This window comes from Halomicrobium sp. IBSBa, from assembly GCF_017612575.1.
GTDB lineage: Archaea > Halobacteriota > Halobacteria > Halobacteriales > Haloarculaceae > Halomicrobium.
In genome coordinates, this window is the sequence record NZ_JADPQC010000001.1 from 1002781 (window position 1) to 1058375 (window position 55595).

58 protein-coding genes and 1 other RNA gene (2 of these 59 only partly in view) are annotated in these 55595 nt (G+C 65.8%); 24 read left to right on the top strand and 35 right to left on the bottom strand.

The window, feature by feature from the left end:
- On the bottom strand, positions 1 to 32 hold the 5' end (the start) of the coding sequence (locus IL252_RS05110; RefSeq protein WP_208627127.1) for a hypothetical protein. 322 nt of this gene lie to the left of the window's left edge; only the first 32 of its 354 coding nucleotides appear in the window; its start codon is at positions 30 to 32; its stop codon lies off the left edge, out of view.
- A gap of 55 nt (positions 33 to 87) precedes the next feature.
- Here IL252_RS05110 and IL252_RS05115 point away from each other — a divergent pair, with 55 nt between their 5' ends.
- From IL252_RS05115 to IL252_RS05135, 5 genes are all read left to right on the top strand, one after another.
- Complete coding sequence (locus IL252_RS05115; RefSeq protein ID WP_170092512.1) at positions 88 to 759, top strand: hypothetical protein; 672 nt, start codon at positions 88 to 90, stop codon at positions 757 to 759.
- Positions 760 to 880: 121 nt separating this feature from the next.
- Complete coding sequence (locus tag IL252_RS05120; RefSeq protein WP_208627128.1) at positions 881 to 1309, top strand: universal stress protein; 429 nt, start codon at positions 881 to 883, stop codon at positions 1307 to 1309.
- A complete protein-coding gene (locus IL252_RS05125; protein ID WP_208627129.1) occupies positions 1306 to 3543 on the top strand; it encodes an amino acid permease in 2238 nt (745 codons plus the stop codon). Before IL252_RS05120 ends, IL252_RS05125 begins: the two co-directional genes overlap by 4 nt.
- A gap of 455 nt (positions 3544 to 3998) precedes the next feature.
- A complete protein-coding gene (locus tag IL252_RS05130; RefSeq protein ID WP_208627130.1) occupies positions 3999 to 4904 on the top strand; it encodes a serine/threonine-protein kinase RIO2 in 906 nt (301 codons plus the stop codon).
- Between the two features lie 396 nt (positions 4905 to 5300).
- Complete coding sequence (locus IL252_RS05135) at positions 5301 to 6245, top strand: NAD(P)-dependent oxidoreductase (protein ID WP_208627131.1); 945 nt, start codon at positions 5301 to 5303, stop codon at positions 6243 to 6245.
- Positions 6246 to 6261: 16 nt separating this feature from the next.
- On the opposite strand, the gene IL252_RS05140 is transcribed toward IL252_RS05135, so the two are convergent.
- The 5 genes from IL252_RS05140 to IL252_RS05160 form a co-directional block, all read right to left on the bottom strand.
- A complete protein-coding gene (locus IL252_RS05140) occupies positions 6262 to 7146 on the bottom strand; it encodes a DUF4350 domain-containing protein (RefSeq protein WP_208627132.1) in 885 nt (294 codons plus the stop codon).
- Positions 7133 to 8056: a S49 family peptidase gene (locus IL252_RS05145; protein WP_170092516.1), complete on the bottom strand. Its 924-nt coding sequence runs from the start codon at positions 8054 to 8056 to the stop codon at positions 7133 to 7135. The genes IL252_RS05140 and IL252_RS05145 overlap by 14 nt, the downstream gene beginning before the upstream one ends.
- 51 nt (positions 8057 to 8107) lie before the next feature.
- Positions 8108 to 9073: a C-terminal binding protein gene (locus tag IL252_RS05150; protein ID WP_208627133.1), complete on the bottom strand. Its 966-nt coding sequence runs from the start codon at positions 9071 to 9073 to the stop codon at positions 8108 to 8110.
- 146 nt (positions 9074 to 9219) lie between these two features.
- A complete protein-coding gene (locus tag IL252_RS05155) occupies positions 9220 to 10551 on the bottom strand; it encodes an Hvo_1808 family surface protein (protein WP_208627134.1) in 1332 nt (443 codons plus the stop codon).
- Positions 10544 to 11998, bottom strand: a complete 1455-nt coding sequence (locus IL252_RS05160; protein WP_208627135.1) for an Hvo_1808 family surface protein — start codon at positions 11996 to 11998, stop codon at positions 10544 to 10546. The genes IL252_RS05155 and IL252_RS05160 overlap by 8 nt, the downstream gene beginning before the upstream one ends.
- Before the next feature lie 84 nt (positions 11999 to 12082).
- Here IL252_RS05160 and IL252_RS05165 point away from each other — a divergent pair, with 84 nt between their 5' ends.
- Entirely contained in the window at positions 12083 to 12655 is a 573-nt protein-coding gene (locus IL252_RS05165) for a cysteine hydrolase family protein (protein ID WP_208627136.1), read from the top strand.
- Here the strand turns inward: IL252_RS05165 and IL252_RS05170 are convergent, their stop codons facing one another.
- The gene (locus IL252_RS05170) at positions 12656 to 13498 is read right to left on the bottom strand and encodes a hypothetical protein (protein ID WP_208627378.1); all 843 of its coding nucleotides are present in this window, start codon (positions 13496 to 13498) and stop codon (positions 12656 to 12658) included.
- A 193-nt stretch (positions 13499 to 13691) separates the two neighbouring features.
- Here IL252_RS05170 and IL252_RS05175 point away from each other — a divergent pair, with 193 nt between their 5' ends.
- Both IL252_RS05175 and IL252_RS05180 read left to right on the top strand, forming a co-directional pair.
- Positions 13692 to 14393 (top strand): lipoate--protein ligase family protein, encoded by a 702-nt coding sequence (locus tag IL252_RS05175; protein ID WP_208627137.1) that lies wholly within the window; start codon positions 13692 to 13694, stop codon positions 14391 to 14393.
- A gap of 24 nt (positions 14394 to 14417) precedes the next feature.
- Entirely contained in the window at positions 14418 to 15686 is a 1269-nt protein-coding gene (locus tag IL252_RS05180; protein ID WP_208627138.1) for a dihydroorotase, read from the top strand.
- A gap of 244 nt (positions 15687 to 15930) precedes the next feature.
- Here the strand turns inward: IL252_RS05180 and IL252_RS05185 are convergent, their stop codons facing one another.
- On the bottom strand, positions 15931 to 16593 hold the full coding sequence (locus IL252_RS05185; RefSeq protein ID WP_208627139.1) for a DUF5806 family protein: 663 nt from the start codon (positions 16591 to 16593) through the stop codon (positions 15931 to 15933).
- 135 nt (positions 16594 to 16728) lie between these two features.
- On the opposite strand from IL252_RS05185, the gene IL252_RS05190 reads away from it, so the two are divergent.
- Entirely contained in the window at positions 16729 to 17097 is a 369-nt protein-coding gene (locus IL252_RS05190) for a universal stress protein (protein ID WP_208627140.1), read from the top strand.
- Positions 17094 to 17618: a GNAT family N-acetyltransferase gene (locus IL252_RS05195; protein WP_208627141.1), complete on the top strand. Its 525-nt coding sequence runs from the start codon at positions 17094 to 17096 to the stop codon at positions 17616 to 17618. The genes IL252_RS05190 and IL252_RS05195 overlap by 4 nt, the downstream gene beginning before the upstream one ends.
- Before the next feature lie 6 nt (positions 17619 to 17624).
- Here IL252_RS05195 and IL252_RS05200 read toward each other — a convergent pair whose 3' ends face one another.
- Complete coding sequence (locus IL252_RS05200; protein ID WP_153554379.1) at positions 17625 to 18071, bottom strand: universal stress protein; 447 nt, start codon at positions 18069 to 18071, stop codon at positions 17625 to 17627.
- Between the two features lie 67 nt (positions 18072 to 18138).
- Here IL252_RS05200 and IL252_RS05205 point away from each other — a divergent pair, with 67 nt between their 5' ends.
- From IL252_RS05205 to IL252_RS05220, 4 genes are all read left to right on the top strand, one after another.
- Entirely contained in the window at positions 18139 to 18600 is a 462-nt protein-coding gene (locus IL252_RS05205) for a universal stress protein (RefSeq protein WP_208627142.1), read from the top strand.
- Between the two features lie 5 nt (positions 18601 to 18605).
- Entirely contained in the window at positions 18606 to 19637 is a 1032-nt protein-coding gene (locus IL252_RS05210) for a hypothetical protein (protein ID WP_208627143.1), read from the top strand.
- 138 nt (positions 19638 to 19775) lie between these two features.
- Entirely contained in the window at positions 19776 to 20858 is a 1083-nt protein-coding gene (locus IL252_RS05215; RefSeq protein ID WP_208627144.1) for a DHH family phosphoesterase, read from the top strand.
- Between the two features lie 288 nt (positions 20859 to 21146).
- The gene (locus IL252_RS05220) at positions 21147 to 21602 is read left to right on the top strand and encodes a hypothetical protein (RefSeq protein WP_208627145.1); all 456 of its coding nucleotides are present in this window, start codon (positions 21147 to 21149) and stop codon (positions 21600 to 21602) included.
- A 7-nt stretch (positions 21603 to 21609) separates the two neighbouring features.
- Here the strand turns inward: IL252_RS05220 and IL252_RS05225 are convergent, their stop codons facing one another.
- Entirely contained in the window at positions 21610 to 22041 is a 432-nt protein-coding gene (locus tag IL252_RS05225; protein ID WP_170092535.1) for a DUF5807 family protein, read from the bottom strand.
- Positions 22042 to 22131: 90 nt separating this feature from the next.
- Between IL252_RS05225 and IL252_RS05230 the strand changes: the two genes are divergently transcribed.
- Positions 22132 to 22308: a hypothetical protein gene (locus tag IL252_RS05230; protein ID WP_208627146.1), complete on the top strand. Its 177-nt coding sequence runs from the start codon at positions 22132 to 22134 to the stop codon at positions 22306 to 22308.
- Positions 22309 to 22573: 265 nt separating this feature from the next.
- Here IL252_RS05230 and flaJ read toward each other — a convergent pair whose 3' ends face one another.
- From flaJ to IL252_RS05320, 18 genes are all read right to left on the bottom strand, one after another.
- Positions 22574 to 24322 (bottom strand): archaellar assembly protein FlaJ, encoded by a 1749-nt coding sequence (flaJ, locus tag IL252_RS05235; RefSeq protein WP_208627147.1) that lies wholly within the window; start codon positions 24320 to 24322, stop codon positions 22574 to 22576.
- Positions 24322 to 25995 (bottom strand): type II/IV secretion system ATPase subunit, encoded by a 1674-nt coding sequence (locus IL252_RS05240; RefSeq protein WP_208627148.1) that lies wholly within the window; start codon positions 25993 to 25995, stop codon positions 24322 to 24324. Before IL252_RS05240 ends, flaJ begins: the two co-directional genes overlap by 1 nt.
- Positions 25995 to 26756 carry an ATPase domain-containing protein gene (locus tag IL252_RS05245; protein WP_170092539.1) on the bottom strand — a complete coding sequence of 254 codons (762 nt, stop codon included), beginning with the start codon at positions 26754 to 26756 and terminating at the stop codon, positions 25995 to 25997. The genes IL252_RS05240 and IL252_RS05245 overlap by 1 nt, the downstream gene beginning before the upstream one ends.
- Entirely contained in the window at positions 26753 to 27205 is a 453-nt protein-coding gene (locus tag IL252_RS05250) for a flagellar protein G (RefSeq protein WP_208627149.1), read from the bottom strand. Before IL252_RS05250 ends, IL252_RS05245 begins: the two co-directional genes overlap by 4 nt.
- Before the next feature lies 1 nt (position 27206).
- Entirely contained in the window at positions 27207 to 27650 is a 444-nt protein-coding gene (locus IL252_RS05255; protein WP_208627150.1) for a flagellin, read from the bottom strand.
- Positions 27634 to 29292 carry a FlaD/FlaE family flagellar protein gene (locus IL252_RS05260; RefSeq protein WP_208627151.1) on the bottom strand — a complete coding sequence of 553 codons (1659 nt, stop codon included), beginning with the start codon at positions 29290 to 29292 and terminating at the stop codon, positions 27634 to 27636. The genes IL252_RS05255 and IL252_RS05260 overlap by 17 nt, the downstream gene beginning before the upstream one ends.
- A gap of 245 nt (positions 29293 to 29537) precedes the next feature.
- On the bottom strand, positions 29538 to 30056 hold the full coding sequence (locus tag IL252_RS05265; protein ID WP_208627152.1) for a chemotaxis protein CheD: 519 nt from the start codon (positions 30054 to 30056) through the stop codon (positions 29538 to 29540).
- 2 nt (positions 30057 to 30058) lie between these two features.
- Entirely contained in the window at positions 30059 to 31270 is a 1212-nt protein-coding gene (locus IL252_RS05270) for a chemotaxis protein CheC (protein WP_208627153.1), read from the bottom strand.
- 1 nt (position 31271) lies between these two features.
- Positions 31272 to 31631: a chemotaxis protein CheY gene (gene cheY, locus IL252_RS05275; RefSeq protein ID WP_012807767.1), complete on the bottom strand. Its 360-nt coding sequence runs from the start codon at positions 31629 to 31631 to the stop codon at positions 31272 to 31274.
- Between the two features lie 108 nt (positions 31632 to 31739).
- The gene (locus tag IL252_RS05280) at positions 31740 to 33764 is read right to left on the bottom strand and encodes a hypothetical protein (protein ID WP_208627154.1); all 2025 of its coding nucleotides are present in this window, start codon (positions 33762 to 33764) and stop codon (positions 31740 to 31742) included.
- Positions 33761 to 34246 carry a hypothetical protein gene (locus tag IL252_RS05285; RefSeq protein ID WP_208627155.1) on the bottom strand — a complete coding sequence of 162 codons (486 nt, stop codon included), beginning with the start codon at positions 34244 to 34246 and terminating at the stop codon, positions 33761 to 33763. Before IL252_RS05285 ends, IL252_RS05280 begins: the two co-directional genes overlap by 4 nt.
- A 46-nt stretch (positions 34247 to 34292) precedes the next feature.
- A complete protein-coding gene (locus IL252_RS05290) occupies positions 34293 to 34853 on the bottom strand; it encodes a hypothetical protein (RefSeq protein WP_153554396.1) in 561 nt (186 codons plus the stop codon).
- Positions 34854 to 34943: 90 nt separating this feature from the next.
- Entirely contained in the window at positions 34944 to 35606 is a 663-nt protein-coding gene (locus IL252_RS05295) for an archaellin/type IV pilin N-terminal domain-containing protein (protein WP_208627156.1), read from the bottom strand.
- Between the two features lie 320 nt (positions 35607 to 35926).
- Positions 35927 to 36589, bottom strand: coding sequence for an archaellin/type IV pilin N-terminal domain-containing protein (locus IL252_RS05300; RefSeq protein ID WP_208627157.1), 663 nt, complete (start codon positions 36587 to 36589; stop codon positions 35927 to 35929).
- A 213-nt stretch (positions 36590 to 36802) separates the two neighbouring features.
- Positions 36803 to 37081: a hypothetical protein gene (locus IL252_RS05305; protein WP_012807774.1), complete on the bottom strand. Its 279-nt coding sequence runs from the start codon at positions 37079 to 37081 to the stop codon at positions 36803 to 36805.
- A 107-nt stretch (positions 37082 to 37188) separates the two neighbouring features.
- Positions 37189 to 37524, bottom strand: coding sequence for a helix-turn-helix domain-containing protein (locus tag IL252_RS05310; protein ID WP_153554399.1), 336 nt, complete (start codon positions 37522 to 37524; stop codon positions 37189 to 37191).
- A 147-nt stretch (positions 37525 to 37671) separates the two neighbouring features.
- Positions 37672 to 38397, bottom strand: a complete 726-nt coding sequence (locus IL252_RS05315) for an ATPase domain-containing protein (RefSeq protein WP_153554400.1) — start codon at positions 38395 to 38397, stop codon at positions 37672 to 37674.
- A 72-nt stretch (positions 38398 to 38469) separates the two neighbouring features.
- Positions 38470 to 38895, bottom strand: coding sequence for a chemotaxis protein CheW (locus IL252_RS05320; RefSeq protein ID WP_170092549.1), 426 nt, complete (start codon positions 38893 to 38895; stop codon positions 38470 to 38472).
- Between the two features lie 179 nt (positions 38896 to 39074).
- Here IL252_RS05320 and IL252_RS05325 point away from each other — a divergent pair, with 179 nt between their 5' ends.
- The 5 genes from IL252_RS05325 (at position 39075) to IL252_RS05345 (ending at position 45082) form a co-directional block, all read left to right on the top strand.
- Positions 39075 to 40151 carry a chemotaxis response regulator protein-glutamate methylesterase gene (locus IL252_RS05325; protein ID WP_208627158.1) on the top strand — a complete coding sequence of 359 codons (1077 nt, stop codon included), beginning with the start codon at positions 39075 to 39077 and terminating at the stop codon, positions 40149 to 40151.
- A gap of 1 nt (position 40152) precedes the next feature.
- A complete protein-coding gene (cheA, locus tag IL252_RS05330) occupies positions 40153 to 42102 on the top strand; it encodes a chemotaxis protein CheA (protein WP_208627159.1) in 1950 nt (649 codons plus the stop codon).
- 13 nt (positions 42103 to 42115) lie between these two features.
- Positions 42116 to 42925, top strand: a complete 810-nt coding sequence (locus IL252_RS05335) for a protein-glutamate O-methyltransferase CheR (RefSeq protein ID WP_208627160.1) — start codon at positions 42116 to 42118, stop codon at positions 42923 to 42925.
- Positions 42922 to 44148 carry a HEAT repeat domain-containing protein gene (locus IL252_RS05340; protein WP_170092553.1) on the top strand — a complete coding sequence of 409 codons (1227 nt, stop codon included), beginning with the start codon at positions 42922 to 42924 and terminating at the stop codon, positions 44146 to 44148. Before IL252_RS05335 ends, IL252_RS05340 begins: the two co-directional genes overlap by 4 nt.
- Positions 44149 to 44218: 70 nt before the next feature.
- Positions 44219 to 45082, top strand: coding sequence for a CheF family chemotaxis protein (locus IL252_RS05345; protein WP_208627161.1), 864 nt, complete (start codon positions 44219 to 44221; stop codon positions 45080 to 45082).
- Positions 45083 to 45094: 12 nt separating this feature from the next.
- Here IL252_RS05345 and IL252_RS05350 read toward each other — a convergent pair whose 3' ends face one another.
- The 7 genes from IL252_RS05350 to IL252_RS05380 form a co-directional block, all read right to left on the bottom strand.
- Complete coding sequence (locus IL252_RS05350) at positions 45095 to 45973, bottom strand: CheF family chemotaxis protein (protein ID WP_153554407.1); 879 nt, start codon at positions 45971 to 45973, stop codon at positions 45095 to 45097.
- Between the two features lie 89 nt (positions 45974 to 46062).
- Complete coding sequence (locus IL252_RS05355) at positions 46063 to 46491, bottom strand: hypothetical protein (protein WP_170092555.1); 429 nt, start codon at positions 46489 to 46491, stop codon at positions 46063 to 46065.
- Between the two features lies 1 nt (position 46492).
- Positions 46493 to 46885 (bottom strand): 30S ribosomal protein S6e, encoded by a 393-nt coding sequence (locus IL252_RS05360; RefSeq protein ID WP_153554409.1) that lies wholly within the window; start codon positions 46883 to 46885, stop codon positions 46493 to 46495.
- Positions 46886 to 47017: 132 nt separating this feature from the next.
- A complete protein-coding gene (locus IL252_RS05365; RefSeq protein WP_208627162.1) occupies positions 47018 to 47434 on the bottom strand; it encodes a dCTP deaminase in 417 nt (138 codons plus the stop codon).
- 41 nt (positions 47435 to 47475) lie between these two features.
- On the bottom strand, positions 47476 to 48555 hold the full coding sequence (locus tag IL252_RS05370; RefSeq protein ID WP_208627163.1) for an aminopeptidase: 1080 nt from the start codon (positions 48553 to 48555) through the stop codon (positions 47476 to 47478).
- Positions 48556 to 48805: 250 nt separating this feature from the next.
- A complete protein-coding gene (locus IL252_RS05375; protein ID WP_208627164.1) occupies positions 48806 to 49030 on the bottom strand; it encodes a hypothetical protein in 225 nt (74 codons plus the stop codon).
- Positions 49031 to 49111: 81 nt separating this feature from the next.
- Complete coding sequence (locus IL252_RS05380; protein WP_208627165.1) at positions 49112 to 50095, bottom strand: Gfo/Idh/MocA family protein; 984 nt, start codon at positions 50093 to 50095, stop codon at positions 49112 to 49114.
- A gap of 421 nt (positions 50096 to 50516) precedes the next feature.
- Here IL252_RS05380 and IL252_RS05385 point away from each other — a divergent pair, with 421 nt between their 5' ends.
- From IL252_RS05385 to IL252_RS05400, 4 genes are all read left to right on the top strand, one after another.
- A complete protein-coding gene (locus IL252_RS05385) occupies positions 50517 to 53711 on the top strand; it encodes a methyl-accepting chemotaxis protein (protein WP_244256815.1) in 3195 nt (1064 codons plus the stop codon).
- 84 nt (positions 53712 to 53795) lie between these two features.
- Positions 53796 to 54965 carry a nicotinate phosphoribosyltransferase gene (locus IL252_RS05390; protein ID WP_208627167.1) on the top strand — a complete coding sequence of 390 codons (1170 nt, stop codon included), beginning with the start codon at positions 53796 to 53798 and terminating at the stop codon, positions 54963 to 54965.
- Between the two features lie 25 nt (positions 54966 to 54990).
- Positions 54991 to 55367: RNase P RNA component (rnpB, locus tag IL252_RS05395), an RNA gene on the top strand.
- Positions 55368 to 55446: 79 nt separating this feature from the next.
- On the top strand, positions 55447 to 55595 hold the 5' portion of the coding sequence (locus IL252_RS05400) for a hypothetical protein (protein ID WP_208627168.1). The gene runs 46 nt beyond the window's last position; only the first 149 of its 195 coding nucleotides appear in the window; the start codon lies at positions 55447 to 55449; the stop codon falls past the right edge of the window.

The following is a 55595-nucleotide window of genomic DNA, read 5'->3' on the forward strand; positions in this document are numbered from 1 at the left end:
TTCACGGATCGCCGTTGGACGGGTAGCGCCATCAACCCCCCGCTCCGGGACCGACGGGGACATGGGGCCGGAGTGCGTTGTCGGCGTATGGACGAGCGGTCGAGTCGCTTTCGGGTCTATCGGGTCGTCGAGGCGGTCCCCCACGTCAACCTCTTCGACACCGACGGGACGCGACTCTACACGACCTACCAGCAGGGATACGGGGAACGACAGCCCGCGATCGACGGGCTCGAAACGGGCGACCTGATCGAGGGGACGGTCGCCGGAGATCCCACGGACGAGGAGGAGGCCTGGACGCTGCGCGAGTTCGACCGGGTCGGCGGCGTCGACATGGGGTTCGCTACCGACGTGGAACTCCCCGAGATCGCCAGAGAGACCTGGGACGAACAGACCAGTGGCCCGGCACACAGCGTGATCGAAGCGGACGGCCAGCCGGTCGGGGAGTGCTGGGTCCAGCCCCGGGCTCCGCTGCCGGGCGGGAGTTTCGTCCCGTCGGTCCTGGCCGGGCTGCTCCCGATGGAACCGAAGCTGACGACCGTCGCGAGCGCCGACGCGCCGACGACCGACGCCGTCTTCCTCGACCCCGATCCGGTCGACGCCGCGTCGTTCAGCCAGCCCTACGGCGTCTTGCTCCTGTTCTCCGAGCGCGCGGACGAGACGCGCCGTCGCTACCGCGAGCGGTTCGACTGCCCGCGCGGCGTCGACAGTCGTCCCGACTACGATCCCTACGAACTCTCTTCGGGCGGCTTCGGCCCGTAGCCGGCCCCCAGCGTCGAGTCGCGTTCGCTGCCACGCGACGCCGGCAAGGAAGTGAATCAGAGCACTTTAGCTGAAACCGGTAGATACACACACGTTACGGAGAAACGTTGTACGCACCCCTATGAACAGTACCGCCGACGGAGATATTCTTGCACACGCACTGCTTCCAGTCGCTACCGAGGACGACGCGCTGGCGACTGCGAGAGCGCTCGAACCGTACGATCCGAAACAGGTGACCGCTCTCCACGTCGTCGAGAAAGGTGGTGGTGTCCCGGACAAATCACCGGTCGAACAGTCCGAAGAGTTGGCCCAAGACTCGTACGCTGCCGTCCGATCGATCTTTCCCGACGCCGACGACCACACCGCCTACGGGCGGGACGTGGCAGCGGAGATCTTCGCGGCCGCCGACGAGGTCGATGCCAGCGCGATCGCGTATCGGTCCCGTGGTGGGAACCGACTCATGCAGTTCCTCTCGGGAGATCTCTCCCTGAAGCTGGTGACCGATGCGAACCGACCGGTCATCGCTCTGCCCCGCGAGAAAGAAACATGAGCGAGGAAGAACTCGCCAAAGACCTCGGGCCGCTTGCCGCCCTGACAATCGGTGTCGGCACCATGATCGGCGCAGGGATCTTCGTGCTGCCCGGGGAAGCCATTCTCAAGGCCGGGTCGCTCGCGTCGGTCGCCTTCATTTTGGGTGGGATCATCGCCATGTTCACGGCGCTGTCTGCCAGCGAACTCGGAACTGCGATGCCCAAATCCGGCGGGGCCTACTACTACGTCAACCACGCGCTCGGGCCGATGTTCGGTTCGGTCGCCGGCTGGGCGAACTGGCTCGGACTGGCCTTCGCCAGCGCGTTCTACATGGTCGGCTTCGGCCGGTATATCGCCCGCATCTTCGGACTCTCCGGCAGCGTCGGTGTCGGTCCGTTCTCGATTACCGTCGTCAAGCTCGTCGCGCTCGTCGGCGGGGCCTTCTTCATCCTGATCAACTACGTCGGTGCCAAGGAGACCGGCAGGCTACAGAACGTCATCGTCGTCTTGCTTATCGGTATCCTCACCGTGTTCACGTTTCTGGGGACGCTCCGGGCCGAGCCGTCGAATCTCCCGGCCGCTACCGACGTGGTCACCACACTGGAGACGACGGGTCTCATCTTCGTCTCGTATCTCGGCTTCGTCCAGATCACGAGTGTGGCCGAGGAGATCAAAGATCCCGGGAAGAACCTGCCGCGGGCAGTTATCGGCAGCGTCGTCATCGTGACCGTCATCTACGCCCTCGTGTTGGTGATTATGAGCGCGGCCGTCCCTCAAGGGTTCATCGCGGACATCATCAGTTCCGACGCCGAGAATCCCATCGCCGTCGTCGAGGTCGGCGACTACATTCAGGGTGCCGTGATGGGGGGCGCACTGCTGTTCGGTGGTTTGCTCGCGACCGCCTCCAGTGCGAACGCCTCGATCCTCGCGTCCTCGCGCATCAACTTCGCGATGGGACGTGACAGAATCGTCACGCCGGCCCTCAACGAGATTCACTCACGGTATGGCACCCCCTACAGGGCGATCAGCATCACTGGGGGCCTCATTCTCCTGTTCATCGTGATCGGAGACATAACGCTCCTGTCTGGTGCCGCGTCGGGGCTCCACCTCATCATCTACGGGCTACTGAATCTCGCACTCATCGTGATGCGCTACGTGAACCCAGAGGAGTACACGCCAGATTTCGTGGTGCCGCTGTACCCTCTCTTGCCGATCCTCGGTGCCGTCCTCTCTTTCGCGTTGCTGGTGTTCGTCGCCGGGGACGCACTGTTGCTCTCCTTTGGCATCGCCGCCGCGGCTGTGCTGTGGTACGGAGTCTACGCCCGCTCGCGGACCGAAAAGCAGGGAATCCTCTCGAAGCACATCATTTCACGCTCCGAAGAGATGCCCGACGCGGCAGTCAGCGCCGCCGTCGGCGTCCAGCCCGACGGCGGACAGTACCGCGTGATGGTGCCGCTGGCAAATCCCGAGAACGAACAGGAACTGATCACGCTCGCGAGCGCCATCGCCAAACAGCGCGGTGGCTCCGTACTCGCGACCCACATCGTGACCGTTCCCAGCCAGACGGCGCTTGGGGCCGCTGCCGACCGGTCCGACGAGATCGACGAAACGTCCGAGCAACTGCTCGCAAAGGCTCGGGAAGACGCCGAGACGTTCGGCGTCGACGTCGAGACGAACACGATCATCTCGCACAAGTCCTACGAAGCTATCTTCGATGCCGCTCGCTCGCACAGCGCCGACCTCGTCGTGATGGGGTGGGGTCCGGACGCACACGGTTCGCCGGGACGCGCCGAGTCGGCCATGGACGAACTCACCGAGGCCGTCCCCTGTGACTTCCTGGTCTTCCGTGATCGCGGGTTCGATCCGTCGAAGATCCTCCTCCCGACGGCGGGTGGCCCGGACTCCGAGCTGTCGGCCGCCGTCGCGAAGTTGCTGCAGTCGGAGTACGGCTCGGAAGTGACCCTGCTCAACGTCGACGACGATCGCGAGGCTGGCGAGCAGTTCCTTCAGGAGTGGGCGGTCGAACACGGACTGGAGGACGCCAACCGACAGGTCAAATCCGGAGACATCGAGACGGCGATCCGCAACGCTGCCGACGACGCGACGCTCCTGCTCGTCGGTGCGACCGAGGAAGGGCTCCTGCGTCGACTCGTCTCGCAGTCGCTCGTGCTGGACGTCGTCGACGACGTGGAGTGCTCGGTGCTACTCGCCGAGAAACACCGCGACCGAGGATTACTCGATCGGCTGTTCTAGGCGGGCATCGGCGTTCAGCGGATTTTTCGGACATCGAACGTCGACTCGGGTGACCGAAACGGAGAGTGTCCGTTCACGAGCCATCGAGCGTCATGGGTCACGGGCCGCGAGCGTGGTTGGAGCGTCAGTCACTTCGGGACGGCCAGCACGACGGGACCCGACATGGCGTCGACAGAGTGGCCGAGAGAGACGGGACTTGGCCGAAAGCCGTTCAGAAGTGATCTCCTTGAACCAACACTATAGTAACGATTGAAACGATTTACACACCGATCGCACTGCTGTCGTGCGATCGGGTGTGCATCGATTTTCAATGGCGACGATAGTCGTCGAGTTCTCAGACTGTCGGGTGTCACTGGGTCCATCGCGGCGAGATTCTGTATAGCGTTATCTGATTTACTGGCGACGGCACGCCAGACGCGCCGAACTTATACGAGTCGGGCGACTACGGCCCGCTAATGGTCCAAACCGTCGCACGCGAGATGGCAGATCTCGAACCCGAGGACTTCCATCTCCTCTCGGGCGTCGAGCAAGGGATGCGCTTCTCGGAGTACGTCGACCGCGAGAAGCTCCCGCAGTTCTCGCGGCTGACGGCCGAAGACGTCGACTACCGGCTGGACCGCTGTGAAGACCGCGGGTTCCTGGAGCGCAAGACCATGCAGTACGAGGGATTCAAGCTCACGTTCGAGGGGTACGACGCCCTCGCGCTGCACGCGCTGGTCGAACGGGGGACCATCGAGGGATTCGGTGCCCCCCTCGGAGTCGGCAAAGAGAGCGACGTGTTCGAAGTCCGCTCGTACAAGCCCATGGCCCTGAAGTTCCACCGCGAGGGGTACACCCAGTTCCGAGAAGTCAACAAGGAGCGGGAGTACACCGCCGACCGCGATCACGTCTCCTGGCAGTACACCGCCCGAAAGGCCGCCGAGCGCGAGTACGACGCACTGGAGACGCTGTACCCGGAGGTTCGGGTCCCCCAACCCATCGACACCAACCGCCACGCGATCGTCATGGAGAAGATCGACGGCGTCGAGCTCTCCCGGACGAAGCTCGACGACCAGCAGGTACGGCCCGTCCTGGAGTTGATCCTCACGGAGATGGGGACGGCCTACGACGCCGGGTACGTCCACGCGGACATGAGCGAGTACAACGTGTTCGTCGGCTCCGACGGCATCACGATCTTCGACTGGCCCCAGGCCGTGCCCACCGACCACGCGAACGCCGACGAGTTGCTGGCCCGCGACGTGGAGAACATCCTCGGGTACTTCCAGCGGAAGTACCCCCGGTTCGTCGACGACGTCGAGATCGACACCGTCACCGAGGCGTTGCTCGCCGGCGAGTTCGAGTCGCTGTCGAACCACGACTGATACTGCCGGCTGTCACTTCGTGACGAGCTTCGCCACCCCGGGTGGCGAAATCAGTCACAGACGTACAGCCGGTAGTATGAGACGGACGGTTGGAGACGTGTACCCAGATCTCCAGCGTTCCGTATGAGACGGCGGTGATCGTCTCCCCCGTGGCGACGATCGCCGGTCAGCACCTACGAGATCCGTGTAAGACTGTCAGCAGCACTGTTTCGAGGGAGTCTCGACTGTCGCGAGTGACGCCACAGATCGGGGGTCACAGTCCCACATGACCGGGAACGTCCCGAGCAGCGGGTGAGGGAATCGGCCCGTGTAAATCATATATCGCTATACCAAATCTTCCGTCGGTGCCGAACAGAGATAGACAGAACCATATTCGATCCAGTCGAGAGCGGCCGTATGAAAGTGTTCGTCGCCGGTGCGACCGGTGATCTGGGCAAGCGACTGGTCGAGCAGTTCGTCGCACGCGGCCACACCGTGGTCGGACTGACCCGAGACGAGCGGGGCGACGAGATCGTGCGGGATCGTGGCGGGGAGCCCCACCGCGGAGATCTGTTCGACGTGGCGTCGCTGGTCGAGGGGGCCAGAGGTGCAGACGTGGTGATCCACGCCGCGACCGCGATCCCGACGGCGACGAAACCGAGCGCGGAAGACTGGGAACGGAACGATCGGCTCCGGCGTGGGGGCGTCGAGAACCTCACCACCGCAGCCACGCGCGTCGGCGCGGACCAGTACGTCCAGCAGAGCGTCGTCTGGGTCGCCCGTCGGCCCGACGGCTCGCCGTTCGACGAGTCCGCACCGCGAAACACCGACCGCACGACCGAATCGGCCGCCGACGCGGAGCGCATCACAGAGACTGCGGCTGAGGAGGGGCCGTTCGACGCCACGATCCTCCGGTGTGGGTGGTTTTACGCCGCCGACTCCGAGCAGACGACGACGATCGCCGAGAACCTCGAAACCGGCGACATGCCGATCGTCGGCGGTGGATTGCTCGGACGGAGCGACGCCGTCGTCTCACCAATACACGTAGACGACGCCGCGAGCGCGTTCGTCGCAGCCGCACAGGAGGGCGTCGAGGGGACCTACCACGTCGTCGACGACCAGCCGGTGACGGTAGCCGACTTTCTCGAAACGTTCGCAGCGTATCTCGACGCCGACGAGCCCAGTCGGATTCCTGGCTGGCTCGCCCGGCTGTTCGTGGGCAAAGACAACGTCCGGTTTTTCACGAGCTCCATGCCCACGTCGAACGCGGCCTTCCACGAGGCAACCGGCTGGAAACCCGAATACCCGACGTACGAAGACGGGCTCGCTGCCGTCGCCGCCGGTGTCGACAGAGAGCGATAGACACCGTGGACGGCCGCTACCGCGAGCCCGACACCAGGAACTCGAGCAGGTTCCCGACCAGCACCTCGTTGTCGGCGGTGTAGGCGTAGTCCGTGCCGAGCAGCGAGCGATCGCCCAGCGCGACGGCGTTGCCCTGGCGAGCGAGCACGGAGTAGCGGGCCTGCCGGCGAGTCGTCGAGAGTCTGGTCGACTCGTTGGTGACCAGCAGTGGAGAGCCACCGACGACCGGCCGGGCGGTGTAGGTCGTGACGCGGTCGACGCCGTCGGTCAGGGCCGTCTCGCCGGCCGGCGTCGCGTAGACGGCTCGGTGGTTCGTGTCGTACTCGGCGAGGTCGTAGAGGTAACCGCTGTCGAACCCGAGCCCGAAGGCCCCGGCGAGGTTGGTCATCGGGGTCGACGCGGTGGCCCCGCGAGCGGCCTGTCGCGGGGGTTCGTTGACCAGCAAGACGCGACCACCGTCGTCGGCGAAGGCCGCGATTCGACGCCGCTCGCTCGTGTCGTACTGGTCGTCGGGGGCGATCACCACGAACGCGTCGGCGCTCGAAAGCGTCTCGTCGAGCGACTGCTGGCTGGCCATCCGGTCGGTGTAGAACTGCACGTCGTGGCCGGCCTCGGTCAGCGCCGTGACCAGCGGACTGATCTCCTCGGGCGAGACGCTGTTGTTGTGGCTCTGGTCGATCACGACCGTCTTCTGGGTCCCACTGGCGTCCAGTTCGATCTCGCCGGTCTCGGCCGACTCGTCGGCCAGGATCGCCTCGGGCTGGTGACTGTCGACGGTCAGCGGGGCGGTCTCGTTGCCCTCGACCGGGACGGGGATCGACCCGAGCCCGGTCAGGGTGGCGACGACCAGGAGCACGGCGACGAAGACGCCACCCTTGAGCGCCGCGTCACGCAGCTCCACTGGCACGCACCTCCCGAGCAGACGTGTTGAGGTCGCCCCAGAGCATCAGGTACTGGGGGCGTTCGATGCCACGCGTCGTCAACAGCGACGCGCGGTCGACCTGTCCGGCGTCGGTGCTGTTGGCCTCCGACCCGAGCAGCAAAGAGAGCACGCCGGGGGTCGTCGAGCGGTACACTACCTCGTAGGAGTCGAGGCCCGCCTTCTCCGCCGCGGCGGCGATGGCCGTCTCCAGCCCGCCGATCTCGTCGACGAGTCCGTTGTCGACGGCGGCCGCGCCGGAGTACACCTTCGCGTTCGTCAGCTCCGTCCGGGACAGGGCGAGTCGGTCGCCGCGTTCGGCGTACACCGAATCGACGAACGAGCGCTTGAGCGTCTCGACCTGGCCACGGATGTCGTCACCGGTGAGTCCGCCGGCCTTGTCGGGACCGGTCGTCACGGACCGGGGGACCCCGTCGGGCTGGGGGATCAGGGCGCGCACCCCGACACTCCCGACCAGTCCGCCCGGCGTCGCGTAGATCTCGTCGCTGGGCAGCGCCGTGTAGTACGCACCCGAGGCCGCGACGCCCCGGACGCTCGTGACGACCGGTTTCTCGCGGGCGAGTCGCTTGACCGCCCGGTACTGTGCTTCACTCGCCGCGACGCTCCCACCGCCGCTGTCGATGCGCAGGACCACGGCGTCGATCGAATCGTCCTTCCGGAGCGTTCGGAGTTGCCGGGTCACCTCGTCGGCGGTCGGGCCACTGATCGGTCCCTGGATGGTCACCGCGGCGATCGTTCCCTCGTCGTCGCTCTGGAACAGCGCCGACGAGACGGCGGGGCCGACCGTGGCACCGATCAGGAGGGCGACGACGATGATGACCGTGTAGGAGGTCAACAGCGTCTTGACGTGTTTGTCGATCGGATTCGCCATTCGCTAGGGTCGTTGGCGTGCTCGGATAAAAAGCCACGACGACGAGGACGATCAGAGCCAGTCGAGGTCGGGGTCGATGCGGTTGGGCGGCGTCTCGCCGTCCAGCGCGGCCGCGACGTTGCGAGCGACGGTCTCGTTGAGCTCCTCGCGGGCCTCGACGGAGTACCAGCCGGCGTGTGGCGTCAGGAGACAGTTGTCGAGCGCGCGCAGCGGGCTGTCGTCGGCCGGGGGCTCGCGGCGGGACACGTCGAGGCCGGCGGCACCGATCTCGCCGTCGGCGAGTGCGTCGGCCAGCGCCGCCTCGTCGATCAGACCGCCACGGGCCGTGTTGACGACGATCGCGTGGTCCTGCATGGCCCCGAGCGCGTCGGCGTCGATCAGTCCCTCGGTCTCGTCGGTCAGAGGCGCGTGCAGGGAGACGTGATCGGCCCGCGCGAGCAGTTCCTCGAAGGAGACCTGCTCGACGCCGGCCTCGGCCATCTCCTCGGAGTCGACGTAGGGATCGTACGCGATCACGTCGAGGTCGAACCCGCGAACGCGCTCGCGGAGTCGGCGTGCGATCGGGCCGAAGGAGACGAGCCCGAGCGTCGTGTCGGGGAACCGGTGGACCGGCCGCCCCTCCTCCCAGGCCCACCCGCCGGCCGCGGTCGCGCGGTCGTACTCGGCGATCTTTCGCACGCAGTCCAACAGGAGCGCCAGTCCGTGGGTCGCGACCTCGTCGGTGCAGTACTCCGGGACGTTCGTGACGACCACGTCGTGTTCGGCCGCGGCCTTCACGTCGACGTTCTCGAAGCCGACGCCCGCGCGGGCGACGATCTGGAGTGCCGGCAGTTGCTCGAAGACGCTCGCAGGCACCGGCGTGTTCACGTCGACCACCAGCGCCGCGGCGTCGCTGCCGGCCGCGACGATCGCGCGCTCGTCGGGCAGCGGTTCGGTTCGGATCGTCGCGTCGGGCAACGCCCCGGCGATCACGTCGGGATCGAGCATCGGATCGTCGCTGACGAGGATTTCGCTCATAGGGGCACTGAGGCCGAAGCAAGCTAAAAAACCCCGATCGCGTTCCGGGAGTGCGATAACGTCCGGTGGTGAGTGTGACTGGCGAGTCGTAAATCAGTGGACGCGATATCGAATCGCGGGTCGGGCGCGTCCCCAGAGAGACGGCGCTACGACGGCCGGTCGTGTACGTCGTCGAGATCGTCGACCGTCGGAGCGTTGACGATGCGGACCCGACTTCCAGCGCGGGTCACGCGGAAGGCGTCCCCGAAGGCGTCGGCGTCGGGAACCCGGTAGACGGTCTCGCTCGGTCGCGTCGCGCCCTTGTCGTCGAGAATCGACGTGTAAGCCGTCTCGAACTCCCTGGCGTCGCCCGGCGAGTCCCACTCGATGGTCCAGACGTAGCCGTAGCCACCAGAGCCGTTGCGGTAGGGGACGATCGAGTCCCCGCCCCAGCCCTCGGAGGCGTCGCTGCGGTATCGGAACCACTGCTCGGGTTCGACGGCGTCGTTGGTGTACAGCATCGCGAAGATCGAGGCCTCCCCGGCGGTGTCGGCGACGGGGTCGTGGTCGAACCGCTCCCACTCGTCGCTGCTGCGGTCGGGAACGGTCACGTTCACCGGCTCCTCGTCGGGGTACCGGTCCGGGTGGATCACCTGCTCGGTGCTGTCGGGCGGGTTCTCGTACAGTCGTTCGACGCCGTCCCAGCGGTTCCGGCCGTACTGCTGGTCGATCAGTCCCGGCCCGGTCGCGTAGGGCTGGTAGATCGTCACGAAGACGCCGTCGGTCGGCGCGCCGCCGCTGGAGCTGTCGCCGCTGGCGTCGCCGCCGGGCGCAGAGAGACACTGCCAGCGGTTCTCACAGCGGTCCTCGTAGGTCCACTGGACGTAGTTGGCCTCGCCCTCGGTGACGCTTTGCTGGGCGAGCTGGCGGTCCTGGGTCTCCGGAGACGACTCCAGGTTGTCGTACTGGTCTTGCAAGGCGTGGACCAGTTCGTGAGACAGCGTCGAGCGGTCGATGGTCGGCGTCGGCGAGTCGCTGACGATCGTGATGTTGTCCGAGGCCGGACTGTAGTACCCCTGGACCGAAGAGTTGTAGGTCTCACCCATGGCCTCGCTGGTGCCCGAGTCCTCGCCGACCAGCAGCAGTGCTTCCCACACCTGATCGTTCCAGAGATCGTCGGGGCCGGTCCCGCCGGGACCACGCGACTGGTTGCGGTACTCGGCGCGGCTGATCACCTCGACGCTGACGTTGCCGTCGAACTCCCGGTCGCGGATCCGCTCGACGCGGGCCTTGCTCCGGGCCAGGACCGCCGCCCGTTCGCTGGCGTTGAGGCCGTCCTCGGTGGTCACCGACACGCTGTCGTCGTACCAGTAGCCGTCTTCCCAGCCGATCGGGTCCTCGTCGGCCGGACGGTCACGGTCGGCGGGGTTCAGATCGTTCACGGCTCCGAGACAGCCCGCGAGGACGACTAGCACGGCGAGGGCTGCGACCCTACGCATCGTGGACCGCCTCCAGTGTCGCCGCGTCGGGCGCGTTGACGACCGTCACCGTCGCGCCGGAGCGGTCGATCCTGACGGCGTCGGTGAAGGGACTGTCCTCGCCGATCGTCCAGACGTTCTCGCCGGTTTCCTCGCCGCCCCAGTGGCGGACGACCGCGCTCCAGGTGTCGGCGAACTCGGCGGCCTCGCTCTCGTTGGTCCAGCGGGTCCGCCAGACGTAGCCCGATCGGTCGCCGTTCTCGTAGACGGACAGTTTGCCGCCGGCCCAGCCGCGGGCGGCCGGCACGTCGTAGTTGTAGGGGTCGTTCCCGTCGATCTCGCTGCCCTCGAAGTTGAGCACGTCGTCGGCCGCCACCACACTGGCGTCCTCGTAGTCGTCGGTGACGGTGTAGGCAAGCGACGCCGCGATGGCGGACTGGCCGACGACGGCGTAGTCGGCGCGTCCCGGCGGTCGGACCCGCTCCCATTCGTCGTTGCTGCGGTCCGGCAGGGAGACGGTCGCCGGTTCCCACTCGGGGTACTGTTCGGGGTAGATCACTTCCGTCGCACCGTCGGGCTTGTCCGCGAACGCGGCGTCGACGGCCGCCCAGCCGCCGGCCTCGTACCGGTGCTCGACGAAGCCGGGACCGTCGCTGTAGGGGAAGAACTGGAGGAAGTTCAGTCCGAAGTGACTGTCACCACCGCCGCTCTGGGTGCTGTCGGCCGAGTCGAGACAGGACCAGATCTCGCCACAGTTGGCGGTGTAGCGCCGTTCGACCAAGGAGGCGTCGCCCTCGACGAGTCCGTTGCGGCCCTGATAGGCGTCGCGGGTCGTCACGGTCCCGTTGGTCAGGTCGAACTGCTGGTCTTGCAGGGCGTGGACCAGTTCGTGGGCGAGCGTCGCCTCGCCGTCGAGCTGTGGCGTCTCGCTGTCGGCGACGATGACGATTTCGTCCCGGACCGGGCTGTAGTAACCGAGCACGCTCTGGCTCAGCGCGGCGTTCTGTGCCTCCAGCGCGTCCCTGTCCTCGCCGATCAGGAACAGCGCCTCGAACTTGCCGTTGTCGAAGCGCGCGCTCGTCGCGTTGGCCGCGGCGGTAGAGCGGTTCTGGTACGTCGACCGGTCGATCACGCTGACCGGGACCGTCTCGTCGAACTCGCGTTCTCGGACCCACTCGACGCGGGCCATCGAGCGGGCGACGACGGCCTCGCGTTCGCTCTCGTTGAGGCCGTCGCTGTTGGTCACGTCCAGCGATTCGTTGTGCCAGTAGCCGTTCTCCCAGCCGAGCCGGTCGGTCTCGGGATCGGGCAAAGCGTCCGCAGCGTCCGCAGAGGCGGGCGTGGCCGTCGGCTCGGGGGCGTCGGTCCCCGTCGTCTCGTTGACGGGGGACGCCGCCGACGGGCCGGCCGACGGAGCCTGACAGCCAGCCAGAACGAGCAGCGCAGCGAGCAGGGCGGCGCGATACATGTACCGGAGGCAAGGGCCGCGGCGTGAAAAATGACGCGCAGTACGGGCCACAACGCTTTGGGCCGGCCGGTCGTAGCTCTCGCCATGGAGTTCGAACCAGCACGAACCGCACTCGTCGTCGTCGACATGCAAAACGGCTTCTGTCACCCGGACGGGACGCTGTACGCGCCCGACAGCGAGGCGGCCATCGAGCCCTGCCGGGAGCTGATCGAGCGCGCACGCGAGGCCGGTGCCAGCGTCGTCTTCACCCGCGACGTACACCCGCCCGAACAGTTCGAAGACGCACACTACTACGACGAGTTCGACCGCTGGGGCGAGCACGTCGTCGAGGGGTCCTGGGAGACACGGCTGGTCGAACAGCTCGAACCCGCCGAAGACGACCTCGTCGTCGTCAAACACACCTACGACGCATTCTACGAGACCCAGCTTGAGGGGTGGCTCGACGCTCACGGGATCGACGATCTCGTCATCTGTGGGACGCTCGCGAACGTCTGCGTGTTGCACACGGCCTCCAGCGCCGGCCTGCGCGACTTCCGCCCGGTGCTGGTCGAAGACGCCATCGGCGCGATCGAGGACGACCACCGCGAGTACGCACTGGAGCACGCAGACTGGCTGTTCGGCGAGGTGACCGAGCGCGGCGAGATCTCCTTCGCGTGATCACCGGAACGCGACGGTCACGTCCTCGCCCTCTCGGAGGTCGACGCCGTCGCCGACGAGTTTGACGCCGAACCGGTCGCGGGCACAGAACAGCGCCAGCCCGGTGATCGGGTCGCCGTTTGCAAGCACCGTCACGTCGTCCCACGCGACCGTTCGGCCGGTCGCAGTCCCGACCGGCGCGCCGGCCACGGAGACCGCCGTCCGGGCGTCCGCGGACGGCGCGGACCCGAGCAGTCCGCCCGCGTCGTAGTGGGCCAGCCCCCCGTCGACGACGCCCGCGGTTCCGTCCTCGGAGCCGCCGTTGGCCAGCCCGACGAACCGTTCGCCGGGCGCTGGGTGGGCCGGTGCGTCGAGTCGAGCCCACGTCGCCCCCGTGTCGACGACGGTGCCGGTGCCGTCCCAGGGGAGTGGCTCGATCTCGACGGCAACGGCGAGAGGCTCCGAGCCGTCTGCCCGGTAGGGGTTGGCCTCGTGGTCGCGGTACTCCAGGTGGACGTGATCGGGCACCCACGGCGCGAAAAAGCCCGCTCGCACCGTCTCGCCAAGCGGATCGCCGACGCCCACCTCGTCGCCGGGCGCGACGGACGGCTCCACGTGCAGCAGGCGAGCCATCCACTCGCCCGTGTCGATCAGGAGGAGATAATCGTGCTCGGCGGCGTAGGGCTGGGGCGGCGCGCGCACCTGCTTCGTCTCGACGACGGTGCCCGCGACCGGCGACGGTGCGACCGCGCCGGAGGGGTAGAGATCGATCGCGCGGCCGTCGTCGTGGGCCACGAACGGGGAGTTGTACAGCGAGAAGCGGTGGTACCGCGCGAGCACGTCCGACGACAGCGTGACGACCATCACCAGCCAGTTGGCCGGGATCGACATGTGTCTGTCGCCGAGGTTGAAGTGGGAAGGCGAGCCAGCGGTGCCCGTGATCTAAGCGCCGCCGCGGCGGGTGCAGCGAGAGCGCGACACGCCCCGCCGCGAGCAGTGAGTGTCGCCTGCTCGCCAGCGCCCGGAGAGTTATTTCCGTCCAGCCCCTCTGAGCGGTATGCGCGTACTGCGTGGGCGGGCCGCCGACCACGAGAGCGACCACGAGCGAACGCGCCGACTGACCGCGGCCGTCGCCGAGAGCGAAGAGCCGGCGCTGCGCGTCTGGCAGCCCCACAGACAGGTCGCGTTCGGCCGCCGTGACGCCCGCGAGGACGGGTACGAGCGCGCCCGCCGCATCGCCCGCGAGCGGGGGTACGCAGTCCTCGAACGCGCGGTCGGCGGGCGAGCGGTCGCGTACACCGGTCAGACCGTCGCCGTCGCGTTCGCGAGACCGATCACCGACGAACGGACCGGCATTCGACAGCGGTACGCCGCCGCCAGCGACCGGTTCCGGGAGGCCCTCGACACGCTCGGCGTCGACGCCAGCGAAGGAGAGCCGCCGGAATCGTTCTGTCCCGGCTCTCACTCCCTGCAAGCGGCGGGGAAGGTCGTCGGCATCGCCCAGCGGGTCCGCCAGCGCGTCGCCGTCGTCGCGGCGATCGTCCTCGTCGCCGACCACCGCGAGGTCGCCGACGTGCTCGCGCCGGTCTACGACGCGCTCGACGTGGCGTTCGATCCGGACAGCGTCGGCAGCGTCGCCCGTGCAGGCGGACCGAGCGAGCCGGCCACGGTGATCGACGCCGTCGTCGAGACGTTCGCGGACGGCCACGACACCACCGTCGAGCGCGTGGACCCAGCGAGCGGACTCCGAGACACTTAGGGACGGCCACAGCGCAGAGTGGGTATGCTCATTCGGAACGCGACGCTCGCGGACGGACGGACTCGAGACGTGCGCGTCCGCGGAGAGACGATCGACGCCGTGGGCGAGGATCTCGACCCGGCGGACGAAGACACCGTCGACGCGGCGGACAGACTGCTCTTGCCCGGAGCGATCGACGCCCACGTCCACTTCCGCCAGCCAGGCTACGGCCACAAGGAGACCTGGGCCAGCGGTTCGCGGTCGGCCGCGGCCGGCGGCGTCACGACCGTCGTCGACCAGCCGAACACGGAGCCGCCGACAGTCGACGGGGCGGCCTTCGATCAGAAGGTCGAACTTGCCGGCGAGTCGCTCGTCGACTTCGGCATCAACGGCGGCGTCACGGACGACTGGGAGCCCGCGGAACTGCTGGAGCGGCCCCTGTTCGCACTCGGGGAGGTCTTCCTCGCGGACTCGACCGGCGACATGGGGATCGACGCCGACCTGTTCGAGGACGCACTGGTCGCGGCGGCCCAGCGGGACGTGACCGTCACCGTCCACGCCGAGGACGCCTCGCTGTTCAACCGGGCGGCGAGAGATCGCGACGACGCCGACGCCTGGAGCGCGTTCCGCACCGCCCGCGCGGAAGCCGCCGCCGTCGAGCGGGCCTGCGAGGTCGCGACCGAACACGACGCACGGATCCACATCGCCCACACCTCTACGCCGGAGGGGATCGACACCGCGAGCGACGCCGGGATGACGACCGAGGTCACGCCACATCACCTCCTGCTCTCGCGGTCGGACCTCGACGAACTGGGCACGCAGGGCCGGATGAATCCGCCGCTGCGCAGCGAGAAACGCCGCCGAGCGGTGTACGACCGCGTCGTCGACGGCACCGTCGACATGATCGCGACGGACCACGCGCCCCACACCCGCGAGGAAAAAGACGCCTCGATCTGGGACGCCCCCTCCGGGGTGCCCGGCGTCGAGACGATGCTCCCGCTCTTGCTGGCCGAGGCCCGCACCGGCGACCTGACCTACGAGCGCGTCCGGGACCTCGTCGCCGCGAACCCCGCCGACGTGTTCGATCTGTCTGACAAGGGCCGGATCGAGGCGGGCAACGACGCCGACCTCGTGCTGGTCGACACCGACGACGTGCGCGAGATCACCGGCGAAGGGCTCCACTCGAGCTGCGGGTGGACGCCATTCGAGGGCTTCGAGGGCGTCTTCCCGAAGTGGACGATGGTCCGTGGCACCGTCGTCTACGACAGCGCAGAAGACACCTTCTGGGACCAGCAGGGCGAGAACGTTCGCTGATCAGACCCCGCGTTCGCGTGCTCGTTCGAGTCGCCGCTCGGGGACCGGACGACGCCGTAGACACGCGAGAGCACAGGATACTCATACTACCGGCTGTACATCTGTGAACGATCTCGCCACCCCGAGGTGGCGAAGATTTCACGAAGTGACAGCCGGCAGTATCAGCCCGACGAGGCAGTCCAACAGGAGGAGCGTGCTGACGGGCTCGGCCGAGAGCGACCGGATCGACCAAAAGCGTCGTCGGCTACTCCTCGCCGTCGAGATCGTGACCGCAGTGAGGACACTCGTCGTGGCGCAAGGCCGTGGAGTGTTCCCGAACGTCGCGCATTACCTCCGAGATCTGGTCCTCGGTTTCCAGTTCCTCCTCGACGCTCAGCTCGACGCCCTCGACTTCCAGGAGGAACTTCGCGACCTCGGTGGCCTCGTACATCACGTCGTCCAGTTCCTCGGCGGTGAAGAAGTCACACATCGCGCCGTAGAGGAAGGTCGCGCCGGCCTTGCGGACCTTCTCCTCGAAGGACGCACGGGCCTGGTTGACGGCCTGTGGCGAGTAGGTGTCGGTCATGAACGGGACCAATTCGGGGAGGTTCTCGCCGATTTTGGTCATCTCGACGCCGGTCTCGGTCCGGAAGTCCGCACAGAGGCGGGCGATCGCCCACTCGCGGGCGGTGACGTAGGTCCGTTCCCGCAGGAACTCGTTGGCCCGGTCGTAGGTCCCGCCGTCGATCTTCTTGAATCGATCGTACTTGCGTACGTCGGCCGGTACGTCCGTCTCGTCGGAGACGCCGTCGCCAGCGTCGAGGGACTCGTCGGCGGGTTCGTCCTCGTCCGGGTCCGACTCGATCGACGACGGCCCGGCTCGTGAGCGTTGTTCGTCGGTCTCATCGGGGGACGCGCCGTCTGTCATGCCCCACCCTCTGTTCCGGCGGTGAAAAAGTCTGCCGGCGTCCGTCCGGACCGCCTGGAGCCGAAGCCGACGCCGAGCCAGGCATCGCCACCGCGGGGAGGTGGCTTTTTCACGAGTGCCCGCATTGGCCCGTCTATGCACGTCCTACTCGGTGTCGGGGGCAGCGATCTCTCCTATCAGGCCCTCGACGAGACGATCGAGCGCGCACGCGAGGCCGGCGACGAGGTGACCGTCGCCGTCTTCGACGGCCACGAGACAGACGCGAGCGAAGGCGAGGTCGAAGAACGAGTCCGCGAGCGACTCGACGAGACCGGCTTCGAGGCCCAGATCCGACGGCTCAGCGGCGATCCGGGCAGTCGACTGGTCGACGTCGCCGAGAGCGAGGGCTTCGACCGGATCGTCCTCGGCAGCGGCGAGCGGTCGACGCTTGGCAAGATCCAGCTCGGTTCGATCGCCGAGTTCGTCCTGTTGAACGCACAGACCCCGGTGACGCTGATCCGATGACGCGGCGCTATCCAGACGAGCCGGCCGGCACGTTCCCGGCACCGCCGCGCCAGGTCACCGACCGCGAGGACCGATCGATCCAGTTGCGGTGTGCAGACGGGACCGACCGGACGGCGCTGATCGAGATGTACAAGCAGTTCGATCCAGCCGACCGCGCCCAGGGCATCCCGCCGGCCCGCGAGACGGCCATCGAGCGGTGGCTGGAGAACATCCTCGATACGGACCGGTACAACGTCGTCGCGAGCCACGAGGGCGATCTGGTCGGCCACGCGACGCTGGTCCCCGACGAGGACGACGGGTACGAGCTTGCGATTTTCGTCCTCTCGGCGTACCAGGGTGCAGGAATCGGGACCGAACTCGTAGAGACGCTGCTGGGACACGGCCAGTCCGAGGGGATCGAACAGGTCTGGCTCACCGTCGAACGGTGGAACGACCCCGCGATCGCGCTCTACCGGAAGGTCGGCTTCGAAACGTCGAACAGCGAGCGTTTCGAGCAAGAGATGTCGATCCGGCTCGCTTGACCTACCCTAGACCGAGAGCACGGGTTGGCTGGCGTACTCGATGACGTACAGCGCGGCGCGGCCGATCGCGTCCACGGAGTCCTCACTGCCCGGCTCGCGGGGGACGACGATGAAGTCGGCGTCGAGGTCTTCTGCCACGTCGAGGATCACGCTCCCGGGCGACTGTCGGAGCCGCGTCGGCGAGAAGCCGGCGGCAGTCGAGTGGTTCAGCCCGGCGTCGTGGCCGCGTTCCTCGAGCCGTGACTGCATCTCCGCGGCGAAGGCCTGATGCTGGTCGGCGATCGCGTCTGCGTCGACCTCGTCGGCCTCGATCGCGCGGATCAGCGTCTCGTCGAGGACGAACAGCAGGTGGATCTCGGCGTCGTAGGCGTCGGCGATCGCCAGCGCGTACTCGACGGCCGCCTCGGACTGGTTGGAGCCGTCCACCGGCGCGAGCACGAGGTCGATGTCCATATCGACAGGTGCCACCGGACCAGCAAAAAGCCCGCGGCTTTTTGACGCCCCCCGCGGTAGTAGAGGTATGTTCGACACCGTCGTCATCGCGACGGACGGCTCCGCAACGGCCGAGCGGGCCGTCACCGCCGCGCTCGACCTCGCCGGCCAGTTCGACGCGATCGTCCACGCGCTGTACGTCGTCGACTCGGGAGAGGTCGCCGGCTCTCCGGAGGCCGTCCGACAGGACTTCGAGCAGGCGCTCGCGACCACTGGCGGCAAGGCGCTGACGTTCGTCCGTGAAACCGCCGAGACGGTCGATCCCGACGAGGAAGACGCCGTCGTCACGGCCGTCCGAGAGGGCGATCCCGCCAAGGAGATCTGCCACTACGCCGAAGAGATCGACGCCGACGTGATCGCGACCGGGACCCGGGGCCGCCACGGCGAACACGGCTACCTGCTGGGCAGCGTCGCCGAGGGGGTCGTCCGCCACGCCGAAATGCCCGTGCTGACCGTCAGACAGCTCGAAGAAGCGGCGACGGAACTGTAGACCGGATGCCTTCCACAACTCGCAGAGCACTCCTCGCGACAGTCGCGACCGGCACGGTCGGTGCCGTCGCCGGCTGTCAGTCACTCACCGACGACCGGGCGTCGCTCGGACGGCCCAGCGTCACCGGCCTCTCGACGGCGACGCTGTGGGTCGGCGACGACGTGTCGCTCCCGCCGTCGACGACCGTCGAGACGGTTTCCGATCCGACCGACGCCGACCTCGCCGTGTACCCCGCCGTCGACGGGAGTGTCGACGCCGCGATCGAGGCCCTCGCCGCCGACGTGCCGGTCGCCGTCGCCGGCGACGACGCACTGGGAACACTGCTGGCGATCTGTGACGGTGCCGACCGCCCTTACGGGTTCGCCAGCAACGGGTGGAACTCCCGGACCGACGTTGCCGGCGTGGTGCCGTCGTCTGGCGCGCTCGATACACACGTCTTCGTCACGGCCGACTATCCCGACGACCTCCCGTGGGCGCTCGGCGAACTCCGCCAGCCGCCGAGCTACGAGCGTACGGTGCCGATCGAACACGTCCCGCTCCCGGAGAACGTCCGAAGACTGGGAACCGCACGCGTCCGGGGGTACAACGGCGGCGGCGAGTTCGACCGTCGCGATCGGGTTCTCGTTGCACCGGGTGGCGATCCGACGCCAGTGTTCGTCGACATCGAGGCGACGATCGTCGCGGGGCGTCGCGGCGGGCCGGGTGGTCCGTACCGTACCGACCGCGTCGAGACGGTCGCTCACTTCGATCAGCGGTTCACTGACGTGGGTCCCAGCGGCCAGACGACCGACGCCCTGCGCGTTCAGAACGTGAGCGACGCCACGGAGAACGCCGCCAACACCGTATTCACTCCCCGGAACAGCGAGACAAGATCGTCGTTTACCGCCGGCCAGCGTGCTCGAGTGGTCCTCGACGATCTCTCGGAACCGTTCCGCTACACGGGTAACGTCCGCTTTCGCTGGATCGATCCCCAACTGCTGGAGGACGACGCGTTCGTCCATCACACGCCCGGATCGGCGGTGTGGTACCCTCGTTGAAACCGAACGCTGCGCCGCGTGCTCGTTCGACCGCACGGCAGTGTGGGGTCGATCCGGAGTCTACGACGTTCCGTGTGCCGGAGACCGCGACGTTTCACGAACCGGACCCTTCATTGGCCAGCAGTTGCTGAACGCGGTATGGACGACTGGCTCATCGACGACGAGCGGCTCTCGCTAGAACGGAAATCGATCCTCCCGGGGGAGGGGTTCTTCCTCCCGGACTCGATCGAAGAGGAAGAGCAGGAACGCGAGGCCGCCGAGCGGATGGCGTCCTCGGAGGTCGTCGTCATCGCCGACCCGGACGCCGACGGGCTGGCCTGCGTCGCGCTCGTTCGCGAGGCGCTGGGCGAGGGATCGCTGGTCCCGGCCGGGCCCCACGAACTCGACGAAGCGCTGTCCTGGGCCGCCGAGTACGTCGAGGCCGACGCCACGCTGGTGATCTGTGATCTCTGTCCCGACAGCGAGAGCGATATCGCCGCCCTCGGCGACCTGACCGCTCGCGTCGACGACGTTCGCTGGTACGACCACCACCAGTGGGACGACGACCTCGGCGCGGCGGTCGACGACAGCGGCGTCGACCGCACCGTCGGCGACTCCGACGAGGTCTGTACCGCCGACGTGGCCCTCGCACAGCTGGAGTACGACTTCGACGACCGCTTCGCCGAACTGGCCGCCGTCACGCGAGACCACGACCTCTGGATCCGCGACGACGAGCGCAGCGACGACCTCGCGGACCTCTCCTACTGGCTCGAACCCGAGGAGTACATCGAGGTCGTCCTGGAACACGGCCCGGACCTCTCGCCGGAGTGGCACGAGTACCTCGCCGAGAAGCGCGTCGAGAAGGAGGCCCTCATCGAGAAGGCCGTCGAGCGCGCCCAGCTGCGCGACGTGGGCGAGTGGACGGTCGGCGTCACCTACGGCCGCTGCTCTCAGAACGAGGTCGCCGAGGAACTGCGAGAACAGGGAGCCGACGCCGCCGTCATCGTCAAGCCCGCCGGCTCCGCCTCGATCCGCGGCACCGAGACCTTCGAACGCTGCCACGAGGTCGCCGCCCAGGTCAACGGCGGCGGCCACCCCCGTGCCGCGGGGTGCAAGCCCGACGTGTACGAGGACATGCTCGACTACGCCAACCACTGGAGTACGCGGGGCGCGGTGGCGAAACAGGCCATCGTCGACGCGTTCAAGCGACTGCCCGAGGAGCCTGAAGCGGCTGGAGAGTAGCGTACCGCGAGCGACGCGAGCGGTTTCTCCGGACCGAGCGGAGCGAGGGGCGGCCTTTTTCACCCATGTTTTTGCGCGAGTGGTCGCGAGCGGAGCGAGCGAACCCGAAGCGGAAAAAGATGGACGCCCACCACTGGAGTACGCGGGGCGCGGTGGCGAAACAGGCCATCGTCGACGCGTTCAAGCGACTGCCCGAGGAGCCTGAAGCGGTGGGGAGTAGCGTACGACGAGTAAAACGACGCCGACAACGGTTAGTTTGAAGCGACCGGCGAACGGACTGACGATAGCATGTCGCCTGCCCTCCCCACGTGGCTCCCGGACCGCCGCGATATTTCCTATGAGTTCGTGACCGCTGTCATCGTCGGCACGACGCTGTACGTCTTCGACGGATCGTTCGGATACGCAGTTGCTGGCGGTGCCGGATTTCTGGTGCTCCGGCTCCTGACCGACATCGCAGAGAACGCCGTCGGCGACTACGCCGACAACGCCTTATACGGCCTGCTCGTCCTCGCCGGAACTGCCTACGCCGCCGCCCCGACGACACCGTTGTGGCTCGTCGCTACCGGCGCAGTTCTGGGCGGGTGGTTCCTCGCAGACGGCGTCCAGCACCTCCGGCACGGTGTCACGCGAGCGGCGGTCGGAACGCCGTACACACACGAGGGCAGTGCCCTCACCGGACTCCCGAAGGCGCTCGCGGCGCGGCTCGCGGAGCCGATATTGCTCGAAACGCGCGACCAGCAGTAGGGCGGCGCTACTCGCCGACGACCCACTTCTCGGAGTACTTCTCGCCGCAGGGACAGACCGCGTAGGCGTGAATCACGTCCCCCTCCTCGTAGATGCCGCCGACCTCCTCGTTCTGCGCTTCGGCGAAGGCGAAGACGAACTTGGCGGTGTGGTTCTGGTCGGGCTCTTCGTCCTCGTTCGGGCAGACGCCGCCGGTCAGGTCGTCGGCGATCTCGCCGTCGGTGGCCATCGCCTCGCGGGCCAGCCCCATCGGGTCGATCCCCGTCGCCGACTGGAAGGCACTCCGACCCTGATCGCCGTCGATGACCAGCACCATCCCGTCTTCGACCTGTTCGGCGTACTCCGTGAGGGCGTCGGCGTTGCCGACCGCGTCCTCGTGGAGGAAGAAGGCCACGTCCTCGACGCGCTCGCCGGCCAGAAACTCGGTTCGCTTGCTCATACACGGTGTGTGACCGCTTGCGGGGAAAAGCCTCGCGGCTCGCGTCCGGAAACGACAGCACCTTTTGTGTCACCGCTGGCACCACTGTGCATGGAACTCGGACTGGTCTTTGGCTTCCTCGGCCTCGTCGTCGCGTCGTACATCGGAACGACGCTGGCGCTACGGAGATACTTCGACGCGGTGTCGTTCGAAGTGGTCCAGCGGCGGGAGGCGCGGGAGCGTCGCGAGAGCGAGTCGGGAACGGACGGCTCGTCGGCCGAGGACTGATGCGGAGGGCAGCCACAGTAGGAGCTGAAGTGATACTACCGGCTGTACATCTGTGAACGATTTCGCCACCCCGGGGTGGCGAAGATCTTCACGAACTGACAGCCGGCAGTATAAGCATCCGGGCGACCGAGCGGTCCGAAGGACCCGGCAGGTCGCCCGGTTCACTCCGAGCGCGGCGAAGCCGCGACTCGGAGGTGTTTTTGTACTAAATTTTTGCGAGTGGGGGTGCCCGCAGCGTAGCGAGGACACCCCCCGAAGTAAAAATTTAGATGCCGATAAACTGCGTCACCAGCCACTTGGTGGCGATCGAGGTGACGCTGCCGATCCAGGCGAGCAGGACGAAGTGCATGTAGGTGTTGCCCTTGTGGCCGCCGTCGACCGTCCGGACCATCAGCGCCGACAGCATCGCGCCGAACATGATGATGATGATCAGCAGGAACTCGATCAGCGGGATGTTGTAGACGCCGGTGTTGATGAGCGTGCTGGCGTCGAACCCGGCGTTCGAGGAGAGGTTCAGCGACATCGACGAGAGGATGTTGACGACCTGCAGGCCGATGAAGAAGGCGAACGTCGAGGCCGCGGTGATACCGTACAGCAGGCCGATCAGCGTCGTGGCGGCCTGGTTGCGCTGGGTGCGCAGCGCCTGGATCTCGTTCATGTTGGCCGCGATGAGTTCGCCAAGCAGTTTCGGCGAGCCACCCATCTCGCGGCCGATGAGGTACATCTCCGAGAACGTCTGAATCAGGTAGGACCGACAGTCGGCGGTGAAGTAGCGCCAGGCCTCGGCGGGCTCGATGCGCATGTTGAGCCGCTTGTAGAGGTCGTCGACGTTGGGCGACAGCGCGCCGAAGTCCTTCTCGCGGAGCGTCCGCAGGACCATCGAGGTGGTCGACTGCTTCGCGCCTTCGGTCGCGCCGAGGGCGCGGATGAAACTCGGGAACTGATCGTCGCGACCCTTGACCTGCTGTTCTTCCTGTCGGATGACGATGCCGGGGATGAGGAGCGGGGTGATCGGGACGACGGCGTACATCGAGAGGGGAACGCTGTCCAGGAAAAAGAGGAGGTCGCCCATCGTGATCGGAGAGACGCCGAACATCCCGCCCAGCGAGATGAAGACGAGGACGGCGGTGAGAGCGACCCCGACGTAGGTCGACTTCTCGATGCGGTTCTCGACCTCGGAGGGGTACTCCTCGGGGTGGAACCACACCGGATCGTACGGTGCCATCGAGCGGATCGCGAGGTAGAACCCCGACTGAACGAAGATGTACATGACGATGACGGCGCTGACGGTCATCGTCGGGTCGGTCCCGGTCAGCACCGGTAGGACGACGGCGAACACGAGCGCGAACGTCATCGAGAGGACCATCGACAGGTAGAGGTCCTTCATCACTTCGAGGTTGTCCAGCGTCCCCTCGTACACCGTCGTGTAGTTCTGGATGATCTGCTCCTGTTCGCTGAGGAGGTAGTCCTCCAGCGACTGGCCGGCACCGAGCGTGTACGCGAGTCGGTCGAGGAAGTCAGAGACCGCCGCCGAGGGGACTTCCTTGGCACGTCGTCGGCAGGCGTCGTCGAGGCTCTGGTTCCAGGTGTCGACCAGTTCGACGATCCGGTGCATCTCGTTTGCCAGTTCGCCGTACTCCTCTTCCTGGGCCAGCGTCCGAAACACCTCCATGCGGTCGATCTTCGTCGTCGCCAGCACCGTCATGTGGGTGACCAGCAGGTGAAAGCGGTTGTTGAGCTGGCTGCGACGCTGTGAGATCAGGATCTTGGGGTAGAAGATCGCCGCGGTCATCGCCAGGAACCCCAGCATCGGGATCGGGGCCCGAATCATCATCGGCAGATCGAGCAACAGCGCGGCGACGGCGCTCAGCAAGAAGAAGGCGATCGCCGGCAGCAAGATCAAAAGGAGGTACCGCTGCAGCGGGATGTGCATCTGCCGGTACGCGTCCAGCAGGTCGTCGAAGATCTCGGACAGCGTCAGGTTCAGAGAGTTCTCCGCTTCGTTGGATCCCATCAGTCGGGACGTGCGATCGTGAAGGGGAGTCCTTCCACGCCGTCACGCTGGAAGTCCTCGATCAGTTGGTTCACTTCGTGGTAGCCGACGATGTTCTCCTGGATCGCTCGGCGGATGATGTTAGCCCGGAACTCCAGTTCGCCGTAGATCTCGCGGGTGTCCTCGTAGCCAAGCAGCGTCGCGATCTGCTCTTCGAGGACGTAGGAGTTGTTCATCGCCTGGAAGGTGATCTCGTCTTCGACGGGGTCCCAGTTGAACGCCTGTCGGGTGACGACGCCGTCCATCTCCTTCGAGTAGCCCTCGATCTCCTGGACCGAGGTGACGCGGCGAAGCACGTCGTCGCCCTGCTTGACGCGGTTCTGGAACAGCGCGATGTCTGCCACGTCCATGAACGTCTCCGGGACGTTGATGGGTTCGCCGGTAAAGCGCTGGATCATCGAGACGATGTCGCTGGCGTGGAACGTCAGCATGACCGGGTGGCCGGTCTGTGCGGCCTGGAACGCCATCCGACCCTCCTCGCCACGGACCTCGCCCACGATGATGTAGTCGGGGCGGGAACGCAGCGCGGCCGCCACGAGGTCGAACATGTCGACGCTGGTGCCCTCGTCTTCGCCCTCACGCGTGAGCAGTTTCTGCCAGGTGTCGTGGGGCGGCAGCACCTCGGCGGTGTCCTCCGCGGTGTAGATCTTCGAGTCGCGGGGGATGAACGACATGATGGAGTTCAGCGTCGTCGTCTTCCCCGACGCCGTCTCCCCGACGACGAAGACCGTCTGCTCGTTTTCTAGCGCGAGCCAGAGGTACGCCGACAGCTCCGGGCTGAGCGTGTTCCACTTGGTAATCTGGAAGATCGACAGCGGCGTCTCGGTCCCCTGGCGGATCGTGAGCGAGGGCCCCTTCGCGCTCACGTCGTCGGAGTAGATCAGGTTCAGACGCGACCCGTCCGGCAGCGTCGAGTCGACGATCGGGTCGGAGTCAGAGACCGGATCGCCCATCCGCTCGCCCATGTTTCGCAACCACTGGTCGAAGGCCGCCTCGGACTCCCACTCGACGGTGGTTTCGAGCATGCCGTAGACCTCGTGGTCGACGTGACACTCTTGGCGGCCGATGACGTGGATGTCCTCGTTTGCCGGGTCACGCATCACCGGTTCGAGCGGTCCGAGGCCGACGATGTCGCGGTTGAGCCGGTAGAGGATGTTCTCGTACGTACTCTCGGTCACCTCGACCTGTCCGACGCTGCCGAGGTTGGCGATGCGAGTCAGGACGCCGTCGTTGCCGTCCTCGTCGCGGATCTTGGTCGACTCCTGGAGCAGTTCTTCGATCCGGTCGTCGTACTCGTTTTCGTTCTGTGGCGCGGGCTTGTTGACGGACTTCTGGAGGAGCTTGTTCCGGACTTTGCTGAAGACGACCGACTCGTCTTCGTCGAGTTCCGGCTCGATGGCGTAGTACTTCATGTCCTGTCCGATGTCGCCGTAGACGTGACAGAAGATCGGGCCACCGACGGGGTAGAGCACGTTTGGCCGGTCGGACTCGTAGTCGTCGTCGGCCTCCTCGATGAACTTGGGGAACTCGCCGGTGATCTGCTTGAACTTCTTCAAGTGGTCCCGCAGGTGTGGTCGTCGCGCCGCTACTTGTCGAAGTTCGTCGGATGGTTTGGGTCGTCCGTGGTCTGTCATTAGGCAACACTCCTGGATTCGATGACGATGCCGGTCCCCGACCGCACCGAGAACCCGATGGTGTCACCGACCTGTTCGCCCATCCCGGCGAAGCGTTTGACGCTGACCTGCCGGCGCACGTCGTTGCCGACCTCGACCATCTCCAGTTCGATGAACACGTCGGCGATCGCGCGGAAGGGACCGATCGCTTCTTCGGCCAGCGTCGAGGGGTCGACGGTCAGCATGATGCACTGGCCCCGAGAGATCACGTCCCGGAAGAAGGAGATGATCTCCAGGGCGGCCTGTCGCTCCTCGTTCTGGCGGACCAGTGCCTCGAACTTCGGGTCGTTACGCAGGATGGCGTCGAACGTGTCGATGATGATCACGTCCGACTCCCACATCACCTCGGCTTCCATCAGCCGACGGAGCAGTTCCTTGCGGTCTTGCTCCTCCTCGTTGCCCGAGAAGGTGTTCCCGTCGCCGATGTCCGCGTGCAGGAACAGCAGGTTCTCGTCGAGGATGTGATCGACCACGTCGTACGACAGCGAGTGCATCTGGTCGAGGAAGCTCCCGACTGTCAGCTCCGTCGACAGCATCGTCACGTCGTTGTCCTCCTCACAGAGGCCGTAGCTGAACCGCTGGCTCATGGCCGACTTCCCCGCCCCGTAGTCGCCCTCGACGAGGATGATACTGCCCGGGGGAATTCCTCCGCCCAGCTCCTTGTTCAATCGGTCGTGATCGTCCAGTCCCAGCGAGTACAGATCGTTACGTGCGATACTCATGTTCGGAATTCGAACACCTCCTCGTCACCGTTGACGACGATCTTCACCCGGTGGTCGCCGGGATCGAGCGGTTCCGAGATGTCCACGCGGACCACGTCACCAGCGCCCCAGACCTCGGCTCCGCCCACCAGTGTCACCTCCACGTCCGTCTGGTAGGCACCGTCGACGAAGATGTCGAGCCGGTCGGCTCTAGCCGGCAACTGTAACGTGCCGGTGTTCTTGACGTGGAGCGTGATGTTCTCGTTGCCGTCGGCGTTGTAGATCGCGTCGCTACCGCTGTCGGAGATGATCTCGATGTCGCTGCGAACGTCGGAGCTCACGTCGACGCCTTGTTCGCTGATAGCGTCGCTGAGCTGGCCGACGCTGTCGGTGAACACCCCGACGACGCTGGCGGCGACCATCATGCTCGCGATGAAGATGATCAGGTGGGACGCAGAGACGCCTGCCATCTCAGGCCACCTCCGTCGTCGTCGCCGTGTCGGCGACGCCGGTTCCGGAGACGACCTTGACGCGCCCCGGATCGTCGTTGATCTCCGTCACGGTGATCGTCAGCTGCTCCTGTGAGAGCCACAGATCGGTGTCACGGTCGCCGTCGACCGACGTGTTGTACCCCGACTGGTAGCTGTTGTTGGCCAGCAAGTCGACGTCGCTGACCGCCAGCGACTCCGCGCCGGTGTTGTTGACCGCGACCGTCAGCGTTCGGCTGGTGGTGTTCCAGGTCGCGCTCGTCACGTCGATGGCCGTGTTCTGCTGGGCCAGGGTCCGGTCGGTCCGGTCCTCCTGGGCCTCGGAGACGCGCTCGAAGCCGTTGGTCGTCGCCGTGTGGAACATGCCGAAGGCGATGAACATCCCGGCGAAGACGATCGCCGCCGAGCCACTAACGCTGAAGCCCATCGGAACCACCTCCGCGAACCAGCTTCGACAGGGCCACTGCATCGGCCCCGCTGTCCTCGTCGAGCTGACTGATGTAGTGGAGACTCCGCGTGTGGTGGTCGATCGTCAGCCCGCCCTGACCGCCGGACTCGTCGAAGCCACGGAGGACCTCGTGGAGGTCGTCGGCGACGGCCTCGTCGATCCAGTCGATCCGCTCGTAGTAGTCGATGGCGCGTGCGGCTTCCCGGTAGCTCGCCTGTTCGAGGAGGTATTCGAGCCACTCGACGACGATCAGGTCGCTGGCGAAGCCGCCGGGAAGCTCCGAGAGGTACGGCTTGCCGCCGTCTGCTGTCGACGCGTTGGTCGTCTGCTCCGGCTCTGGCTCGGGTTCGGGTTCCGCCGTCGTTTCCGGCTCTGGCTCTGGTTCCGGCTCTGCCGTCGTCGTCGGCTCCGGCTCTGGTTCTGGTTCGGGTTCGGCCGTCGTGGTCGGCTCTGGTTCCGGTTCTGGTTCCGGCTCGGGTTCCGGTTCCGACTCGGTCGCGTCCGCCTCGGCCGTGAGGTCCTCGTCGTCGTCCTCGATGACGTCGTCGAACAGATCGTCGTCCGCGAGACCGTCGAGATCGTCGTCCTCCTCCTCGACATCCGAGGAGAGTTCGTCGCCGTCTTCGAGGGCCATGTCGTCGCCATCGTCGTCCTCGTCGAGAGCCATGTCGCCGCCGGGACTGTCCTCTTCTGCCCACTCGGCGTCGCCGGAGTCGTACTCGTCTTTGAGCTCCTGAAATGATTTGCCGCCCTCCCCGTCGCCACCGTCGTCCATGTCCATGCTCATGTCGTCGTCCTCCTCGTCGAAGTCGCCGAGGTCGTCGCCCCCCTCGTCGAAGTCGTCGAAGTCGTCGTCGAAACTGCCGCCGTCGTCTTCGAAACCGCCGTCGTCGCTACCGTCCTCTGAAAACACGTCGTCGACGCTGTCATCGCCGCCGCCGAGGTCGTCGCCGTCGTCCTCGACCAGATCCTCGTCGAAGAATCCCTCGGCGTCCGCGTTGGCGATGTCCTCGTCGATGTCCTCTTCTGCTTCCTCGTCGCCGTCGTCGAAGAGGCCGAAACCGCCGCCTCCGCCGCCCATGCCGCCACCACCGCCCATACCGGCGTCGATGTCGTCTGCGAAGGGGTTGACGCCACGGGTGACCATCTCGTAGATGTCCAGCAGCTTGCGGACGTTCTCTTCGACTTCCTCGACGGACTCGCTGATCTGTTCGTTTTCCGTCCGGACCGTGTTGACCGTCGACGACAGCGACCCGACCTCGTTTTCGAGCTCGTCGAGCCGGTGTTCGAGTTCGTCGGTGTCCTGGCCCGCATCGTCCATGTCGCCGAACTCGTCGCCACCGAACCCGTCCATGTCGTCGCCGCCACCCATCCCACCGAGGTCGCCGAACTCGTCGTCACCGCCGTCGTCGGCCATGAGCCCTCCGCCGTCGGCGAGTTCGTCGCCGTCGTCACCACCCGCGTCGTCCGACTCCTCGTCGTCCGAGAGAATGGAGTCGAACATGTTCTTGATGCTCATCCCGACGAGCCCGCCAGTGAGGAGAACGACGAGAGCGGGCGCGAAGATCGATCCCTCCGGGATCGCCACCTGAAGCGTCGGGAAGAGCGCAATGCTACTCATCGTACCTAAAACTGGATGTTCATACCCTTCAATATTCCGTCTACCCTATCATATCTGATAACAGGCCCGTTAGTTACTGGCCTGAATAGAGAAATAAACAGTGGAGAGGGTGGCGAGATCGGCAGCCAGATCCTTCCGACACGTCGGCACGGGAAGGATCGTCAGACGAACGGTATCGACCGCGTCCCCGTCCGTCGCGTGTCTGGCATGCGTCAGACGCGGCTGCCCGACGACGCCTCCCGTGGCTACAGCGTCGCGGTGCCCTGACTCGCGCTCTTGACGACCAGATCGCCAGTCGCGGCTTCGAGGCGAAGTGATCGACCGTAGTCGCCGCCGACATCCTCGCCGAGGATCGGGATATCGTTCGCCGCGAGCGTCTCGCGGACGGTGGCGGCGTTGCGAGAGCCGATGCTGGAGCCGTTCTCCGAGAAGTCGAGCATGTCGCTCCCGCCCGCGATCTTCGCCTCCGTGGAGCGACGCTGTGCGCCGGCCCGCTCCATCTCTTCGAGCAACATCTCGACACCGGTGTCGGCGAACTTCGCACGAGCGCCCTCGCCCTCGTCGTGTCGTGGCAGCATCACGTGAACGAGACCCGCGGTGTTCGAGTCCGGGTCGTACAGTGCGACCCCGATACAGGATCCCAGCCCGCTGGTGGTCAGCACCGCCTCGTCCGTCGTCACCGCGTACTCGGCGATACCGACCTTCTTGCGCTCGGGCTGCCCGACCGACTCCTGTTCCGTCTGGCTCCCGTCGTACACTTTCATTGTCAGAATATCTGTTCTACGTCGGCGTCGGTCTGGTCGGCCCTGTCCACTTCGAGTTCCTCGAGTGCCTGTCGAAGCTCTTTCTCGTCGGGGAGAGCGTGGATCTCGCTGCTGAACTCGATCTCGTCGGTCCGCATCTCCGACTCGATGATGAACGAGTGTTCCTGGTGCTGGCCGACCTGTGCCGCGAGCGGGTCGACAATCGCCTGCCCGATGTCGTGGACGAGCTGTGGCGGAGTGTGATCGACCGACGTCTGGAGGACGTTCGCCCAGCCGTCGACGAAGCCACTGGTCATGATGTTGCCCAGCTCCTCGATCGCGGCCTTGTGTTGGTCGGTGAGCCCCTCGCCGTCCGGTTCGGTCGGCATCAGCGCTTCGGCGACGTTCTGGGCCGAGACCTCGTCGAACAACACCAGGAGGTAGCCACTGGGGACGCCAGTGAACTCCACGACCGTGCCGACGTAGGTGTCGTCGCCGACCTGTTTGGGCACGTCTTCGATGGGTGCGAAACTGATCTGGGTCACTTCCGCCTCCGTCGGGATGCCGGTCATCATCTCGACGTTCTCGGCCGCCTGTTCGGTCCCGCTGGTCGTCATCTCGTTGAACACGCTCAGCTTGTCGATCGGGATGGCGTCGCCGCCCGGCTCCGCGTGGTCGGTCATCAGCTCTGCGAGCGTGTCGTACTCGGGGAGCATGTAGATGTAGAAGTTGAGCGACTCGCCGACCCACTCGATCTGGGACTTGAAGACGAACACCTGTGGCTGGTCGGCCACCGTCGGCGCTGGCGGGAGTACGTCGGCGCCGGTCGCCTCGATGTACTCGGGGGGACTGTGCTCGATGGTCGTGCCGAGGTAGTCGGCCCACCCGTCGATGAAGCCGCTCATCATGATGTTGCCGATCTCCTCGACGCTGCTCTGTGCCATCTCGCCGTCCGCACCGCCGGGCACCAGCGCCTCCGTGATCGGACCGACCGAGTCCGACTCGAAGACCAGCACGGTGTCGCCGTCGAGTGCGCCCTCGAAGTCGAACTGCACACCGACGAAGTCCTGACCGGCGAGTTCCTCGCCGACGTCGTCCCGGTTCAACAGCGTGATCTTCGTCACGTCGACGACCGCGTCGATGCCGGTCATCTGGGCCAGCGACTGGGTCGCCTGTTCGGCCCCCTCGTGTGCGAGCTGGTTGAACGTACCGAGCGACTGAATGTCGACTTTCATCTTACGAGGGGACGACGTCCTCGATGGCCTCCATCACGCTGGGTTTCTGGAACGGCTTGGTGATGTATCCGTCGGCACCGGCCTTGACGGCCTCTTTCATCTTCTCTTCCTGGCCGACGCTCGTACACATGATGACGTTGGCGTCGGGGTTGGACGTCTTGATCTCGTCGGTCGCCTCGATCCCGTCCCGGATCGGCATCACGATGTCCATCATCACCAGATCCGGTGTCTGTTCTTTGTACACCTCGACAGCCTCGACGCCGTTTTCGACCTCCCCCACGATGTTGTGATCCTCTTCGAGGATCTCGCGCAGGAGGTTGCGCATAAACTCCGAGTCGTCGGCAATCAGTACGTCTGGCATACCTATCACTGCAACTGTACCGTGAATAGCTAAATAAACCCTTGCACGGAATTATCGGGCTTGATATTCGCTCGACGGCAGCCAGGTTCCGGACGTTCGAAGGGGCGATCACAGAATCGGCACAAGACGGGCGATCAGCTCGACGGCGTCGAACGCGAACGGGCCGTACGCGAAGTATTCCACCGACGCCAGTGAGAGGTAGACGGTCGTCGCGCCACCGGCCAGCGCCATCCCGACGGCGACGGATCGGGGCGAGACGCGAGCGGGAACGAGGGTCCGACCGACGACGAGGACGGCCGCGACAGCCGCGATACAGAGCCCGAGCAGCGCGTGGAACTGGATCGCTTCCCCGAGTGCCGGATCGAGGACGCCGAGAACGACCGCGACCAGAACCGACCCGGCCAGGACCGTGCCGGCGTAGACACCAGCGGTCGTCCGGGGTGCCCCAGTAATCGCCTCCCGAACCGCAGGGAGACGGAAGGGACAGTACGACGCCAGTGCGATCACCGGCAACAGGTACCGGACAGTGAGCTGGCTGAACAGCGGAAGTCGGGGGAGATAGACGAGCGTGAGGACGACGGCGTAGCTCGCGACGAGCAGATCCGTCTGGCGTCGCGGTCCCAGCCGAGCGGCGGCGACGCCGTGACGCCGGAGGCGGACGACGGCGACCGCCGGGAGCGCGAGGAGCGCCCCAACGATCGGCGTCGACTCGACGACCGAGAGATCGATCGGCTCGTAGTCGTTGACCCCAGACAGGGACGCCGAGTGGCCGCGTCGGACAAAAATCTCCCAGAGCCGCTCGTGTTCGCCAGCGGCTGCAACGCCGTCGGAAACCGCCGAGACGGCGTAGTTGCCGATAAACGCGACTTCCGACAGGACCGTCCTGGCGAGCGTCGAGAGTGCGAAAAGCGGCGACAGGAGTCCGAAGAGTTCGTCGAGGAGTGTCCGCTGTGTCCCGTCGCCACCAGTCGAGTCGGCGTCCACGCCGTCACCAGTCGGGTCAGCGCCCACGTCGCCACCGGCCGTTCCTGAGCCCGCGTCACCGCCACCCGCTTCGGCCCCACCGGTCGGTGCGAGTTCGACGCTCTCGGGCCCGACGCCCGGAAGAAGTCGCGGCGGACGGAGTGGATTCCCGTTGATGAGCGCGTTCGTGACGGCCATTGGGAGCACGGAGAGCGCGAAGATTCCCCCGACAACGGCGAGACGGCGTCGGCTCTTCCGGGGTTCGGTGAGGAAGTCGACGGCGAACAGCGCGGCAGTGAGGAAGAACCCCTCGAAGGCGTGGACCCACGCGACCAGCCCGAGCGCACCGTACGCGAGGCCGTGTGCGACGTAGCTCGCCCGGCCGTCCAGTTGCCGGCTCCGCGCGAACGCGAACACGGAGCCGAAGACGAGCGCCGTGACCAGCACGTGACGCTTCGGAATCGTCGCCCAGAAGCCGACCGGCGTCGCGAGCGCGAGGGCGACCCCCGCGGCGACGGCCACCCGCCGGTCGTGGAACGTACCGACGAGCCGGTAGCACGACACCGCGACCAGTCCAGCGGCCGCGAGCGTACTGAGCTGGAGCGCGACCAGCGGCAGCTGAGATCGGTCGAGCGCGGTCGCGAACACGACCGCAACGGCGAACCAGGCGCTCGCGACGACGACGGCGACGAGACGGAGCCACCGTCGATCGAAGTGGGCGGCCAGCCGTCGCCCGAGGCCGACGACGCCGAGCGCCCACCCACCGGCGAGCACGAGCCGGGGCGGCGCGACGGCGCTGGCCCCCTCAAGGAGCCAGAGGAAGGGCAGCGCGGCCACGACCTGTCCGTAGTTGCGGGCGTAGAACCGACCCCCGTACTCGTGGAGGCCGGGCTGGGTGCCAAGCGTCAGCGAGTACTGGAAGTCCGTCGGTGTCATCGCGAGCCGGCCGTCCCCAAGATTCGCGACGGCGTTGGCGATGGGGTACGTGTCCGTGATGAAGAGGCCGACCCGCCAGGACAGCGCCAGCACCAACACGACAGCGAGCCACAGCGTCACGCCGACGCCGTCACCGAAGACGAACCGGCCGGCACGATTCCCGTACCGGGAGAGACCGTCCGACCAGACCGAACGGAACTGGGCCTCGACGCCGCTCGGACGATCACCGCTCATGGACGAACCTCGACGGTTTCGTCGGTCTCGAACACCGTCTGGTCGTACTCGAAGCTCTGGACGCGAACGGTGATCGTGGCCCGGTACCGCTGTTCGGTGACGCTGTCGGGATCGAGGCCACGATCGCGCATCCCGAGACGGACGGTCCCGGACCGTCCGCCGGAGAGCAGTTTGGTCGTGGTGCGATCGACGCCGAGTTCGGGCACTGACACCCGGTAGACGAGCCGTGGCCGCCCCTCGATGTCGGAGACTGCGACGGTCGCGTCGGGGATCCGAAGATAGTCGACACCCGTGCCGAACCGGCCGCCCTCGACGAGCAGCCCGCTCGTGTCGAGCCGTTCGACCGTGGCGTTGGCCCGCCCGTCGCCGACGGTCGTCGGATTCCGTGCGGTCGCGTCGACGACCCCGAACGGACCGGTCAGAAGGAGCGTGACCGCGACGACGGCGACGGCGAGCCGTTCGAGGCGGGCCACGGAGACCATACTACCAGAGCTACTGCCACGATCGACATTAAATGATTCGCACCACCTATAGCTGGACGCCGTCCTCGCCTTCGACGGCCGCCAGCAGCTCCGCGATAGAGTCGTCCGGGGAACAGCCGCTCGTCTTGACGAGGTCTCGCAGACTCTCTGGGGGGTAGCGGACGGGAACGTTCGACTCGCTCAGGAGAATACCGAGCACCTCCTCGACCGGCGTCGAGCCGTCGACCTGACGGGCGTACCACAGCATGAGGCTCTCGAAGACGGTGATGATGTCGTTCGAGACCATCCGCTGTTGGCTCACGGTGCCGTCGAACTTGGCCGTCACGTCGAAGCCGTAGCGGGAGTTCCCCTCGTCCATGTTCTCCGCGAGCCACTCGTGGACGGTCGCGTCGTCCAGCGTCGGCTCGGGCTCTGGCGTCGGCTCGGGTTCGGGCGTCGGGTCCGGTGTGGAACGAGATGGCGTCGTCGAATCGGTCCGAACGTCGGGCGAGACGACGTACCTGCCCTCGTCGATCTGCTCGACGTGGTCGTCGTCGGAGATGTCGAGCTCTTCGGGCGAGAGGATCTTCCCGTCTTCCGGATTGGGCTCGTCGGGCCCCTCAGACATGTGTAACAGTGTGACACACTCAAATATAAGTCCGTCGCCCCGCAGCGGCGCTGGCCAGTGAGGTGAAAAACAGAGAAGCGTCGGCGTCAGTTAGAGGCTGACCGCAGATTTCCCGGAGAGGGATTCGGGCACGACCAGCGTCGCCGTCGTCTCGCCGCCGGCCTGCGTGTTCAGCTTGATCGTCGCGGTCGACCCTTCGTCGAGGTCGGCCTGCACGAGGTCAGCGTTGTCGAGGTTCCCGTCTTGATTGTTCGTCGAGTCGGTCTGGAACTTCATCGTCGCGCGGTCGGCCGGGTCGTTCAGGACGTTACTGTTGGAAATCGAGTTATCGTCGTCCTGGAACGTCGAGGTGACGAACGCCGCGTCACCGGACGTGCCGCCGCCTTCGGTCAGTGCTTGCTTACTCACCACGTCGAAGGTCCCGTCGGAGGAGACCCACTGTGCCGTCGTCGTCGTCAAGTCCACGTTGTCTGCACCGGGTGCCTTCTTGACGGTCAGTTCCACCGTCGTCACCTCGTCACCGTTGTCGTCGACGATGTCACTCCCGACGGCGTTGACCACTTGTAGTCGGTTCGTGACCTGCGCACTGGACTGTTCACCGCTCTCTTCTGCACTGGACTGCAGGAACCCGGCGGTGTTGATCAGCACACCGGCGGCGATCGCCGCGACCAGGACCATCGCAATGAACACGATCAGCGTCCCGATCCCGACCTGCCCGCGGTCGTTCTCGTCGTCGTCGAATAGTTCGATCATGGTTGTGTCGTGTCCCGAGTGCGAACACTCCGGACGCTACCAGAATGTGGTCACTACCCGGTAATAAGGCTAGGCCGCCAATTATCAACGAATGAATCGGCGATGTCGACGAGAGTCTCGGTTCTTGAAACTGAAAATCGAGATGCAAAGTCGAAGAACAGTCGATACGGACGGCACGATCGCCGGCATCTCTTCGAGAGAATTGACCACGGCCCGAGCGAAGACATCTTCCGACAGGGAACGTCGCGGCTCGATGCCACCGGGTGATCGCGAGCGTGTCGCTATCGGCTCTGGCAAAAACAGAGAAGTGTCGGCGTCAGTTAGAGGCTGACCGCAGATTTCCCGGAGAGGGATTCGGGCACGACCAGCGTCGCCGTCGTCTCGCCGCCGGCCTGCGTGTTCAGCTTGATCGACGCGGTCGACCCCTCGTAGAGGCTCGCACCAACGAGGTTGCCGGACAGATCAGAGTCGGGCGACGGGTTCGAGTCGGTCTGGAACTTCATCGTCGCGCGGTCGGCCGGGTCGTTCAGGACGTTACTGTTGGAAATCGAGTTGTCGTCGTCCTGGAACGTCGAGGTGACGAACGCCGCGTCACCGGACGTGCCGCCGCCTTCGGTCGTGGCGGTGTAACTGACGATGTCGAAGGTCCCGTCGGAGGAGACCCACTGTGCCGTCGTCGTCGTCAGGTCCACGTTGTCTGCACCGGGTGCCTTCTTGACGGTCAGTTCCACCGTCGTCACCTCGGAGCCTGCCTCGTCAGAGGTGATGTCGTTCCCCACTGCGTTGACCACTTGCAGTCGGTTCGTGACCTGCGCACTGGACTGTTCACCGCTCTCTTCTGCACTGGACTGCAGGAAGCCGGCGGTGTTGATCAGCACACCGGCGGCGATCGCCGCGACCAGGACCATCGCGATGAACACGATCAGCGTCCCGATCCCGACCTGCCCGCGGTCGTTTTCGTCGTCGTCGAATAGTTCGATCATGGTTGTGTCGTGTCCCGAGTGCGAGCACTCCGGACGCTACCAGAACGTGGTCACTACCCGGTAATAAGGCTAGTCCGCCAATTATCACAGTTGAAACGGACATCTCCAGGCGAAACAGCTGATTTCACAAGTGAGAAATTCGGAAAGGAACCGGATAGAACCGGCGTTTTCCGGATCGGTCCGGAAATCGAGCCGCGAGCCACGACAGAGCGGTCAGCTATCGTAGGCGACGAGACTGTACATCACGAACAGGAACCCGAACGTCGTCAGTCCGCTGTTGACCAGCAGGAGCGACCGGACGCCCTCGAAGTCGTTGACGAACGCGCTGATCATCGTCGCGGCCGCACCGGCGACCGCCAGCGCGAACCCCAGCGAGAGGTGCAACATCGCGTCACGGGACGTCTGGACGTACGCACGCATAGCCATCCCGACCATCGTGAGTCCGGCGACGACGAAGACGAGCGTAGAGATAGCGTACAGGAGTTCTATCATCGGCACTAACGTACGCTATTCCGTTCCCGCTAATAAATCCACCCTCGAAAATATTGTTGCTGATAATCGAATGCGATCGTGATAACGGACCGGTGGCGCGTGCGTGACTATCCTTCCGAGAGGGTCCGCCAGGCCTCGTCGAGTTTGTTGGTCACTTCCGACCGGTCCTCGACGTGGACGGAGAGTTCATCGTCGAAATCGACGGTGACTTCGTCGACAGAACGGCGATAGACCTTGATGCGGCGGCGGTCGTCAGAGAGAATGTTGTCGTGCAGTTCGAGCAGGTCGTGTTCGGTCAGCTCGTCGATCCGGCGGTAGCACGTCGCGATCGGGATTCCCAGCTCGTCGCTGAGTTCCTGGGCGGACGCGGGCTCGTCCGTGGCATCCAAGATCTCTGCGCTGTATTTGTTCCCCAGCGTTTGCAGAATATCCACTGAAGCCATCGGTTATCAAATAATATATTCTGTCGATTATAAAGCTATCGCCCGTGATACTGGCCGATATCGATCTGATTTCGCCGAGGCCCCGATCGCCGAGGATCGCGAAAACCGTCGCCGTACTGCGTTTTTGTCGATAATAATAACGGCTGGTCAGATCGGCGAGTCCTCTTCGCTCATCATCGAGAACGCGCTGGCGTTTTCGTGGACCTTGATACCACCCCACGAGATCTCCATGGGGTAGATGTCCGTCTCGATGTCCTGTTTGCGCATCTTCGCGACCCAGACGTATCGGTTGACGCCGGTGTCGGTCGGCGTCTGGATCAGGTAGATGTTGCCGTCGGTGAGATAGTTCTCTAGGCCGATGTCCGTGTCGGGGAACACCGCACCCTGTTCGTTGGTCAGGAGGCTGGTCAGGTTGTTGTTGTTGAGGATGTCGGTGAACTTCAGCAGGTACGTGCGCTTTTCTTTCTCGTTTTCGAAGAACAGCTCGAACATCGTCAGCGAGTCGAGCACCAGCCGGTCGTACTTGTCGTCTTCGAGGTCGTCGAGGAGCAGTTCCAGAGAGGAAGAGAAGTCGTTCTCTCGAAGCAGGACCTGCTTGTCGTACACTTTGATGTCGCCGTTCTCGACGAATTCGGGCCACTTGTCGAAGCCGATCGACTCCGCGGCCTCTCTGAGGTCGGATTCGTTTTCTTCGAACGAGAGGTAGATCCCTTTCTCGTCGAACTGCTCGACGCCGTTGTAGATGTACTGGAGGCCGAGAATCGACTTCCCGGCACCGGGGTTCCCACTCACCAGCGTCGTCGAGTTCGTGACGATGCCACCGTTCAAGATTGCGTCGAGGCCGTCGATACCTGTCTTTGTGAGTTCGATCATTGTTGCTGTATCCGGAGATAGCGGTGCGGAATTGAGTTGAAATCTCGGGGCTGAGTAAAAAAGTCTTGCTCCCTAATTCGAGTGGACGACCCGGGGATCGACCCAGATGACGAAGTCGTCCTCGCGCTTGACGACGCCGCGGATCGACCCGTCGCTGTCGGCGGCCGGCGAGTCGTCGACCTGCTCGTCGGATATCTGGACTACCTGGTCGACTTCGTCGACGAGCCAGCCGGCGGCGCTCTGGTCTTCGATGATCTCCGGATCGAAGACGATGATCCGCTGTTCGGCACCGCTATCGCCGATCCCGAACACCGACTTGGGGTTCACGATCGACGTGGTCCGCCCGCGCAGGTCCATCACCCCTTCGACGTGGCGGGGCGCGTTCGGGACTGTCGTCAGGTCGCCCACGTCGACGATCTCCGTGACGTAGTCGATGCTGACGCAGTACGTCTCTTCGCCCAGTTCGAATTCGAGTACTTGACCTTCTGTTGTTGACATGCCTGACGACTCCCGGTTACGAGTACCGAGCCGATACGCCGACTTAAGCCTGCCCTCTGTGCTATCAAAGTTGATTACGTGGGCGGAGTCTTTATTTTGGTGCCACGCCCCCCTTTCAGGTAGCAATGGATCTGGCTCGACTGCGAACTATCGTCGACGTGCGCGGGCACGGGTGACCGATGGCCGGTAGTACACCCCGCGCCGTCGTCGCAGACGACTCTCACTTCATGCGTAGTGTCATCTCCGACATCCTGAACGAGGGTGGTGTCGACGTCGTCGCGGAGGCCAAAAACGGTCGCGAGGCGGTCGCGCTCGTCGACGAACACCGGCCGGACGTCGTGACCATGGACGTGGAAATGCCCGAGATGGACGGCATCAGTGCCGTCGAGCAGATCATGGAACAGTGCCCGACGCCGGTCCTGATGCTGTCGGCTCACACTGACGAGAACGCGGACGTGACCTTCGAGGCACTCGACGTGGGTGCGGTCGACTTCTTCACCAAACCCGGCGGAGAGGTCTCGATGGAGATGTCGCGGCTGAAAGATCAGCTCCTCGAGATGGTCCTGTCCGTGGCCGACGTGGACGTGTCGGGCACGTCGGGACACACACCGACGGCGTCGCCGGATCGGTCCACCACCAGTACGCCCGAGCCGGCTGCGGGCGACTACGAGGCGGACCCGACGTTGATCATCGGCTCCTCGACGGGTGGACCGAAGATGGTCGAGTCCGTCCTCTCGGAGTTGCCCCTAGCGGCGGACTTCCGGGTGCTGGTCGTCCAGCACATGCCTGGCGGTTTCACCGGACGGTTCGCGAAGCGAATCGACGCCCGGAGCGACTACGACGTACGGGAAGCCAAAGACGGTGACCGCATCGCGGGCGGCGAGGCGTTGATCGCGGCCGGCGATTACCACCTGCGGGTCAAGAACTACCGGAACGGCCGGCTGCGGGTCAAACTGTCTGACGACCCACCGGTCAACAGCGTCCGACCGGCCGTCGACGTGACCATGGAGACGGCCGCGGACGTAATCGACGACCCGCTGGTGGGAGTGATCCTCACCGGGATGGGCAACGACGGTGCAGCGGGTATCGAGCGGATCAAAGCGGCCGGCGGGCGGACCATCGCACAGGACGAGGCCACGTCGGCGGTCTACGGAATGCCACAGCGAGCGGCCGAGACGGGCTGTGTCGACAGCATCCTGCCGATCGAGGAGATCCCGGCAGGTATCGTCGAGACGATCAAACGAGAGGTGACATAACATGAACGATCAGTACCTCGATGCGTTTATTCGAGAGAGCGAAGAGGCGATCACGGAACTGAACAACTCCCTGCTGGATCTGGAGTCGGATCCGGAGGACACGGAAGCGATGGAGTCCATCTTCCGGACGGCACACACGCTGAAGGGGAACTTCGGCGCGATGGGCTTCGACGACGCGTCGTCGCTGGCCCACGCTATCGAGGACCTCCTGGACGAGATGCGGGACGGCAACATGCCCGTCACGCCGGACGTGATGGACCTGATCTTCGCGGGCGTGGACAAGATAGAGGCCATCGTCAGTGAGATCGAAGAACACGGCGAGTCCCGGACCGACGTAGACGAGATCGTCGACGACCTCCGAACGGTCCTCGAAGAGGGCGTCGACGCCGCCGAGAGCCCGGCCGACGACACGGACGGTTCGGACGAGACTGTCGACGACCAGACCGACACGGACTCGTCCGGAGACGAGGACGTTCCCGTCGAGACGAACGTCAGTCCCGACACGGCCGACGACAACGTCATCGCCGCGGAGATCGACATCGGCGACTCCGACATGCTGGGTGTCGACGCGATGCTGGCGATCGAGGCCGTCGAGGACTACTTCGAGGTGCTCGATGCCGCTCCGCAGCGCGAAGCCGTCGAAGACGGGGAGTTCAGCGACACGTTCACCCTCTACCTCGACGCCGAAGACGCCGGGACCGTCGACAACACGCTCTCCGGGATCGGCAAGATCGAGAGCGCGGAGACGGCGGACGTGACCGACGCGCTCAGCGAGAAAAGTGGAAGCACCAGCGACGAGACCGAACACAAGGTCGACGAGATCAAGTCCGTCCGCGTCGACGTCGACCAGCTCGACGACCTCCACGGACTCGTCGAACAGCTGGTGACCAGCCGAATCAAGCTCCGCCGTGCCGTCGAGCAGGACGACCTCGACGGGGCCGGCGAGAACCTCAACGAGCTGGACAAGATCACGGCGAACCTCCAGAACACCGTGATGGACATGCGCCTGATCCCGCTGAAGAAGGTCGTCGGGAAGTTCCCGCGACTGGTTCGGGACCTCTCGCGGGATCTGGGCAAGGAGGTCGACTTCGAGATCGAGGGCGAAGACATCGAACTCGACCGGACGATCCTCACGGAGATCTCCGACCCGCTGATGCACATCCTGCGCAACTCCGTCGACCACGGGATCGAGCCCCCGGAGGTCCGCGAAGAGAAGGGCAAGCCACGCACGGGCTCGGTCGAGCTCAGGGCCTCCCGCGAGCGCGATCACGTCATCATCCAGGTCGAGGACGACGGGGCCGGTCTCGACGTCGAGGCGATCAGAGACAAGGCCATCGAGAAGGGCGTCCGTTCGCCCGAAGAGCTAGAGGCGATGGACGACTCCTCGATCTACGACCTGGTCTTTCACCCCGGCTTCTCGACGGCCGACGAAGTCACCGACACGAGCGGCCGCGGCGTGGGCATGGACGTGGTCCACGACACCGTCACACAACTGGATGGCTCGGTCAACGTCGAGTCGACGCCCGGCGAGGGGACGACAGTGTCGCTTCGCCTGCCGGTGACGATGGCGATCGTCAAGGTGTTGTTCGTCGAGGTCGGCGACGAGGAGTACGGAATCCCGCTGAAGAACGTCGACGAGATCACCCGGGCCGACGACCGCAAGCAGGTCAACGGCAAGGACGTGATCAAACACAACGACGAGATCTACCCGATCATTCAGCTGGGCGAGACGTTCGACGTGCCCGGCGAGACCGCCAACGGCGACGGGATGCTCGTCCGCGTCCGGGAGTCCGAGCGCCAGGTCGCGTTGCACTGTGACTCGGTCAACAGCCAGGAGGAAGTCGTCGTCAAACCGCTGGAGGGGATCCTCAGCGGGACCCCCGGCCTGTCGGGGACCGCGGTGCTCGGCGACGGAAACATCGTCCACATCCTCGACGTGGTGACGCTATGACGAGGGCAGTTCGATGAGCCAGGGCGACCAGCGCCAGTTTCAGGAGCTGCTGGAGTTCATCGGTGCCGAGATGGACTTCGAGTCGGGGTTCTACAACGACGCGTACCTCGATCGCCGCATCACGGCCCGGATGCGCCGGACAGACATCGACAGCTACCGCGAGTACCAGCGGCGACTGGAGCGAGACGACGACGAGCGAGCGGCGCTGCTCGACTCGCTGTCGATCAACGTCACCGGCTTCTTCCGCAACCCAGAGGCCTGGGAGAGCCTCCGGAGCGTCCTCCGAGATCTGACCGACCAGCACCGCCGCGTGAACCTCTGGAGTGCACCCTGTGCCGACGGTCGAGAGCCGTACTCCGCGGCGATGCTCGCGCTGGACGACCCGCAGGTCGACGACCGGTCGGTCTCGATACTGGGGACCGACATCAACGAGGACATCCTCCGGGCGGCACGCGAGGGCACCTACGAGACCTCACACACCACGGACATCGCAGACGAGCTCGCCCCCCTCGACGACTACAGCGAGTACATCGAGCGCGAGGGCGACTCGTTTCGCATCCGGAAGCGGGTCAGCGACATGGTCGAGTTCGAGCAACACGATCTCATCCGCGGTGCGTCGAAGCGGGACTTCGACCTCGTGTTCTGTCGGAACCTCCTGATCTACATCGACGGCGAGTACAAGGTGCCGATCTTCGAGACGATCGAGGAATCGCTGCGTGAGGGTGGCTACCTGATGATCGGGATGACAGAGACGCTGCCGACCGCCTGCCGAGACAGCTTCGAGGCGGTCGACAAGCAACACCGCATCTACCGGAAGGTATGAGCCTCTACCAGCTGGAACGGGACGGCGAGGTACAGGAGATCATCCGGACACTCCGGGAGTCAGACAACCCGAAGGTCAGAGCGCGGGCGGCGGAGCTACTCGGGAACTTCCCGAACCACGACGACCGGCGGGACGTGGTCAACGCCCTCGTCGAGGCGGCCCAGGGCGAGGACAGTCGGATCGCCGCGACGGCCGTCGACTCGCTGGACGAGCTGGGCGGAGATGCGATCGAGCAGCTGATCGCCGACATGGCCGGCGTCGACTTCGGCGACGACGGAGCCGAGTGGGTCCGCGCGAAGGCGTTCACGCAGGCCCTCGACGCGGACGTGCCCGAACTCAGGATGGCGGCGGCCAACGGCCTCGGCCAGCTCGAACAGGCGGATACGGTCGGTCCGCTGTCGAACTGCTTCGACGACGACGATCCGCGCGTTCGGGCGCGGGCCGCGCGGGCCTGCGGGAAGATCGGCGATCCACGGGCAGTCGACCCACTGGAATCCCTACTCCGGGATCCGAAGGCGGCCGTCCGCAGGGAGGCCGCCGACGCGCTGGGCTCGATCGGGAACCGGCAGGCCCTCCAGGCGCTGCTCCCGCTGTACGAGGACGACAACGAGCGCGTCCGGCGGATCGCCGTCGGAGCCTTCGGCAACTTCGGCAACGACCGGCCCGTCGACTACCTCGTCGAGTCGCTCACCGACGACTCGTCCGGCGTCCGCCAGACCGCCGTCTACTCGCTGATCGAACTGCTCTCGAACGTCCCGACCGAGCAGAGCCACGAGATCCGGGACACCGTCGTCGAGCGACTCTCCTCGACCGACGACCGCAGCGTGGTCGTGCCGCTGGTCGAGATCCTCGAAGAGAGCACACAGAGCGCCCAGCGGCGCAACACCGCGTGGCTGCTGGGCCGGGTCACCGGCGAGCAAGAGCGCGTGCGCGTCATCGAATCCCTGATCGACGCGCTACACGAGGACGATCAGATGCTCCGGCAGTTCGCCGCGACCAGCCTGGCCGAGATCGACGGCGACGACGTGGAGCGGCGGCTCCTGTCGGTCGTCGAGGACGAGCAGGTCGACCCCGACGTGCGCGCACAGGCGATCTTCACGCTCGGGAAGGTCGGGAGCGAGCGCTCGCGCAAGACCCTGGACCGCATCATCGACCAGACCGAGAACGAGACGATCCGCAAGCGAGCGTTCTCGGCGATCTCCAAGCTCGGCGGCCGACGATGAACGCGAGGGCATCGTCTCGAACGCGGAGATCGACAGACCGATACTGGCCGAAGACGACGGGAGAGACGGGATGAGCGACGGCGAACAGAAGCTGGCCGACGCCAACGGGAAGTTCGTCCAGGTCGTCAAGGACGGCCGCAAGCGCAACGACATCGACTGGCGAGCGGGCCGGATCATCCTCTCGAACAAACGGCTGGTACTCGTCAGCAACGAGGGCAAGCGGACCATCCCGCTCTCGAAAATCACCTCGATCACGGGCCGCGACAACGTCAACAAGGCCATCGCGAAGGTGTCGGGCTATCTCTCCTTGCAGGTCGGATCGAACGTCACGCTGATCGCCCCACAGGACATCGAAGCGTTCGAGGCGAAACTGTACAGCGCGCTGCTGGACCAGACCGTCGTCCTGGTGAAGCACCCGGCCGTCGAGGGCGGCGTCGTCCAGGACACGGAGTGGGAGAAAGGACGGCTCAAGATCGACGGCGACAGCGTCGATCTCGCGATCGCGTCGGGATCGTTCGTCGAACTGGAAGTCGAAGACGTGGGCAGCGCCGAACTGGAGACGAAGACGGTGATGGACAGCCAGCGCCGCGTCGCCGAGATCGAACACACGATCGAGGGGACCAGCGTCGAGACCCACGTCTCGGGCTCGAAGAGCGACGTCTCCGTGCTCGCCTCGTTCGTGCGACGGGGCGAGCAGGCCGGTGAGGTCGACGTGGAGCTCAGTAAGGAGGAAAACGAGGTTCTGATGGCGCTGTACACCGGCGTCTCCCCGTTCCAGATCCCCGACTTCGTCGGCATGGAGATCGAACAGGTCGAGGAGATTTACGACCGACTCATCGAGTACGGTATTCTGGAGCCGGTTCGGACTCGCCGCGAGGTCCAGCTAGAGGCCCGTGGCCGCTCGATCGCTGGCGAAGCCGTCGACGATCAGTGAGAGCCGACAGTATCAGGAGTTCACGTCTTCGAGGTGTCGGCTCGCGACGACCTCGCCTTTGGGGGTGAGCGTCGGCCCGTCGGACGAGTCCTGGACGAGCCCGTCTTCTTCGAGGTCTCGCAACAGCATCGTCACCGCGGAGCTGTCGGTACCGACGATGTCGGCCAGTGGCATCCCGTCCATGTCGCCCGTCGAGTAGATGGCGACGAGGATCTCGGTCTTGTCGTCGGTGAGTTCGATGTCTTGCAGCTCTTCCATGAGGTCGCTGTACTCGATCCGGAGGTACCGACCCAGGATCGACATCTTGCGTGGCGACGCCATCGCGGCCATGGTCGTGACGGCAGTGCCCTCCATCATGTGGCGGAAGGTCAGCGTCGGGCGGTCGGAGCCGGCGATCTCGCGGGTCGTCCGCTGGAAGTCGGTGACGGTGGCCAGATCGACGGCGAAAGTGCCAGAAGACGAACGGAACTCGACCGATCCGTCCGAGACGAACAGCTTCGCCGTCGAGAACGCGTCGTCGGTGACGCGGCCACCGACGCGTGCCCGCTCTTTGACGGTCGTCTCGGTGCCGTTGAGAATCGCCTTGAACAACACCGTCGAGAACTTCGAGATCTTGTCGTCGTCGCCCTCGACGACGGCGACGTGTCGACTGTCGTTTCGTTCGAAAGCGACGGTGACCGTCGAGTCGAAGAAGTCACCCAGATCCGGCGGCACGTGCCCGACCGCGACGTCGAAGATCGACGACAGCGGAATGGTAAACTTGTCGTTCTCGTTGGCCGCCAACACCAGTCGCTTCTGGCTCAGCAACACCCGCCCCTTGACCGGCTCGGTCGTCGCCATCACCTCCGCGTTGAAGTTGCCGACGAAATCAGCGATGACGGATTCCGACATTGATCACTCATCGAGTGGTACTGCGGGCAGAATCTTATGGGTTTCGAGCGAATATCATTCGAGAGAACGGAGAACCGCCCCGCTGGCGGTCACTCGCCGAGATCGTCCGCGATACTGGCCAGGGAGTCGTCCGGGGAGTCCGTCGCCGTGTAGACGACCCGAGAGCCCGGTGTCCGCAGGCCGTAGGTGTATCCCGCAGTCACGATATCGAGGTGGACCGAGCCACCGATCGTGCAGTCGCTGTCGGCGAACCACTCGACGAGTCGGTTCTCGCCGTCGCCCTCGCGGGCCAGTCGCCGATTGTCCGCGGCGTGCTGGAGCATCGGCTCGCCGTCCAGCGTCGTCTCGACGCGCGCGTGGTACTGCTCGCCGTCGAGCACGCACTCGATCACGTCGCCCGCAGCCACGTCGAGGTCCGCCGGCAACTCGATCCGTGGGCGGTCGGTGCGGCCGACGGAAGCGACCTCGACGCGGCGAGTCTCGACGGCCTCGTGGTCGCTCGGGAGGCGATCTGCCACGTTACTCGTCGTCGCTCTCGCCCAGCAGGTCCGCGACGTCACCGCTGCCCTGTTCGGTGATCTTGGCGTTGATCTGGGCGGTCTCCTCGCTGACCTCGCGGCCGCGGATGGTGATGCGCTTGCGCTCGCCGTCGCGAGTGGGCTTGTAGCCGACGCCGCCGTCGGTGAGGATCGACTTCGTGCCGACGCCGCGCACGTCCGCTCGCATCGGTCGGCCGGCCGTGTCGGAGCCGCCGGTCAGTTCGAGCGTGAAGCCGTCGAGACCGACCGCACTGCCCTCGACTTCGTCGCCGAGTTCGCGGCCCATGAAGCGGTTCGCGTCCTGTCCGTCGACGTCTAGCTGGTAAGTCGTGCCTGTCTCCGGGTCCGAGAGCGCAACGGTGAATTCTGCCATACCCACCGATATTCGACGGCGCTTAAAAAGCGCGTCGGAACCGACTTTCGACTGGGATGGCGCGCGACACGCGTGGGAGAAAGCTCACACTGTGTGCCGGGGACGGCGTGACACTCTGACTGCCCGGCGGTATCACTCCTCGGCGTCGACGATCGTACTCACGCGCGCGTTCTCCTTGATCGCGACGCCGGCACCGCCGACGGTGATCGGAACGCGAGGGAGAGCGTCGACGTGCAGCGTCGGATGACTGAGCCCGCGTTCCAGCAGCTCGGTACGTGGCTGGAGCGTGACCGTCGCCGTCCCGGTCAGCGACTCGTTGTACTCGATCAGGTACTGGCCCGCTCGTAGTGTCCACCACTCGTAGTCGTCCTCGGGGTCGCGCTTGGCCGACGCGTGCGGCGTCGTCTGAGCCGGTTCGAGTTCCCCACCCCCGAAGTCGACCCGACCCGGCGCGCCGATCTCGAAGACGTTCGCGACAGTGAGATCGAACCCCGAGTCGGCTGTCTGGGTCGGTTCGTGGACGGCGTCCTCGACGTACTGCTCGTACATACGCGAGCCCTCGGAAGCCGGACACAAAAGCGTCGGCCGTCTCAGCGCTCCCAGCGGAAGCGGCCGTCTTCGAGGACCGTCTCGCCGTCGATCACCAGTCGGCCGTCCTCGCGGAGATCGGTGATGAGGTCGACGTGGATCGCGCTGTCGTTGCCGGTGTCGGGAACGCAGGCGTCGTAGGCCCGGCCGAGCGCGAGGTGGACCGTCCCGCCCATCTTCTCGTCGAAGAGGATGTTGTCCGTGATCCGGTCGATCCCGCGGTTCATCCCGATGCCCAGCTCGCCCAGCCGGCGAGCGCCCGCGTCGGTCGCCAGCAGTTCGCCGATCGTCGACTCGCCCTGAGCGGCGCTGTAGTCGACGACCTCGCCGTCCTCGAAGACGAGCCGCACGTCTCGCACGCGCGCCCCGTCGACGGTCATGGGCACGTCGAAGGTGACCGTCCCCTCGGTGGCGGTCGGTGCGGTGAACACCTCGCCGGAGGGGAGGTTGTGCGAGTCGTAGGCCACGGAGGCCGCGGAGTTGACGGCCACGCGGTCGGCGATCGACATCGTGAGATCTGTCTCCTCCCCGAGGAGGTGGACCTCGCTGCCCTCGTCCAGCAGCGTCTTGAGCTGGCTCATCTCCTCGGCCAGCGCTTCCCAGTCTCGCAGCGTCGCGTCGTAGACGAAGTCACGGTAGGCCTCGTAGGAGAGGCCGGCCTGCTGGGCCATCGCGCGGGTCGGGTGCTGGGTGGAGACCCAGTCGGTGTCCATCCGGGCCGCTCTGATTTCGGTGCGAGCCCGGCGGTAAGACTGCCGGCGGTCTCCCGGTACGTCGCTGGCCGCGGCGGTGTTGCGCGATCCGCCCAGCGAGAGGACGCTGTCGGCCCGCTCGTAGAGCGCGCGCTCGAAGTCGGGATCGGCGTCGAAGTCGCCGTCGTGGGCCCGCAGGTAGGCTCGCGTCATCTCGTCGGAGCCGTAGGTCGCGAGCAGATTCGCTCCGCGCTCGCCAAGCGCCGCCGCGACGGCCACCCCGAGGTCGTGCGCGCCCTCGTCGACCTGAACGATCACGTCGTCGCCCGCTTCGATCTGTGCGCTCCAGTCGACCAGTACGTCGGCGTGTTCGCGAACTCGGTCGTCCATACCGGACGGTGGTCTGGCCCGGATAAAACGTCACTGCCACTGGTCGGGGCGGGGGTCGTCGGAGTCACGACGAGTGATCAGTGCGAGAATTCGACGAATCGCTCGTCGTCCGGGGCCAGAGGGCATCGTTCGACAGTGTGATTCTCACAGAAGGCGATATCTGAAAGAGAGATACACTGTCAGTGTGCCTCTGTGTCGATATCGGGACGGTCGAGTGGCGGATCGCTCGAAGCAGTTGCAGTCGATCGGCTCAGAAATACGCTGCTCTGATGATAGACAGCAGCCAGGCGGTCGGTACGAAGACGAGGAGCACGCCCACGACGCCGATCAGATACTCCCCGTCCAGGAGCCCCCTCGCCAGTCCCGCTCCGAGCCTCACGACGAAGAGGAAGAGGACGGACAGGATGGCATTCCGGAGCGAAAACTCCAGCCCTTCGCTACTGTAATCGACTGGTGCCATTTTGTAGTACTCCACACCGCCTCGTGAAAAGAATGCTTCCCAGACGACCACACCGGCCGAGTGGCTGGGGTCACTTGCGACGATCCAGGTACCGGCCTAGACGCTGTCGACGGCCGCGGGCTCGCCCGTCTCGGCGCTCTCGTAGAGGGCGTCGATGACGGCCATGTTGTTGACCGTCTCCGTCCGGTCGACGGGCGGCGTCTCGTCGGCCGCGACGGCGTCGGCGAAGCGCTCGACCTGGCGGCGGTAGTGGTCGACACCGTCGATGGTCTCGGTGTGTTCCTCGCCGTCGACCTGGTAGGTGAGCGACACCGACTGGTCGGGAGCCACGTCGAAGGCTTCGGGGACGTGGAGCCAGCCGTCTGTCGTCATGATCCGGTACTCGTGGGTCATCGGCGTGTCGAAGCTGCTGGTGACCTGCGCCGTCACGCCGTCGTCGTAGGTCAGCAGGCCCGAGAGCTGGGAGTCGACGCCGGTCTCGTAGGTGTCGGCGGCGTGGGCGAACGCGCGGTTCGGCTCGCCCAGCACGTTCCGGACCGCGCTGACGGCGTAGCAGCCGATGTCCATGAGCGAACCGCCGTCCAGTTCCGGATCGAGCCGGATGTCGTCGGTCCGGTCGCCCAGTCCGAAGGTGAACGTCGCCTCGACGTGGCGCACCGCGCCGAGTTCCTCGCGGACGATCTCGCGGGCGCGCTCGGTACGGGGATGGAAGTGGTACATGAACGCCTCCATCAGGGCGACGCCCTGCTGGTCGCAGTAGTCGAACAGCGCGCGGGCGCGCTCGGCGTCGGGCGTCAGCGGTTTCTCACAGAGGACGTGCAGTTCGTGGTCGGCGGCGCGGCGCGTCCACTCGGCGTGGAGGCCGTTGGGAAGGGGATTGTATACGGCGTCGATCCCGTCGTCGGCCAGCAGCGCCTCGTAGCTGCCGTACGACCGATCGATGCCGAGTTCGTCGGCGACCGACCGGGCGCGCTCGGCGTCGCGTGAAGCGATCGCACCGACAGCGTGTTCGCTGGCCTGGATCGCCGGGATCACGTCTTCGCGGCCGATCGCCGCCGTACTGAGCACTCCAAATTCCATGCGTGAGCGTGCGGTCGGGACGGGCATAAACGCTGAGTTCCGCGGCGACGAAGGGGTGCCACGGCTTCGAGATGGTCGGGGGGATACACGGTCACCAGCATCCGCGCGAGCGAAGCGAGCGCAGTTCACCGACGGCGAGACCGATGGTCGAGCCTCGGCCTTTTTCACCGACGTTTTTCGAGGAGCGGTTCCCGCAACGAGCGCAGCGAGTGAGGAAACCCGACGCAGAAAAACACGGTCAACGGAGAATCTGTAAACGGCCTCGCCAGGACAGATCGGAGACGCTTCAGGAAGTGACGGCCGCCATGATCGGCCGCGACGAGCGATCGGTCAGAACGGGCCATTTGGTTAGAGGGTCCCGGTATCAAAACAAAAAACGCGGCACGTGGAGTTAAGAGCAGAAGTTCTGGTACGTATGAGTATGGACCTGAAGGTAAAGTTGGTCGTGCTGATGTTGGCGATCTCGCTGTTGCCGCTTGGCAGTGTCGGAGCCCTGGCGACACAGAACATGGGGTCGCTCAATCAGGACGCCCAGGACCGGAGCGCCCAGGAGTTGCGCGGGGCGATGACCGACAACCTGAACAACAGCGTACAGGCACGGCAGTCGTCGCTACAGAACCAGTTCGACCAGCGGGAGGTCGACATGCGCTCGCTCGCCCAGTCGGGCGCGATGGACAACTACCAGGCCGCTCGACAGGGAGAGATGCAACTCGTCCAGGAGGCCAGCCAGCGACAGGTCGGCTACACGGCCCTGGAGATGCGCAACGCCATCGAGAGCACGACTCAGACCGTGCTTGACACCCAGTACGACGGGCGCGAGTGGGAGGAACTGTCCCCCAGCGAGCAGCGCGCGGTCAAGGAGCGCGTCGAGCGGATCATCGCCGGCACTGCCGGCGACGGGACGACCGCGGACGGGACGATGAACGAGACGTTCCAGCCCGGCTACATCGGCGAGACCGGCTACGCCTACGTGACCGACCTGGACTCGAACGTCGTGATCCACCACCGTCTGGAAGACGGGCACAACTTCGCCGACGACTCCGGCGGGAGCCTGACCGTCTTCGACGACATCAAAGCGAACATCGAGTCGACGCCCGAGCTGCGCAACGGCGAGACGTGGGGCGTCGCCGAGTACGAGTGGGAGGACACGACACAGGACGGCAACCCCACGGAGACCCAGCTGGTCGCCTACACCTACTACGAGCCCTTCGACTGGATCGTCGCACCCAGCGTGTACTACTACGAACTCCAGGAGCGAGCCGTCGCTGACAGCGAGGCACGGCTGGCCGACTCCTTCGAGCGATACCTCGAGACGCGGACCGTCAGCGTCGACAGGCAAGAGCGCTACGCCTACGACGAGATCATCTTCGTCGACAAGCGAGGCCGCGAGGTCGTCAGGGCGACTCGCGAAGGCGAACGGGCGGTGACCGAGCGCGACGGTTCGGGATGGTATGCCGACAGGAGTTGGTTCACCAGTGCCGGTGCCGTCGCCAACGGCGAAGTCGCGTTCAACCGAATCAAGAAGGAAAACGGCAGTCAGCAGATGTACGTCTCGACGCCGGTGTACCAGGACGGGCGGTTCCAGGGCGTCGTCGTGGCCCGGTTCAACTACTCGATCGTCACAGAGATCACGAACGGCGTGTCGGTCGGCGAGACCGGCTCTCTCTACGTCGTCAACGACCGCGGCGAGATTGTGAGCCACCCCAACGAGACGAAGGTGGCACAGCGTGTCGACGTGGCCGAGGGTGAGTACGGCGAGGAACTCGGCAACATCACCACCGAACAGATGCTGGCCGCCCAGTCGGGCATGGCCACGCACACGCGAACGGTCGGGGGCGAAGCGACCACCCGATACGTCGTGTACGCACCCCTGCAGGTCGGAGACAGGCAGTTCTCGCTCGTCGGCACCGTTCCCGAGAGCGACATCGAGGGGCCGATCGCGGCGCTGGGAGACGCGCTCCAGCAACGCACCGACGACGCCCGCAACCTCATCCTGTTGCTGTCGGGCATCGCGGCGCTGGTCGTCGTCGCCGCGGGCTACGCCGTCGCGCGTTACGTCGCCAGTCCGATCGAGCAGATGCGCGACCGGGCCACAGAGATGGCACAGGGACGGTTCGACGGCGAACTCGACGTGGACGATCGGGACGACGAGATCGGGGAGATGGTCGAGGCCTTCGAGGAGATGGAGGCGAACCTGACCCGCCAGATAACGGAGATCGAGGCCGTCTCTGCGTCGCTCAGCGAGGGCGAGATCGACGACGACCTCCACACGGACCTGCCGGGTTCGTTCGGCGACATCATGACCGACCTCCAGGAGGGCATGACGCAGCTGCGGACGAGCTTCGCCCAGATCAGCCGGGCCAGCGAGAACGTCCGGACCGGCGAGCTCGATCAGGAGATCGACAGCGACCTCCCCGGAGAGTACGGCGCGGTGATGGACGAGCTCGACGCGGGACTCCAGCAACTCTCCGAGAGCTTCGACCGGCTCCGGACGGCCAGTACGGCACTCAGCGAGCGACGGCTCGACGAAGACCTCGACACCGACCTGCCCGGCGCGTACGGCGACGTGATGGGCAACATCGACGCGGGCCTCGACGCCGTCGAGGAGAGCATCGCGCGAGTGCAGTCGATCGCACGCGAGGTGAGTTCGGCCACGGACGACGCCGCGGCCAGCGCACAGGAAGTAGAGCGGGCCAGTCAGGAGGTCGCCGAGTCCGTCCAGGAGATCTCTCACGGCGCGGACCGCCAGTCCGAACAGCTCCAGGAGGCCGCCGCGGAGATGAACGACATGTCTGCGACGGTCGAGGAGGTCGCCTCCTCCGCCGTCGACGTGGCCAACACGTCGGAACGCGCCGCGGACCGCGCCGAGGCCGGGAGCGAGCGGGCGAGCGAGGCCTCCCGCGAGATTGAGGGGATCGAAGCGGAGACCGAGCAGGCGGTCGAACAGGTCGCGGCGCTCGAATCCGAGATCGACGAGATCAGCGAGATCGTGAGTATGATCACCGACATCGCCGAGCAGACGAACATGCTGGCGCTCAACGCCTCCATCGAGGCCGCTCGGGCCGGTGAGGCCGGCGAGGGCTTCGCCGTCGTCGCCGACGAGATCAAGGGGCTGGCCGGCGAGGCCGCCGCGGCGACCGAGGAGATCGACGATCTCATCACCGAACTACAGGCGACGACCGGGGAGACCGTCGACGACATCGAGTCGATGCGCGACCGCGTCGAGAGCGGTGCCGACACGATCGAGGACGCGATCGCCATGTTCGACGAGATCGCCGAGAGCGCCACCGAGGCCGAGCACGGCGTCCGAGAGATCACCGAGGCGACCGACGACCAGGCCGCCTCGACCGAGGAGGTCGTCGCGATGGTCGACGAGGTCAGCAGCGTCAGCCAGCAGGCCGCGGCCGAGGCGACCAGCGTCTCCTCTGCGGCGGAAGAACAGGCCGCCTCGGTCAACAACATCTCCCAGAACGTCCGCTCGGTCGCCGACATGGCCGACGATCTCGAAGCACTGGTCGAAGCCTTCGAGGTCCAGCAGTCCGCGGCCGACGGGGACGCGAGCGCAGCGGGCGCCAGCGCCGACGGCGGCTGGTCGCCCGACGACAGTGCGGAGTGACGCCGCGGAGCCGTCAGGACGCCGTCGACGGCGCGCACCGCGGACACGGGTAGCTTTTTTCGCGGGGCCCCCGAACGTCGGCCAATGACAGAGTCGTTCGATATCGTCTCGCCCGAGCAGATTCGCTCGGGTCGGGCGACCGACGCCTACTTCGACCGGACGATCGAGGCACTGGACCACGCCGGCAAGAACCCACACGTCGTGGCGGAGGTGACCGCAGACCAGTTCCCGACCGGCGAGTGGGAGCTCCTCGCGGGGCTGAAAGACGCGGCTCACCTCTTCGAGGGACGGGGCGTCGACGTGGACGCGATCCCTGAGGGGCGACTGTTCGACGGCGGCCCGGTCGCGCGGATCGAGGGGCCGTACCGAGAGTTCTGTCGCCTGGAGACGGCGCTCCTCGGATTCCTCTCTCACGCGACCGGCGTCGCAACCCGGGCGCTGGAGGCCCGCCGTGCGGCCCCCGACTCGCAGGTCCTCTCTTTTGGCTCTCGGCACGTCCACCCCTCGATCGGCGCGATGGTCGAGCGGTCGGCGCTGCTGGCCGGCCTCGACGGCATCTCGAACGTCGCCGCTGGCGAGGTGCTGGGCCGGGCAGCCGGCGGGACGATGCCCCACGCGCTGGTGATCTGCTTCGGCCGGGGCAACCAGGAAGAGGCGTGGCGGGCCTTCGACGAGGGCGTCGACGCCGACGTGCCGCGGATCACGCTGTGTGACACCTACAGCGACGAGGTCGACGAGTCGCTGCGAGCGGCCGCGACGATCGAGGATCTAGAGAGCGTCCGCATCGACACGACTGGCTCCCGGCGCGGGGACTTCGAGCACATCCTGAAGGAGGTTCGCTGGACGCTCGACGCCCACGGCCACGAGGACGTGGGCATCTTCGCCAGCGGCGGCCTGGGACCGACAGAGCTGGCGCGTCTGTCCGGCGTCGTCGAGGGGTTCGGCGTCGGTGGGTACGTCAGCAACGCCGATCCCGTCGACTTCGCGCTGGACATCGTCGAGGTAGAAGGCGAGCCGGCCGCCAAGCGAGGGAAGCTCACGGGCACGAAGCAGGTGTACCGGACGCCCGACGGCGGCCACCACGTGGGCCTGGACGACCGCGACGGGCCGGCTGGCGGGGAGGCCCTGCTCGAACCGCTGGTGCGCGACGGGACCGTCGTCCACGAGTTCGATCTGGACGCCGCCGCCCAGCGGGCGGCCGACGACGCCGACGCCGTCGGGTTCGAGCCCGTCGACGGCGGGACGAAGGCTTAATCACGCCCACCGGCTAGGTTCCGGTGGCAGAGGGAGACCGGCTTCCGTGAGCGCACATCGTGCGCGCATGAGGAAAGTCCCCCCACCCGCTGGGCGGGTGACCGGGCGCAAGCCCGGGGCGGGAGACCGTCGGCGCTGGAACAGAAACGAGACCCCTCCACCCGACCGATGAGGCGTGCGAACCCGGACCGACGCGGCACGAGCCGATAAGGAATGGGGAGTCGACCCGCCGAGGGAGGTGCCATCCCGTCAGGGATGGCCGACGGTGGAGAACGGATGGAACGGCGAATCCTCACCGGTGCAAGTCCGTGCCGACAGGTAGCCCGGTACCGCGCGAACGCGCTGGGTACGGACGCTGAGCCGAATGCCGAGAGAACAGAAGGGGGCTTACTCCCCTCAGCCACGAACTCGCCAGCGACGCCGCTGGCCACCAATCTGTTAGCCAGGTGTCTTATCTACGAGTGGTCTGTTACCACGAGGTATGAAAAGACTGCTCAACGAGTCGACGGCGACGGTCCACAAGTACGAGCCACAGCGTGACCGCGGCGTCGCCGAGTGCGGTGCGACGACGACCGTCACCCACGATCAGCTCCGAGTGCTCCCGGTCGAACAGGCCCTCGACGAGCGAGA

Bases quoted from the DNA above. Each gene is read 5' to 3' on its own strand.
- IL252_RS05115 (WP_170092512.1), top strand. From the start codon at position 88: ATGGACGAGCGGTCGAGTCGCTTTCGGGTCTATCGGGTCGTCGAGGCG.
- IL252_RS05120 (WP_208627128.1), top strand. From the start codon at position 881: ATGAACAGTACCGCCGACGGAGATATTCTTGCACACGCACTGCTTCCA.
- IL252_RS05125 (WP_208627129.1), top strand. From the start codon at position 1,306: ATGAGCGAGGAAGAACTCGCCAAAGACCTCGGGCCGCTTGCCGCCCTG.
- IL252_RS05130 (WP_208627130.1), top strand. From the start codon at position 3,999: ATGGTCCAAACCGTCGCACGCGAGATGGCAGATCTCGAACCCGAGGAC.
- IL252_RS05135 (WP_208627131.1), top strand. From the start codon at position 5,301: ATGAAAGTGTTCGTCGCCGGTGCGACCGGTGATCTGGGCAAGCGACTG.
- IL252_RS05145 (WP_170092516.1), bottom strand. From the start codon at position 8,056: ATGGCGAATCCGATCGACAAACACGTCAAGACGCTGTTGACCTCCTAC.
- IL252_RS05150 (WP_208627133.1), bottom strand. From the start codon at position 9,073: ATGAGCGAAATCCTCGTCAGCGACGATCCGATGCTCGATCCCGACGTG.
- IL252_RS05155 (WP_208627134.1), bottom strand. From the start codon at position 10,551: ATGCGTAGGGTCGCAGCCCTCGCCGTGCTAGTCGTCCTCGCGGGCTGT.
- IL252_RS05160 (WP_208627135.1), bottom strand. From the start codon at position 11,998: ATGTATCGCGCCGCCCTGCTCGCTGCGCTGCTCGTTCTGGCTGGCTGT.
- IL252_RS05165 (WP_208627136.1), top strand. From the start codon at position 12,083: ATGGAGTTCGAACCAGCACGAACCGCACTCGTCGTCGTCGACATGCAA.
- IL252_RS05170 (WP_208627378.1), bottom strand. From the start codon at position 13,498: ATGGTCGTCACGCTGTCGTCGGACGTGCTCGCGCGGTACCACCGCTTC.
- IL252_RS05175 (WP_208627137.1), top strand. From the start codon at position 13,692: ATGCGCGTACTGCGTGGGCGGGCCGCCGACCACGAGAGCGACCACGAG.
- IL252_RS05180 (WP_208627138.1), top strand. From the start codon at position 14,418: ATGCTCATTCGGAACGCGACGCTCGCGGACGGACGGACTCGAGACGTG.
- IL252_RS05185 (WP_208627139.1), bottom strand. From the start codon at position 16,593: ATGACAGACGGCGCGTCCCCCGATGAGACCGACGAACAACGCTCACGA.
- IL252_RS05190 (WP_208627140.1), top strand. From the start codon at position 16,729: ATGCACGTCCTACTCGGTGTCGGGGGCAGCGATCTCTCCTATCAGGCC.
- IL252_RS05195 (WP_208627141.1), top strand. From the start codon at position 17,094: ATGACGCGGCGCTATCCAGACGAGCCGGCCGGCACGTTCCCGGCACCG.
- IL252_RS05200 (WP_153554379.1), bottom strand. From the start codon at position 18,071: ATGGACATCGACCTCGTGCTCGCGCCGGTGGACGGCTCCAACCAGTCC.
- IL252_RS05205 (WP_208627142.1), top strand. From the start codon at position 18,139: ATGTTCGACACCGTCGTCATCGCGACGGACGGCTCCGCAACGGCCGAG.
- IL252_RS05210 (WP_208627143.1), top strand. From the start codon at position 18,606: ATGCCTTCCACAACTCGCAGAGCACTCCTCGCGACAGTCGCGACCGGC.
- IL252_RS05215 (WP_208627144.1), top strand. From the start codon at position 19,776: ATGGACGACTGGCTCATCGACGACGAGCGGCTCTCGCTAGAACGGAAA.
- IL252_RS05220 (WP_208627145.1), top strand. From the start codon at position 21,147: ATGTCGCCTGCCCTCCCCACGTGGCTCCCGGACCGCCGCGATATTTCC.
- IL252_RS05225 (WP_170092535.1), bottom strand. From the start codon at position 22,041: ATGAGCAAGCGAACCGAGTTTCTGGCCGGCGAGCGCGTCGAGGACGTG.
- IL252_RS05230 (WP_208627146.1), top strand. From the start codon at position 22,132: ATGGAACTCGGACTGGTCTTTGGCTTCCTCGGCCTCGTCGTCGCGTCG.
- flaJ (WP_208627147.1), bottom strand. From the start codon at position 24,322: ATGGGATCCAACGAAGCGGAGAACTCTCTGAACCTGACGCTGTCCGAG.
- IL252_RS05240 (WP_208627148.1), bottom strand. From the start codon at position 25,995: ATGACAGACCACGGACGACCCAAACCATCCGACGAACTTCGACAAGTA.
- IL252_RS05245 (WP_170092539.1), bottom strand. From the start codon at position 26,756: ATGAGTATCGCACGTAACGATCTGTACTCGCTGGGACTGGACGATCAC.
- IL252_RS05250 (WP_208627149.1), bottom strand. From the start codon at position 27,205: ATGGCAGGCGTCTCTGCGTCCCACCTGATCATCTTCATCGCGAGCATG.
- IL252_RS05255 (WP_208627150.1), bottom strand. From the start codon at position 27,650: ATGGGCTTCAGCGTTAGTGGCTCGGCGGCGATCGTCTTCGCCGGGATG.
- IL252_RS05260 (WP_208627151.1), bottom strand. From the start codon at position 29,292: ATGAGTAGCATTGCGCTCTTCCCGACGCTTCAGGTGGCGATCCCGGAG.
- IL252_RS05265 (WP_208627152.1), bottom strand. From the start codon at position 30,056: ATGAAAGTGTACGACGGGAGCCAGACGGAACAGGAGTCGGTCGGGCAG.
- IL252_RS05270 (WP_208627153.1), bottom strand. From the start codon at position 31,270: ATGAAAGTCGACATTCAGTCGCTCGGTACGTTCAACCAGCTCGCACAC.
- cheY (WP_012807767.1), bottom strand. From the start codon at position 31,631: ATGCCAGACGTACTGATTGCCGACGACTCGGAGTTTATGCGCAACCTC.
- IL252_RS05280 (WP_208627154.1), bottom strand. From the start codon at position 33,764: ATGAGCGGTGATCGTCCGAGCGGCGTCGAGGCCCAGTTCCGTTCGGTC.
- IL252_RS05285 (WP_208627155.1), bottom strand. From the start codon at position 34,246: ATGGTCTCCGTGGCCCGCCTCGAACGGCTCGCCGTCGCCGTCGTCGCG.
- IL252_RS05290 (WP_153554396.1), bottom strand. From the start codon at position 34,853: ATGTCTGAGGGGCCCGACGAGCCCAATCCGGAAGACGGGAAGATCCTC.
- IL252_RS05295 (WP_208627156.1), bottom strand. From the start codon at position 35,606: ATGATCGAACTATTCGACGACGACGAGAACGACCGCGGGCAGGTCGGG.
- IL252_RS05300 (WP_208627157.1), bottom strand. From the start codon at position 36,589: ATGATCGAACTATTCGACGACGACGAAAACGACCGCGGGCAGGTCGGG.
- IL252_RS05305 (WP_012807774.1), bottom strand. From the start codon at position 37,081: ATGATAGAACTCCTGTACGCTATCTCTACGCTCGTCTTCGTCGTCGCC.
- IL252_RS05310 (WP_153554399.1), bottom strand. From the start codon at position 37,524: ATGGCTTCAGTGGATATTCTGCAAACGCTGGGGAACAAATACAGCGCA.
- IL252_RS05315 (WP_153554400.1), bottom strand. From the start codon at position 38,397: ATGATCGAACTCACAAAGACAGGTATCGACGGCCTCGACGCAATCTTG.
- IL252_RS05320 (WP_170092549.1), bottom strand. From the start codon at position 38,895: ATGTCAACAACAGAAGGTCAAGTACTCGAATTCGAACTGGGCGAAGAG.
- IL252_RS05325 (WP_208627158.1), top strand. From the start codon at position 39,075: ATGGCCGGTAGTACACCCCGCGCCGTCGTCGCAGACGACTCTCACTTC.
- cheA (WP_208627159.1), top strand. From the start codon at position 40,153: ATGAACGATCAGTACCTCGATGCGTTTATTCGAGAGAGCGAAGAGGCG.
- IL252_RS05335 (WP_208627160.1), top strand. From the start codon at position 42,116: ATGAGCCAGGGCGACCAGCGCCAGTTTCAGGAGCTGCTGGAGTTCATC.
- IL252_RS05340 (WP_170092553.1), top strand. From the start codon at position 42,922: ATGAGCCTCTACCAGCTGGAACGGGACGGCGAGGTACAGGAGATCATC.
- IL252_RS05345 (WP_208627161.1), top strand. From the start codon at position 44,219: ATGAGCGACGGCGAACAGAAGCTGGCCGACGCCAACGGGAAGTTCGTC.
- IL252_RS05350 (WP_153554407.1), bottom strand. From the start codon at position 45,973: ATGTCGGAATCCGTCATCGCTGATTTCGTCGGCAACTTCAACGCGGAG.
- IL252_RS05360 (WP_153554409.1), bottom strand. From the start codon at position 46,885: ATGGCAGAATTCACCGTTGCGCTCTCGGACCCGGAGACAGGCACGACT.
- IL252_RS05365 (WP_208627162.1), bottom strand. From the start codon at position 47,434: ATGTACGAGCAGTACGTCGAGGACGCCGTCCACGAACCGACCCAGACA.
- IL252_RS05370 (WP_208627163.1), bottom strand. From the start codon at position 48,555: ATGGACGACCGAGTTCGCGAACACGCCGACGTACTGGTCGACTGGAGC.
- IL252_RS05380 (WP_208627165.1), bottom strand. From the start codon at position 50,095: ATGGAATTTGGAGTGCTCAGTACGGCGGCGATCGGCCGCGAAGACGTG.
- IL252_RS05385 (WP_244256815.1), top strand. From the start codon at position 50,517: ATGGACCTGAAGGTAAAGTTGGTCGTGCTGATGTTGGCGATCTCGCTG.
- IL252_RS05390 (WP_208627167.1), top strand. From the start codon at position 53,796: ATGACAGAGTCGTTCGATATCGTCTCGCCCGAGCAGATTCGCTCGGGT.